A 56928-nucleotide genomic window follows, 5' to 3' on the forward strand; every position below is an offset into this window, starting at 1 on the left:
GCTTACGGCCGCCCGCTCCCGAAGCGGGCGGCTTTTTCATGTGGGCCCGATGGAGATTCGGGGTACGTTTTTACCGACAGGACGTCGGGAACTGATTGACTTAGGTAAGCCTAACCATAGAACACTGGCCTGGCTCTCGTCCCCATTCGGCCCCGGAGGTCCACATGAACCCGTCGAGCACACCGTTCTCGACGCTCATCCGCGCCGCGTCGCGTGAGCAGCACACGGAGGCGCACGACTCGACGTTCATGAGCGACCTGCTGGGCGGCAGGCTCGGCGTGGACGCGTACACGCGCTACACCGAGCAGCTGTGGTTCGTGTACCGGGCGATCGAGGAGAGCGGCCGGAAGCTGGCCGGAGACCCCGTCGCCGGACCGTTCCTCCGGCCCGAGCTGGCGCGACAGGCCGCTCTGGAGCGGGACCTCGCGCATCTGCGGGGCCCGGAGTGGCGCGAGAACATCACCGCACTGCCCGCCACGGAGGAGTACACGGCCCGCGTGAGGGAGTGCGCGCGTACGTGGCCCGGCGGGTACGTCGCGCATCACTACACCCGTTACCTCGGCGATCTCTCCGGCGGGCAGGTGCTCCGGAGCAAGGCGGAGACGACGTGGGGCTTCGCGTCCAAGGGCGACGGCGTGCGGTTCTACGTCTTCGAGGACATCAGCAACCCCGCCGCGTTCAAGCGGAGTTATCGCGAACTGCTCGACGCGGTCCTCGTCGACGACCTGGAGAAGCAGCGGATCATCGCGGAGTGCAAGCGGGCGTTCGCGCTGAACATCGCGGTGCTGCGGGCACTGGCGGAGGAGTTCCGTCTCAGCGCGTGAGCGCTCCGCTGGGGGCGGGGCGTGACGGCGGGTCGTGTGTGATGTGCGGGTTTGTGGGGGCGGGGCGCGCCCACGCGGCGGAGCCGCATAACGTCACAGCCCCGCGCCCCTTACGGGGCGCCCCCTGAAGGGGCGCTCAGCGCTCCAGGAATACGCGGCCCCCTATCTCCACCCAGCCCTCCGGCTGTGGTGCCGTGAGGATCTGTGAGCCCGCGCCCTGGGTGATGTTGAGCGCGCGGCCCAGTTCCGCCGTCAGTTGCAGGGCCGCCGCGCCCGTCGCCTCGTCCTCGCCCATGCCGTCGTCGCGGCCGGGGAAGCCGCGGGCGCGGATGCGGCCCGCGGCCTCGTCCTCCCAGGCCCAGGCGTAGATCCTCCCCCGGACTTCGTTCGGGGGGACCCCCATCTCGCTACGCTCGCCCGGCGGCGGCACGGGCAGCGCGTCGACCTCGGCGGCCGTGGCGTAGCGGCGCAGCGTGCGCGGCTCGGGCCAGTCGGGACGGGCCTCGATCCAGCTGAACTCGCCGTCCAGGCGGGTGCCCACCACCCCGGCTGGCGTGACGAGTTCGGGTACGTCGAGCAGCCAGGCCGTACCGACGCAGGGGTGCCCGGCGAACCGAAGTCGCGCGCCGGGTGTGTAGATGTCGATGATCCCGCGCTCGGGGTCGTCCACGAACACGGTCTCGCTGAACCCGAGTTTGGCCGCGAACGCCTGGCGCTCGGCCCGCTCCGGCAGGACGGAGCCGTCCCGCACGACTGCGAGTTCGTTGCCGTAGCCTCCGCCCGGCCCGCAGAAGACCCGCAGCACGTCGTAATCAGTCACGCGGGCATTCAAGCATCAGAAGACCGGCGCACGCGCACGCGGCCGTCGGTCCCGGGTGAGGTCGGCGGGCGGGTGCGGCCGTGCTCGGGTCAGGTCCGTCCGGACTCCCCCGCCCGGCGCCTGCGGACCGCGAAGACCACGCCCGCGCCCGCCGCGACGACCGATCACTTTCGGACGTCCGCAAACGGTCGCTCGAGACCCCCCGAGCCCCCGCACGGGCGACGCATGGGTGACGCACCGACAGGTACCCCTGGGGCTCCCGAGGGGTTCTTGACCCGTCTTTGACCGTTTCGTGGGGCGTGGATTGAGCCGCCGTGATCAAGCCGTGCTCGTACAGCGTCCATGAGAGCTGAATCACTGGACGGGCAGGTATCAGTCAGGTAAGCCTCAGATAAGTTAGGCACACCTCACTTCGAACCTCTGCCTCCTCTGTGCACTGTGAACCTCCTTGGAGCCTGTATGCGAGCCGTCCGACTCTCCGTCGCCACCGCCGCCGCGACCGCGGCGGCGCTGGTCGCTGTCACGGGCTGCACCGAGAAGAGCGAAGCCGGCGACGACAACGTCATCGAAGTGACGGCCACGGACACCAAGTGCGACGTGTCCAAGAAGGAGTTCCCGGCCGGGCACGTCGAGATCGACGTGGCGAACAAGGGCTCCAAGGTCACCGAGGTCTACCTGCTCTTCCCGGACGACCGGATCGTCACCGAGCGCGAGAACATCGGCCCCGGCACCAGCCAGAAGGTCACCGCAGAGGTGAAGGCCGGCGACTACCGCATCGCCTGCAAGCCGGGCATGAAGGGTGACGGCATCCGCCAGGACGTCACGGCCACCGGTACCGGCAAGGTCGCCAAGCGTGACCCGCGCCTGGACGAGGCCGTCGCCGCCTACCGCAAGTACGCGCAGGAGCAGGCCGACGAGACCCTGCCCAAGGCGAAGGTCTTCGCCGCGGCGGTCAAGGACGGCGACATCGAGGCCGCGAAGAAGGCGTACGCCGACTCGCGCATCGGCTGGGAGCGGACCGAGCCGGTCGCCGAGTCCTTCGGTGACATCGACCCCAAGGTCGACCTGCGCGAGGACGGCCTGGAGGAGGGTCAGGACCTGGAGAAGGACTGGACCGGCTGGCACCGCCTGGAGCGGTCGCTGTGGCAGGACAAGAAGCTCACCGACCGCGACTCCGAACTCGCCGACCAGCTGATCACCGACCTCACCGACTGGCAGAACCGGGTCGGCAAGGCCGAGATCACCCCGACCTCGATGGCCAACGGCGCCAAGGAGCTGCTCGACGAGGTCGCCACCGGCAAGGTCACCGGCGAGGAGGAGCGTTACTCGCACACCGACCTCGTTGACTTCAAGGCGAACGTGGAGGGCGCCGAGAAGTCGTACGAGCTGCTGAAGCCGGTCGCCTCGGAGAGCGACGCGGCGCTGACCGCGGAGCTCGACAAGCAGTTCGCGGCGCTGAACACGCTGCTCGACAAGTACCGCGAGGACAAGACCTCCTACGAGTTCACCTCCTACGACAAGGTCGGCAAGGCGGAGCAGAAGGAGCTCTCGGACGCGGTGAACGCGCTCGCGGAGCCGCTGTCCAAGCTCGCCGCCGCCGTCGTCAAGTAAGAGAAGCAAGGGGGGCCTGTCGCCATGACGGACACCACGGACAGCGCAGACGACACGACGCTCGGCACGGACGACACAACGGCCGACACGGACGACGTCACGGCCGACACGGACGACGCCACGAGCGGTACAGACACCACTGCTGGCACAGACACCACTAATGGCACAGACACCACCGCTGCCACAGGCGCCACGGGTTTGCCCGGCGAGACGCGAGACGCCAACTCGTCTGCTCCGTCCCGGCGTTCGCTGATCGGCTGGGGCGGTGCCGGGCTCGCGCTCGGTGCCGCCGCGGCCGGCGGTGCGGTGGCGATGACCCGTACGGGCGACGACGTCGATCCGACGGCGATCGATTCGGGCGCCGCGATCGCCTTCCACGGCCCGCACCAGGCGGGCATCGCGACTCCGGTCCAGGACCGGCTGCACTTCGCCTCGTTCGACGTGAAGGCGGCGGACCGCGCCTCGTTCGTCCAGCTGCTCAAGGACTGGACCGTGGCCGCGCGGCGGATGACCGCCGGGCAGGCGATCGGCGAGGGCGCGTACGGCGGTCTGGCGGAGGCACCGCCGGACGACACCGGTGAGGCGCTGGGCCTCAAGCCGTCCCGGCTGACCCTCACCATCGGCTTCGGGCCCTCGCTGTTCGAGAAGTTCGGGCTCGCGGACCGGCGGCCCGAGGCCCTGGTGGACCTGCCGAAGTTCGCGGGCGACAACCTGGACAGGAACCGCAGCGGCGGCGACCTGTGCGTCCAGGCGTGCGCGGACGACCCGCAGGTCGCCGTGCACGCCATCCGCAACCTCGCCAGGATCGGCTTCGGCAAGGTCGTCATGCGCTGGTCCCAGCTGGGCTTCGGCAAGACCTCGTCGACGACACCGGACGAGCAGACCCCCCGTAACCTCATGGGCTTCAAGGACGGCACACGCAACATCGCGGGCACCGAGACCGGCCGGCTCGAGAAGTTCGTGTGGGTGGGCGAGAAGGACGGGCCCGGCTGGATGGCCGGCGGCTCGTACCTCGTGGCCCGCCGGATCCGGATGAACATCGAGACCTGGGACCGGACCCCGCTCCAGGAGCAGGAGGACATCTTCGGCCGCGACAAGGGCGAGGGCGCCCCGGTCGGCAAGGCGAAGGAGCGGGACGAGCCGTTCCTGAAGGCGATGAAGCCCGACGCGCACGTCCGGCTCGCGCACCCCGACTCCAACAGCGGGGCGACGCTCCTGCGCCGTGGCTACTCCTTCACGGACGGCACGGACGGGCTCGGCCGACTGGACGCGGGGCTTTTCTTCCTCGCGTACCAGCGGGACGTACGCCAGGGCTTCATCCCGGTGCAGCGCAGCCTGGCGATCGACCCACTCAACGAGTACATCCAACACGTGGGTTCAGCGATCTTCGCGATCCCGCCGGGCGTCCGCGACAAGGACGACTGGTGGGGCCGGGCGCTGTTCTCCAAGGATTCCGAGGAGACGTAGCCCGTGTTCGCCAACTATCTGATCGGCCTGCGCGAGGGTCTCGAAGCCAGCCTCGTGGTCTGCATCCTCATCGCCTACCTGGTCAAGACCGACCGGCGGGACGCGCTGAAGCCGATCTGGATCGGCATCGGCGTCGCGGTCGCGTTGTCCCTCGGCTTCGGCTTCGCGCTCGAATTCGGCTCCCAGGAGCTGACGTTCGAGGCGCAGGAGGCGCTCGGCGGCTCGCTGTCGATCCTCGCGGTCGGTCTGGTCACGTGGATGGTCTTCTGGATGCGGCGTACGGCCCGCCATCTGAAGGCCGAGCTGCACGGCAAGCTGGACGCGGCGCTGCGGTTGGGGACGGGCGCCCTCGTCGCGACGGCGTTCCTGGCGGTGGGACGCGAGGGCCTGGAGACGGCCCTCTTCGTGTGGGCGGCGGTCCACGCGTCGAGTGACGGCACGTCCCGCCCGCTGATCGGCGTCCTGCTGGGCATCCTGACCGCGATCGTGCTCGGCTACCTCTTCTACCGGGGCGCCGTCCGCATAAACCTCGCCAAGTTCTTCACCTGGACCGGCGGCATGCTGGTGATCGTGGCGGCGGGCGTCCTCGCGTACGGCTTCCACGACCTTCAGGAGGCCGACTTCCTGCCCGGCCTGACCGACAAGGCCTTCGACATCAGCGACACCATCCCGCCGGACACCTGGTACGGCACGCTCCTCAAGGGCATCTTCAACTTCCAGCCGGACCCGACCGTCCTCCAAGTCGTCGTCTGGTCCCTGTACTTGGTGCCGACCCTCGTGCTCTTCCTGATGCCGACACGGCTCGGCCGAACGCGGACGAAGACGGCTCCGCCGGTGCGCGAGGAAGTCTGAGATCACGGTGCGGGTGCGGTACTTGATCCCGGCGTCCGCGCGTTTTCCGGCCCCGGTAGGGTTCGCCTCCGGGAAGGGGAAGGTGAACAGATTCCGATGAAGACGCCGCAGACACTTCGCAGGCTGGACCGGAGCGCGCTGATCGCGGCATCGGTGACCGTGTTGTCGGTGACGGCGAGCGGGTGCGTGGTGGTGCACGGGGAGCGGGAGATCCTCCCGGGGGCCACGAAGACAGAGGCCGCGCGTGCCCTCAAGGACTTCACGGCCGCGTACAACAAGGCCAACGGCGCCAACGACCGTTCCCTGGACGCGGACCGGGTGACCGGTGCCCTCGGGGACATCGACAGCGCGAAGCTGAAGGCGGGCGAGAAGAACCAGCCGGGCGGCAATCCGAACTACGTGCCGCTGAAGCTCACCGACACCGAGTTCACCATTCCCGAGAAGGCGGGCTGGCCTCGCTGGTTCGTCACCGAGTCGCAGGCCAACAAGGGCCGCGCCGAGGACCATTGGATGCTGGTGTTCACCCGGGGCGGAGCGAACGAGGTGTGGGAGGTCTCGTACCTGACGATCCTCCCCGCCGCCGACGTACCGGAGTTCAAGAAGGACGCGGACGGCTGGGCGGAGCCGGTCACGGCCAACGCCGCGGACCTGGCCATCGCGCCCAAGAACCTCGGCCGCGACTACGCGACGTACCTGAAGGACGGCGGTGACACCTTCGCGCCCGGCACGTACACCTCGAAGTGGCGCTCCGACCGGGAGGCGAACGCGGCCCGTCCGGGTCTCGCCCGGCAGTACATCGACGAGCCGGTGACGACCGGCGACTACGCCCCGGTAGGCCTCCGCACCACCGACGGCGGCGCGCTCGTCTTCTTCACCACCCGCCACTACCAGAAGCAGACGGCAGCCCCGGGCCTCCCGATCAGCGTCACCAACGCCGACGTGAAGGCCCTCATGACAGGCGAGCCCAAGCAGTCCCTCACGCTGGAGTCCATCTCGAACCAGGTGGTACTGGACCCGGCGAGGACGGCGACGAACCAGCAGATCGAGTTCTTGAGCAGGGTCGAGGGGCTGACGGGCGCGAAGGGCGAGTAGGGCCCTCGGTCAGGCTGAGCCCTTCGATCAGGGCTGAGCCCATTCGGGCCCGGGCCTCAGCGGGACCCTTTCAGCCCGTTCAGGAGACCAGCGCCCCTTTCAGCCCTTTCAGGAGACCGGCGCTATCAGCGGAGCACTACTCGGCGGAGCCTGGGACCGTCAGCCCCGCAGGGGCCACGCCGCCACATGCTCTCGCTCCTCGCCGGCATACCGCGCGCATTCATCCGTCAGAACCTCGAGCAGCGACAACGGGTCCGGCAAAGCATGCTCCGGCCCCCGCACCCACTCGACCGTCAGATCGCCGGGCAACTGCGCGGGCGGCACCAGCACATACGACCCGCGGCAGTGCCACCGCAGCCCAGGATGCTCATCCATCGTCTCGGGATGGCAGTCCAGCTCGCACGGCCACCACTCGTCCTCGTCCTCGGGCGTACCGCGCGTGGCGGTGAAGAAGAGCATCCGGTCACCCCCGGACCGGGCGACGGGCCCGACCTCGACCCCCAGGGCGAGCAACCGCTCCAGGGCCTCACGCCCGGCATCCAACGGAACGTCCAGCACGTCATGAACCATGCCGGTCGCGGTGATGAAGTTGGCCAACGGCTGATGCCGGGCCCACCGCTCGATCTGCGCGCGGTCGGTCGTGGACTGGGTCTGCCAGGCGAACGACACCGGGTGCCGCGCGGGAGTGGGACAGCCGACGCGGTCGCACGAGCACCGGTAGGCGGAGGGGTGGGCGGCGGGCGCGAGCGGCAGCCCCGCGCCGGCGGCGGCGAGCAGCAGTTCCTCACGGTTCGCGCCGTCTTCGGCGTCCGTAGGGGGACGGCGACCGCGCAGCCACTGGGAAATCCTGCCTTGCCCACCCGAGCGGCGGCGGCCCGACTCTGAGCTCATCTATCCCTCGCCTTGCTGTTGTGCGGACAGCATGCCCTATGGTCCCACCATCCTGAGCCTCGGGGGGCCGGAGCCCACATCCGGGGTAGGTGCGACGATGCCCGCCCAGGGCAACGATCGAGTGTCATTGACCACTTTGACGCGATTTACCCCCCTACGGTGTCGGAATGGTCACACAGACTGCGCTGACGGGTATCGCCGGTCTCACCTCGCTGACCCTCGCCCTCACAGGACAGGGCGGGTGGCCCACTCCGCTGGCTCCGCTCACTCCGCTCGAATGGGGCGCCGGCCCGCTGACGGTGTCCTCGCTCCCCCGCGTCGTCTACACCGCGCACCGGGGTGGGGCCCTGGAGGTCCCGGAGAACAGCATGTCTGGGCTGATGGCCGCGTACGAGCGCGGTACGGCCCAGGTGCTCGACCTCGACACCCGGATGCTGCGCGACGGGACCCTGGTCGTCATCCACGACGCGACCCTGAACCGTACGACCGATTCGGGCGGCCCGGTACGCACGCTCGACCGGCGGGACTGGCACGGCGTCCGGCTGCGTCCCGAGGTCGCGGTGCCGGGGAGGTGGCGCCCGGAGCGGCCGCCGACGCTCGCCGAGGTGCTGGATCGTTTCGGCGGGCGGGTGGTGCTGATGCTGGAGGCCAAGGACCCGAAGAGTCTGCGGACCCTCGCCGCGATGGTCAGGTCACGCGGTCTGACCCGCTCGGTGCTGGTCAACTCCAACCGTCCCGCGGTGGCCCGGCGTGCCCACCGCATGGGCCTGGTCTCGCAGTTGTGGCGCTCGGCCCGGCAGATGCGTACGGACCGGCCCGAGCGGTGGAGGCCGTTCGTCGACGTCCTGGACGTGGACCACAAGGCCCGCGACACCGATCTCGTACGGGCGGTCAGGTCCGGCGTCCCACGCGTGTGGGCGCACACCGTGGTGACCCCGGCCGAGCGCGACCGGGCCCTCGCGCTCGGCTGCGACGGGATCATCACGGACGCGCCGGGGCGGCTGGCTCGGGCGAGGGCCACGGCCGTGGCCGGGTCTCAGCGTGGGGCGAGGCCGTAGAGGGCGTACTCGACCAGCCTGTTCGCGTAGTCGTGGTCGAGCGGGCCCGTGCCCTGCAGCCAGCGCTGGGCAAGCGGTGCGCTGAACAGGTCACGCGCGATGTACGGGTCCACCTCCGCGCGCACCTGGCCCGCGTCCTGCGCGGCACGCAGGCGCCGCACGTACAGCTCGAGCGAGGGCATGAGCAGCTTGCCGACGAACTCTTCACCGAAGGGGGGGTTGGCCACGCCCTCGGCGGCGAGGGCCCGGGCCGGGGCGTCGTATCGCGGATCGTTGAGCTGGTCGACGGTGGCGCGCAGCACCGCCTTGAGGTCGGCCTCCAGGTCGCCGGTGTCGGGGATGCCGTCCGCGTCCGCCCAGTCACCGGCCGCCTCCACCGCCTGGGCACCGAGGTCGATGAACGCCTCCATCAGGACCTCGGCCTTCGACGACCACCACCGGTAGATCGTCTGCTTGCCGACGCCGGCGCGGGCGGCGATGCCCTCGATGGTGGTCTTGGGGTAGCCGACCTCGCCGACGAGGGCGAGGGCGGCGTCGTAGATCGCGCGGCGGGACTTCTCGCTGCGGCGGGTGGAGTCGGGGGCGGACTTCTGTACCATGCGCCGAATTTATCAGGGCGACAAGACGGGTCGTCTCGTTGTGGGTCGATGGTGCGGCTGGGGGCCGGTTTTTCGCCCCCGCCGCCCCTACCCGTCCCATCCCTGAGGGCTGCGCCCCCCGACCCCCCTTTCGGCCTGAACGGCCTCGTCCTCAAACGCCGGACGGGCTGAAGATCAGCCCCTCCGGCGTTTGAGGAGCGGGGGTCCAGGGGGCTGGGGCGGAGCCCCAGGGGATGGGGCGGGTAGGGGCGGCGGGGGCGAAGAAACCCCCTGAGGCGGCCACTCGTCACCCCACTCCACGTCACGGGCCGCCTTGTAGAGGAGCCCGTGCCGCTTCGTCACGGTCGCGCGGCGCAGGGACTCCTCGGCCTCGCACAGGTCGAGGAGCACCTGCCCCTTACGGATCTGCGGTCGCCGTACGACCCGCGAGGAGGCCGGAGCCACCGGGAAGCGCGTCGCGGCGACATAGCTGAACTTCTCGTCCTCGTACGCCAGTGAGCCGCCCTTGACCTGCCGGTGCAGCGAGGAACGGCTGACCCGGGCGGAGAAGTGGCACCAGTCCTCACCGGGGACGATGGGGCAGGCGGCGCTGTGCGGGCAGGGGGCGGCGACGTGGAACCCGGCACCGATGAGGCGGTCGCGGGCCTCGATGACGCGGGCGTACCCCGTCCGGCGTGCCGGGCTCGATGATCACGACGACCTGGGCGGCGCCCGCGGCGGCGTCCACGACGGCGGTACGCGCGGCCTCGGTCAGCTCGCCGAGCACGTACGACACCGTGACGAGATCGGTGCTCTCGATGGTGAGGGCCGCTCCGATACGAGAGCGGCGCCACTCGGTGGACTTCAACAGCGGGTTCCCGGAAGCGAGTTCGCGGCCGAGGGTGAGCGCGGGCTCGGCCCAGTCGAGCACGGTCACCGGCCGCTCCTCGGCCCAGGTCGCGCTGACGGCCCAGGTCGCCGCGCCCGTCCCGCCGCCCACGTCCACATGACTGTCCGGGGTCCACTCCGGCACGACCTCCGCGAAGGCGCCCAGCGAGGCCCGTACCGCCTCGAAGGTCGCGGGCATCCGGTACGCGGCGTACGCGGCCACGTCCGCGCGGTCGCGGAGGATCGGGGCGTCGGTCGGGGTGGTCCCCCGGTAGTTCGCGATCAGCCGCTCGACGGCCTGCGCGGCTGCCTTCGGCGGCAGTCCGTCGAGCAGCCCGGACAGGGCCGCGCGCAGGGTCTCAGCTGGGGAAACGGGGGCGGTCACGGGGGAAGTCTACGAGGGGTGGAGCCAGGGGCACCGCCCAGCCGTGAGCACCGCCCTCAGCCGAGAGCACCGCTCACGCCCCGTACCGCCCGCGCCAGCCGTGTCGCCGCCGCCGCCCGAGGGCCGTTGTCCGGCGGCCTGCGGCGCGGGTGCACCGTGTTGGCCAGGAGGACCAGGAACGTGTCCGTCACCGGGTCCAGTACCAGCGAGGTGCCGGTGAAGCCCGTGTGGCCCGCGGCGCCGTGGCCGACCAGGTCGCCCATGAACCACGGCCGGTCGACGGCGAAGCCCAGGCCGGGCGGGGTGAGGAGCAGTTCGACGTAGTCGGGGCCGAGGATGCGGGCGGTGCCGTACGAGCCGCCCGCCAGCAACGTGCGGCAGAAGACGGCGAGGTCGCGGGCGGTCGAGAAGAGGCCCGCGTGGCCGGCGACGCCGCCGAGCGCCCACGCGTTCTCGTCGTGGACCTCGCCCCGCAGCATCCCCCGGTCGGTCTTGGCCCACGGTCTTCGCTGGTCCTCGGTCGCGGCCGCGCCCGGGCACGGCCCGAAGCCGGTGGCCGTCATCCCGAGCGGCCGGGTGATCCCGTCCCGGACGAGGGTGTCCAGCGTTCGCCGGGTGATCCGTTCCAGGACGTGCTGGAGGAGCAGCATGTTGAGGTCCGAGTAGCCGTACGTGCGGCCCGGCGCCGTCACCGGTTCCTCCGCCCGCAGCAGAGCGAGCCGCGCCGCGCCGTCCGGGCAGTCGTACAGCGGGAGTTCGGGCCGCAGCCCGGAAGTGTGGGTGAGCAGATGCCGGACGGTGAGGCCGTACTCGGCGGCCGCGGTGAAGTCCGGCAGATACGCGCCCACCCGCGCGTCGATGCCGAGCGTGCCCCGCTCCAGTTGCTGCACGGCGGCCACGCTGGTGAAGAGCTTCGTGAGGGACGCCAGGTCGAAGGGCGTGTGCACGCTCATCGGCACCCGGTCCTGGATCGGCAGCTCCACGCCCGCGTCCGCCTTCTGGTCGTACGCGGAGTACCGCCTCGCCCACCCGGTCGCCTCTTCGACGGCGATCACGGGCCCGCGCCCGGCGACCACCACGGCGCCCGCGGCCCAGGGCCGGTCGCCGCCGGTGAGTTCGCGGAACTCCCTTACGAGATGGTCCAGTTCATCGGGATCGAGCCCGGCACGTTCCGGTGTGCCGGGGCGCAGTCTCGGTGCGCTCAGCTGTCTGCTCCCTTCGCGTCCGCCTGTCTCCGCCGGGGACGGCACAGTCCCATGAAGCAGCCGACGGCCACCAGTGAACACACCAATTGGACGACGGCCATCGGGACCGCGGTGTGCTCGCCGGCGACGCCCACGAGGGGCGTGGCGAGCGCGCCGACGAGGAAGGAGGAGGTGCCGAGCAGGGCGGACGCGGTGCCGGCGGCGTGGCGGGTGCGCGTGAGGGCGAGCGCGTTGGTGTTGGGCAGGGCCAGGCTCATCGCGGACATCAGGACGAACAGGCCGATGGCGATGGGTACCAGTCCCACCTCACCGAAGACGCCGGTGGCCATCAGGAGCAGCGCGGCCGACGCGGCGGTGATGATCGCGAGGCCGACCCCGAGCACCTTGTCCATGCTGACCCGGCCGACGAGGACCTTGCCGTTGAGCTGGCCGACGGCCACCAGTCCGATCGAGTTGACGCCGAAGAGGATGCTGAACGTCTGCGGGGAGGCGCCGTAGATCTCCTGGATCACGAACGGCGAGGCGGAGATGTACGCGAAGAGCGCCGCGAAGGCGAAGCCGCCCGTGAGCATGTAGCCGGTGAAGGCGCGGTCCGCGAGCAGGCCGCGCATGGTGCGCAGGGCTTCGACGGTGCCGCCGCTGTGCCGTCGCTCGGGTTCGAGCGTCTCGGGCAGCCACCGCCAGGCGACGACGGTGAGCACGATCCCGACGACGGCCAGGATGTAGAAGACGCCCCGCCAGTCGGTGATCCGCAGCACCTGTCCGCCGATGAGCGGCGCGATGATCGGCGCGACTCCGGAGACGAGCATGAGCGTGGAGAAGAACCGCGCCATGGCGACGCCGTCGTACAGGTCGCGCACGACGGCCCGCGCGATCACGATCCCCGCCGCGCCCGCGAGGCCTTGGAGCAGCCGGAAGGCGACGAGCAGTTCGATGGTGGGTGCGAAGGCGCAGACGGCGGTGGCGACGATGTAGACGAGCAGCCCCGCGATCAGCGGCCGCCTGCGCCCCCACTTGTCGCTCATCGGCCCGACGACCAGCTGCCCGAGCGCCATGCCCGCGAGGCACGCGGTGAGCGTCAGCTGCACGGTGGCCGCGGACGCGTGCAGCGAGTCGGTGACCTCCGGGAGCGCCGGGAGGTACATGTCCATCGACAGCGGGGGTACGGCGGTGAGGCCGCCGAGGATCAGGGTGACGAGGAGTCCTACGGAGCGGCGGGTACCGGTGTACTCGGGCAGGCCCTCCCTCGCCGGGTCGGCGCCCGGTGGCGGCATCGGCGCGGCGACGGGTGCCGCGACCGCGGGTGCCGTGTCCCTGTCCATGACGGGTTTCGCGCCGGCGGCGGTCGTCCCCGCTTCGGTGACCGCCGCGCTCGGTATGTGCCCGTCCGGGCCGTCCTGGTCCCGCGTGGTGCGGCCCCGCTCGGGCATGAGCCCCTCCCTGTATGTCGAATCCGGCACCTATGCTCTCAGCTCGGACACATGGTCGAGACCATCGAGGTCGGCCATCGAAGTCGTCGAGGTCGGCCATCGAGGTCGTCGAGGTCACGGAGCGAGGGATCGGGATGGCTGAGGAACGCGAACGCGTGCGGTGGGGTGTGCTGGCGACCGGAGGAATCGCCGCGGCGTTCACGGCGGATCTGGTGGATCTGCCGGACGCCGAGGTGGTGGCGGTGGCGTCGCGGACCGAGGCGTCGGCGAAGACGTTCGCCGAACGGTTCGGAATACCCCGGGCGTACGGGGAGTGGGACGCCCTCGCTCAGGACGAGGACGTGGATGTCGTGTACGTCGCCACACCGCACTCGGCGCACCGGACGGCGGCCGGGTTGTGCCTGGAGGCGGGGCGCAACGTGCTGTGCGAGAAGGCGTTCACGCTGAACGCGCGCGAGGCGCGGGAGCTGGTCGCCCTCGCGAAGGAGCGCGGGAGCTTCCTGATGGAGGCCATGTGGATGTACTGCAACCCGCTGATCCTGCGTCTGGCGGAGCTGGTCAAGGGCGGCGCGATCGGTGAAGTACGCACCGTGCAGGCGGACTTCGGGCTCGCCGGCCCGTTCCCTCCCACTCACCGGCTGCGCGACCCGGCACAGGGCGGCGGTGCGCTGCTCGACCTGGGTGTCTATCCGGTGTCGTTCGCACAGTTGCTGCTCGGTGAGCCCTCGGAGGTCATGGCGAGAGCGGTGCTCTCCGATGAGGGCGTCGATCTCCAGACGGGAATGCTCCTCTCCTGGGAGAGCGGCGCTCTCGCCTCGTTGCACTGCTCTCTCGTCGGCGGCACCTCCACCTCCGCCTCGGTCACCGGGTCCGAGGGCCGCATCGACATCCCGTACGGCTTCTTCCACCCCGACCTCTTCGTACTGCACCGCGACGGCCGCGACCCTCAGGAGTTCACCGCGAGCGCTGAGGACGGCACGCGCGCCAGCCTCAAGCACGAGGCCCTCGAGGTCATGCGCTGCCTGCGGGCAGGCGAGACCGAGTCGCCGCTGGTCCCACTGGACGGCTCCCTGGCGGTGATGCGAACGCTCGACGCGGTACGGGACCGCGTAGGCGTCACCTATCCAGGAGAGCTCAACTGAGGCGCCCCTTATAGGGGCGCGGGGAACTGCGCGACCAGCCACACCCAACCCGCGGCCAACAACGCACCCGCAGCTCCCCACCCCTCCCAGCGCAACACCTACGCCGGCTTCAGCCCTTGGTCCCCCACCTCAGTAACGAAGGACGCGGCGGTCGTGATCGCGGCCCCCGGCGTCGTGACGGCGGACACGGTCTTGAAATCCACCCGCGCCGAGTCACGTCCAAGGGCGACCGTCGCATAGCCTCGCTGCCCGTTGTAGTGCTTCATGTGCGGGTTGGCGGCCAGATAGCCCGCCCAGTTGGCGGGCCGCGCGGCACCGTCCCTGCCGCTGCTGATCGACGTGGCGACGATCTCGGTACCCAGCGTGCGCGACCCCTGGTCGGCGAAGTCCCGCTTGATGTCGAAGCCGTACGACACGTGGACATCGCCGGTGAGCACCATCAGGTTCTCCACACCGGCCGCCTCGGCGCCCGCGAGGAGACGCTCGCGGGAGGCGGGGTAGCCGTCCCAGGAGTCCATGCTGAGGGTGGTGTTGCCGGCGGTGGCGTGGTTGCGGCGGGCGAAGACGACCTGCTGCGGGACGACGTTCCACAGCGCGTTCGACTGCTTCCAGCCGTCGATCAGCCAGCGCTCCTGTTCGGTCCCGGGCAGGGTCTGGGACTCGGCCTCCGACTCGGGCGTTGGGGTCTTCCAGCCGTCGCCGTTGGCCTGGTTGGTGCGGTACTGCCGGGTGTCGAGGATGTCGAACTGGGCGAGCCGGCCCCAGGTCAGGCGGCGGTAGAGCCGCATGTCGGGCCCATCGGGCCGCTGCGGGAGGCGCAGCGGCTGGTTCTCCCAGTACGCGCGGTACGCGGCGGCGCGGCGCAGCAGGAACTCCTCCGGCGGCACGTCGTTCTCGGGGATGTCGTCCGCGTAGTTGTTCTCGGTCTCGTGGTCGTCCCAGGTGACGACGAAGGGGTGCGCGGCGTGCGCGGCCCGCAGGTCGGGGTCCGACTTGTAGAGGGCGTACCGCAGGCGGTAGTCCTCCAGCGTGATCGTCTCGCGGTTGAACAGGTCGGGCAGCACGCGGTCGGTGTAGTTGCGGGCGCCGCCCACGGAGCTGACCGCGTACTCGTACAGGTAGTCGCCGAGGTGGAAGACCACGTCGACGTCGTCCTCGGCGAGATGGCCGTACGCGGTGAAGTACCCGTCGTGGTACGCCTGGCAGGAGACCGCGGCCAGTGTCAGCTCGGCGACGCGCGAGCGGGACGAGGGCGCGGTGCGCGTGCGGCCGGTCTCGCTGACCCAACTGCCCACCCGGAAGCGGTAGTAGAAGACGCGGTCGGGGTCGAGGTAGCCGACCTCGACGTGCACCGAGTGGTGGAACTCGGGGTGGGCGACGGCGGTTCCGCGTCTGACGACGCGTCGGAAGCTCTCGTCACCGGCCAACTCCCAGCGCACGGTGACGCGTTCCTGCGGCAGTCCCGAATCGGCCTGGTACGGGCTCGGCGCGAGCCGCGTCCACAGCAGCACAGAGGTGGTCTGCGGGTCGCCGGAGCCGACGCCGAGGGTGAACGGGTTCTCGGTGATCTTCGCCGCGTCGAGTTCCGCGGCGCCTGCCACGCCCGCGGTCGGCAGGTTGGTGGCGAAGGCGAGCGCGGCGGCCGCGCCGGTGACGGTGAGGAAGCGGCGCCGACCGAGGTGACGGGCGGCTGCGCGGAGTTCGGGGGCGTGCTGCGACGGATGCTGCTGGTGGCCTGCGGGTGTCATCTGGCCCTCCCCTGACGGTTGTTGTATGAGGCATTGGAGTGGCCAGGGTCAACGTCTGACTGTCGCGTACACAACAGTCAGATGTCGGACAGGTGAGTTCCGCATGGCGGACCGTCATGGTCCTCAGAGGCCCTGAAAGTCCTCAGAGCCCTAGGGACCTTCAGAGGCGCTCACGTACGCTGCGAGGCCATGAACGCAATGCGAACGAAGATCGCGGTCGTGACCGGCGCGGGCTCCGGAATCGGCCGCGCCGTGGCACTGGAACTCCTGCGCACCGGCTGGTCGGTGGCGCTCGCGGGCCGCCGCGTGGAGCGGCTGGAGGAGACGGCGGCGCTCGCGGAGGCGGTACTCCCGGAGGAGGCAGGGGCGGAGAAGGGCGCCTCCATCAGCTCTCTCCGCGTACGCGCCGACGTGTCGCGACCCGACGACGTGGCCGGTCTCTTCGCCACCGTGCGGGAGCACTTCGGGCGGCTCGACCTGCTTTTCAACAACGCGGGCACGTTCGGTCCCGGCGGCGTGCCGTTCGAGGAACTGCCGTACGACGCCTGGCGTCACGTCGTCGACACGAACCTCAACGGGGCGTTCCTGTGCGCGCAGGCGGCGTACCGGCAGATGAAGGAGCAGGACCCGCAGGGCGGCCGGATCATCAACAACGGCTCGATTTCGGCGCACACACCGCGCCCGCTATCGGCCGCCTACACAGCGACCAAGCACGCGCTGACCGGCCTCACCAAGTCGCTGTCCCTGGACGGGCGTCCGTACCGGATCGCCTGCGGCCAGATCGACATCGGCAACGCGGCGACCGACATGACGGAGCGCATGCAGACGGGCGCGCTGCAGGCGAACGGTGAGGTGGCGCCCGAGCCCGTGATGGACGCCGCGGACGTGGCCCGCACGGTGCGGCACATGGCGGAGCTGCCCCTGGAGGCAAACGTGCAGTTCGCCACGGTCCTGGCGACGACGATGCCGTTCGTGGGCCGGGGGTAGCTCCGCAGGCAACGCGGTACGGAGGGTGCGGACCGTTTGTGGCTGGTCGCGCCCCGCGGCGGAGCCGCAAATGTCACAACCCCGCGCCCCTATGGGTCGTAGGTCAATCTGCACAATCGGAGTGCTTCACTCCGAGTCATCTCGGCCGGTTACAGGCCTATGCTCGACTCATCTCCACCAGAACTTCACACTTAGAGCACAGGTCGTTCGTGCCACACCGTGCCACATCCGAGGGGGGAGGCGGCAGCCGTTCCGGGTTCACGGGCGGGAGGGATCCCGCGTGGGACCGCGGGTCTTGGCCCGGGCCACGGAACGGCTGCCCCCATACCGTGATTCAGTGGCGGCTCACCGCCCCAGGATGCCGTCGATCTCGGTCAACTGCCCTGCGGTGAGCGGCCCTTGGGCCAATGCCCCGGCGTTCTCCTCGGCCTGCGCGACCGAGCGGAAGCCTGGGATCGGTACGGTGCGCGGACTACGCGCCCACAGCCAGGCGAGGGCGCCCTGGGCGAGCGTACGGCCGTTGCTGGTGAGGACGGACCGGAGGGCGTCGACCCGGCGCAGCCACTCCGGATCGGCGCCGCCGCCCTGCGAGAAGCCGACCAGCCAGGCGGGTGGGGCGCTGCGGATGTCTCCGGCTTCGAGGGACTGTCCGGCGGCGCGCTTGCCCGTCAGCAACCCCATCGCCAGCGGGCTGCGGTTGATGCTCGCGAGCTCCGACTCCTCGCAGAGCGCGAGCATCTCGGGCGCGTCCTGAAGGACGTTGAGGCGGTGCTGTACGGCCGCACAGTGCGGGCCCTGCGCGAAGACGGCGGCACGCTCCGGGTCGTCGGTGCTCCAGGCGTACGCGCGGATGAGTCCCTCGCGCACGAACTCCTCGCAGGCGTCGCGGAGTTGGGCGGCGCGGTCCGGTGCCGCTTCGGAGATGTGGAGCTGATACAGGTCGACGTGGTCGGTGTCCAGCCGTCGCAACGAGGCGGTCAGCGCACGGCGGGCGTATGCCGGGGAGTCGTCGCTCCCGAGGGCGAGACGGCGCTCCTCGTCGATCAGGTTGCCCCACTTGGTCGCGACGACCACGTCGGCCCGCCGCTTGCCGAGGGCCCGCGCGAGGACGCGCTCGCTGTGCCCGGTGCCGTACGCGTCCGCCGTGTCGAAGAACGTCACGCCGAGGTCGAGGGCTCGGCGCACCGCCCGTACGGACTCGTCGTCGTCGACCTTGCCCCAGCCCAGGGGCATTCCGTCGGGCCTCGTCCACTCGCCGCCGATGGCCCAGCAGCCGAAACCCAGTGCGCTGACTTGGATGCCGCTGCGTCCCAGGGTCCTTTGCGCGATGTTCCCGCCGCTCTCGCCGCTCCCGCTGTTCTCGCCGTTCTCGCTGCTCCCGCTGTTCCCGGTGGTCTCCATGCCTGGGGACACTAGGAGTTGGAGTACACGCGAAGGCAAGAGCCCGGTGGCGGGTCGCGACCGTTGCGCCTGGCCGGTTACTGGCCGGTTATGCCTGGCCGGTCTCGAAGCGGGTGATCTTGCCGTTCTCGGCTTCGAAGTGCCACCTCGTCCGCATCTCGCCCCAACTGTCGTTCCGGTACCGGGCGAGGAGGGACAGACCGCCGTCCGACTCGTTGTCGACCTCCATGTGACCGTGCGAGTCGAAGATCTCCCGCTCGGTCCAGTCGGCGAGGTCACGGTCGGAGCCGTCGTCGGACATGGTCGCGCCGGGCGCCAGGACGGCCTGGAAGGCGTCCCGGTCATGGGCGTTCACCGCGCTGACAAAGTCCCGGACAGCCGGGTTGCTGAGCTTGGCCACCTGAATCGTCATGTCCGTCAGAGTCACACCGCTCCGGCGCCCTCGCCACCCGAACGGCGGCCGGGCCGGGGCTCGGGTGACTGCTAGGTGCGACGGTGGGCAGGGGATGTATGAGGTAAATAGGACTGTTCGAGTAAAAATGTTCTAGGAATGTTCGAGGAGTGACGAGAACCGTGACCTCTTTCGATCGACGCGATCTGGGACTACTGCTGCTCCGCCTCGGTGCGGGCAGTGTGCTTGTGGCACACGGGACGCAGAAGCTCTTCGGCTGGTTCGGCGGGTCCGGGCTCTCCGCGACCGGCGACTTCATGGAGTCCGTGGGGTACGCGCCCGGCAAGGCGAGCGCGACCGCGGCCGGCCTCGCGGAGACGGGCGGCGGCACGCTCCTCGCGCTGGGCCTCGCGACGCCGGCGGCGGGTGCGGCCGCGGCCGGGGCGATGGGGGGCGCGTCCGCGGTGCACGCACCGAACGGCTTCTTCAACCAGAGCGGCGGCTACGAGTACGCCGCCTCCCTCGGCCTCACCTCGGCGGGCCTCGCCGTGACCGGGCCCGGCCGCCTCTCGCTGGACCACCTTCTCGGCCACTCGGTCAACCGCGGCTGGATGGTGCCGGTCGCGTTCGCGGGCACGGCGGCGGTGACGATGGTGGTGGTGGGGGCGCGGAACAAGCGGCTTCGGCGTGAACAGGAGGGTGACCAGGGGGAGTTGTTCGACGAGGAGGCGGTGCCGTACGGGTGAGGGGCCGTATCCAGGTGAGGGGGTGGTCGTGTCTGGGTGAGGGGGTGGCCGCATCCAGGTGAGGGGGGTGGCCGCATCTGCATGAACGGGCTACGAGGGGCCGTCGGTGTGGCCGGTGCGCCAGGCCCAGGCGGCGATCTCCACGCGGTTCCGGACGGAAAGCTTGTGCTGGACGCTGGTGAGGTGGGTCTTGACGGTCGAGAGGGAGACGAAGAGGGATGCCGCGATCTCGGCGTTCGTGTGGCCGAGGGCGACCAGCCGTACAACGTCCAACTCGCGGTCGGTCAACGGCTCTTGGGGCTGCGCGGGCGCGGCCGAGAGGGGCGTCCGGGCTGGGGCCGACGTCGGCGCCTGGGCGGCGGTGAGGTGCTTGAGGAGGCGCACGGTGACCGACGGGGACACCAGCGAGTCGCCGACCGCGGCGGCGCGGACGGCCTCCGCGAGCAGGGTCGGCCCGGAGTCCTTGAGCAGGAAGCCGCAGGCACCGCCGTTCAGGGCGCCGTAGACGTACTCGTCGAGGTCGAAGGTGGTGACTACGACGACCCGCATCGGGTCCGCGACGTCGGGCCCCGCCAGGAGACGGGTGGCCTCCAGTCCGTCCAGCTTCGGCATACGGATGTCCAGCAGACAGACGTCGGGCCGCAGCCGTCGGGCCAGCGTCACGGCCTCCTCCCCGTCGGAGGCCTCGGCCACCACGGTGATGTCCGGCTGCGCGTCGAGGAAGAAACGGAATCCCGTACGGACCATGTCCTGGTCGTCGGCGATCAGGACGCGGATCGGGGTGCGGTCGGTCATGGGCGCATCTTGCCTGATGCCTCCGGCGGTCAGGCGGTTGGGTTGTTGTTTTTCTGCGGGTTTGTGGGGGCTGGTCGCGCAGTTCCCCGCGCCCCTGGGTTGGATGTGAGGCGTGGCCGTACCGGGACATCCGAGCGCCACTCTGAGGCAGTCGGGTCAACCGGGAAGCGCGGCGCTCGGACATCCCGGCACGTCCCCTCACTGTCACGGAGCCGCTCAGCCCCGTGTTCGACTGCGTGCCGCTCACCGCGTAGGTCACACCGGCACTGGTGCCGAAGACGGCGATCGTCGTGATGCCGACGATGATCACGTGCTTGCGCTGCATGGCGTTTGTCCTGAGGTCCGGAGGTCGGGTCGCGATGTGCTGCGATGTGCCTCGACTCTCGCCTCCGGACGGCACCCCGCACCTCGGCCGAACGGCCACTGTCCCGAGCCCCGCTCGCCACCGGGTCAGCCGATCGGCTGATCCAGCCTCGGCGGCCGATCCGTACGGTGGGCCGCGTGAACCTCGTAAATCCGATCGACGACGCCACCGTGCCCCGATCCCGTCGGCAGAGCTGCCTGCGGGTGGCAGCCATCACCGTCCTGATCCTGCTGGCACTCGGGGACCTGGTGCTCGCGGGATCCGCCGTCGACGGCGCCGTCTGGCCTGCGCTTCTGGTGCTCTCGATCGGCCTGGCTGCCGTGCTCTGGCCCGTCGCCCGGCGGCCCGCGTGGCTCACCCCGCGACTGCGTACCGCCGTGCCCGCGGGCGCCTCCGTCGTACTGACCGCCGTCGCCGCCGTAACGGGCTGGATGGAGCAGCCCAGCCCCGGCGAGGGGGTGATACTGCTGTGCCTGCTGATGGTCGCCGTCCGTACCTGCCCGCCCAGGTGGGCGGGCGTGTGCGCGGGGCTGACCGGCGGAGCCGTCCTCGCCCTCCCGCTGCGCGGGCTCCAGTCCACCCTCGAGGCCAACGACCTGGGCTTTTTGCTCGCGGTCACGCTGGTGCTCGTACTGCTGGTCGGCATCGTCGGCGGACTCGCCGCCTATCTGCGCACGCTGGATCACCGGCGCGGTGTCGCGGTCACCGAGACCCGTCGTTCCGAGCGCCTCTCCATGGCGGCCGACCTGCACGACTTCGTCGCCCACCACGTCACCGGCATCCTGGTCCAGACACAGGTGGCCCGCATGATGGCCGTCACCGAACCAGACCGTCTCGACCCGGTTCTGGCGGACATCGAGCACGCCGCCACCGAGGCCCTCGCCTCGATGCGCCGTACGGTCGGCATCCTGCGTGACGGCCCCCGGGCCCTCACCGGTCCGGGGCTCGCCGACCGGCACCCGGCGGCCGACCTGTCGGCGGTCACGGAGTTGGTCGACGGTTTCGGCGGCTTCGTCGGACCGAAGGCCGTCCTGCACCGCGACGCCGCGGTGCCCGAGGACCTGCCTCACGAGGTGCAGTCCGCGGCCCACCGCGTCGTCCAGGAGGCGCTGACGAACGTACGCCGTCACGCGGCCGACGCCACCGAGGTCACCGTGGGTCTGGCGTACGAAGACGGGACGTTGCGGGTGTCCGTGCGCGACGACGGTCGCGGCGGCACCCAGATGCCGCACGCCGCCCGCGGCGGCGGCTTCGGCCTCGTCGGCCTCACCGAACGCGTCACCGCCCTCGGCGGCGAACTGCGCACCGGCCCGCGCCCGGACGACGGCTGGGAGGTCACGGCCCTGCTCCCCGCCGTGGCGACGCGCGTGAAGCGACTGGCCGTCTGAACCTGAGGCCGGCCCTGTGAACGGGACCGGCTGAGGGAGTCACCGACGCGGATCAGCCAGGCGGCAAGCAGTGGTCGTCCGGCGCCACGGACTGCCAGATACGACGCCCGATGTCGCGCAGTTGCCGCTGCTGGGCCTTGGTCAGCGGATCGAAGACGTAACGGCTCACGGCCTCCGCGTGCCCCGGCGCGGTCGCGACGACCTTGTCCCAGCCGGAGTCCGTCAGTATGGCCAGGGTGTAGCGACCGTCGGCCGGATCAGGCGTACGGCGCACCCAGTCGCTCGTCTCCAGCCGCTTGACCAGATGGGAGAGACGCGACAACGACGTGCCGGTGTAGCCGGCCACCTCGCTCATCCGCATCGTGCGTTCCGGCGCCTCGGACAGCATCGCCATCACCTGGTACTCGACATGGCCGACCCCGGCGTCGCGCTGCAACTGCGCGTCGAGCGCACCGGGCAGCCTGACCAGCACACCGGCCAGCGCGTGCCAGGCCTCCCTCTCGCCGTCGGTCAAGCTGCGAGGCTCCTGCGGGGTCTCCATATCCGCCACTTTAACGTGACGGTTCAAGTGATCGATTAGTCCCGGCAGGCCCAGCGGCCGGCGGCCGGCGAGAACAGGTATCCGGCCGTACGGTCGCGGCTTATGCCTACGCCTACGCCTACGCCGAGGTGCGCGTGAAGCTGAGCGTCGACGTGACCGTGGTCAGGCCGCGGATCATGCCCATCTGGTTCCAGCCCAGGCCGAACTGCTCCCGGTCCACGGTGAACTCCGCGGTCAGCGTGACCGCTTCGGCGCTCGACTCGGTGACTCGGGCGGTGGCGGACTGCGGGCGGCTGATGCCGCGCACGGTCAGCTGGCCGGTGATCTCGACGGTGTCGTCCTGGCGGACAACGGCGTTGCGGACGGCGAAGACGAGGGAGGGGTGCCGCTCGGCGTCGAAGAAGTCGGCGCCGCGCAGGTGCGTGTCCCGCTTGGCGTTCTTGGTGTCCAGGGAAGCGGCGTCCAGGGTGATCGTGCCGCGGGCGGTGCCGTCGGGCTGGACCTCGCCCTCACCGGTGACACCGCTGAAGGTGCCCTTCACGGTGACCATGCCCCACATCGTCTTGTGCTTGATGGCGACGGTGGAGCGGGCGGGGGCGAGCTGCCACAGTCCGGTTTCTACGGCGACGGTCATGGGAGTTCTCCTGACAGTTACAGGCGGTGAACAGGGACGAGAGCAGGGACGAGAAGCGAGACGGGAACCGGGATGAGAACCGGGATGAGAACCGGGATGAGAACCGGGATGACGACAGAGACAAGGACAGGGGCCGAAAGGACGGCCCACATGGCCGGCGGCCCTGACCACGCACCAGTCGTCCAAATTTGGATGACCCCACGCTAGCCGCTTATCCAAAAATGGACAACCGGTAGACTGTGACACCATGGCCCACTCCCCCGCCCCCGCTGATCAGCCCGAACGCGAGCCGACGGACGACGAGAGGCTGCTGCCCACCGAGCTGCGCGCCTGGATGCGCCTGTTGGCCGCGGCCGGGGCGATCGAGCAGCAGCTGCGTTCACGCGTGAAGGACACGATGGGCGTCTCGCACGACGAGTTCCTGGTGCTGTGCCTGCTGGCCGACCAGCCCGGTTCCAGCCTGCGGATGACGCGGATCGCGGAGCTGCTGGGCCGCCCGAAGACGCGGCTGACCTACCAGGTCGCCTGCCTCCAGCACGCCGGGCTGATCACCAAGCGCTCCGCGTGCGGCGACCGACGCGGCATCGAGGTGGAGCTCACGGACAAGGCACGCCGCCTGTTGAGCGAGTCCTCGCGCCCGCTGGCCGACGCGGTCTCCGAGGCCATCGCACAGACGGCCTGCTCTCAGCGGTACCCGGATCTGCACGGGCTGCTGCCGGATGTCCCGGAGCCTGTTCCCGAGGCTGCCCCTGGGGCCGGGGGGCACGCCGGGAAGACGGAATAGAAGCCCCGAAGGCGGAGTGGCGGCCTCAGAAGCCGGGGAAGACCCGACGCAGGTCGTCCAGGCTCATGCCGTCGCCGCTGAGGGTCACAGCGGCCGGGGTGTGGGCGGCCGAGTGGCGGCCCGTGACGAGCCGCAGCCACCATTCCGCCGGCGCGCTGAGTACGGCGTCGGGCTCGGCCGGCTCGCCCGTGAGCGCGACCGTGTCGCCCAGGTCGAGCCCGAAGGAGCGCTCGGGGGATGTGGTCCGGACCGCCAGGCGGGCGTGGCGGCCGCCCAGGGCGTCGGCCTTGCCGACGAAGCCTATGAGCATGCCGACCTGGTCGAGGAGCGGCTCGGTCGCGGCGGACGCCAGGGCCGCCGTGCGGTCGAAGGCGACCTCGACGTCCCAGGAGTGGTGGGCGAACTCGCCGAGCCGCATGCCCGCCGCGGTGGCCACGTCCACGGGCGCGGGCAGGAAGCCGAGGTCGATCCGCAGCTCCTTGCGCGTCTGGGCGTCGAGGTCCTCGTAGGCACGTACCAACGCCTCGTTGGAGGCGACGAAACCCTCGGCCCGCTCGACCGGGGACATCGCGTCCCAGCGCGCCCACACCGACTTGTTGAAGTCCCCGTCACTCGGTCCGGTGCCGCTCAGCGCGCCGTCGAGGGTGACCAGGCCGATCTCGGCCCCGCTGCCGAGGTGGCTGAGCACCTGCGACACGTCCCACTCCGACGCCCCGGAGGGCCGGGTGAGGTCGGCGGTGGCGAGGCCGTGCACCACGGCGGTCAGGTAGTCGTGTCCGCTGCGCAGGGCACTGATGATCTGGTCGGCACGGTCGGTCATGTCTCAACTCCGAGGGGACTTGGGCCGCCCTCGGAGTGCCACGCGCGCTGGGCGTGGGCTCGGGGCAGCGCGTCGGTCAGGAAGTGGTCGTACGCTCCGCGGGCACTTCCGGATCGAGGAGGGAGGCCATACCGGTCCTTACGTGTCCCTTGCAGCGTGCGGCTTCAGCAGCATTTAACTTGAAGCTTCAAGCGTGACCGTATGCCATGCCACTTGAAGCGTCAACCGACCTTGGGGTGTGCCTCAACCGAAGCGGCAACCGACCGACCACCTGCCCACCCTCGCCCGGGCCACGCATGACAGGGAGGCCCGGGACCATGCCTTATTGACCCCGGGCCTCCCTACCGTTTACTCCGTTGGTTACTCCCTTACTTACGCCGGTTACTCCCTTACTGACGCCGCACTCACGCCGCTACCCGTTCCGCCGCTTACTCCGCAGCCGGAAGCAGGGCGCGGAACAGCCGGAGCGGCACCGCGTCCGCCAGGGCTCGGTAGCCGTCGGGGTTGAGGTGCAGCCAGTCCCCGTCATGGAGGGTGGGGTCCAGCCGCCCCGGGTCCGCCGGGTCGCGGACGGCACGGTCGAAGTCGATGACCGCGTCGAACCTCCCGCTCGTACGGATCCAGGAGTTGACCGCCTGCCGTGACACCTCGCGGTGCCCGTCGGGGTCGTCGTACATCGTGTTGCCGCCGAAGGGCGTCAGCGTGGCGCCGTACACACGGATGTCCTGCGCGTGCGCCCGGACGACGACCTGCTCGTACGCGGCGATGAGTTCGGCAGTGACGCCTCGCTGAGCCGCCTCGGTGGCCTCGGCGGTGCCGATGTCGTTGACCCCCTCGAAGACGACCAGCCAGGAGACTCCGCTGCGGGCGAGGACGTCGCGGTCGAGGCGGGCCAGGACGTTGGGACCGAGGCCGTCGTTGAGGACGCGGTTGCCGCCGGCGGCCTGGTTCAGGACGGCGACCTCGTCGGTGGCGGGCCGGCCGCGGAGCCGGTCCAGGAACTGGTCGGGCCAGCGGTTGTTCCCGTTGGTGGTGGAGCCGCGGCCGTCGGTCAGAGAGTCGCCCAGGACGGCGACCGCCGCCGTCGACCGGCCGGAGAGCACCTCGACGTCACTGAGCAGGTACCAGTGGTTGACCGGGATCGCCTGCGGGAGGTCATGGTCCTGGGTGTGGTCGGCGTTCTGGAGGTACGAGGTGGTGCGTGACCCCGGGTGCGAGGTGAGCGCGAGGGACGGCTGGCCCTCGGCCAGGTAGGTGGTCACGGTCAGGTTGGATCCCGGGTGGAGGTCGAACTCCAAGGGATCGGAGACGACTTGGGCTCCGGCGGGGACGGTCGCGGTCTCGCGTCCACCGAAGGTCACCCGCTGGGGCGTGCCGGGCTCGATCGCGCTGACACCGGCCCGTCCGTCGAGCGGGAGGGCCACGGACACCGCTGTGAGCGGCAGCGCGGTGTCACCGAAGGCGTTGGAGAAACGCAGCCGCATGCGCTCGCCGCCCGTCGAGACGCGCACGGTCTGCCGCAGGGTGGTGTCGACCAGGACGGCACCGTCCCCGGTGAACGGCGGGGGCGGCATGTTGGACGGCTCCGTGAGCTGCGGCATCGCGGTCCAGGTGTTGACCCAGTGCCGGGAGGCTGCCGCCGCGGGTGACTCCACGGAGCGAGTGGAGCGTACGGAGGTCTCGTTCCCGTCCGTGTTCCCCATCACGGATGACGTGGTGGCCAGGGCCAGGGTGAGTGCCCCCGTGGCCATCAGGCGGGCGAACGGAACTCGACTCGACGGGTTCGATGACTTCGGGAGTCTCAGTCTCATGCCTCAACTCACCGCGCAGGCCGTGCCGTTGAGGCTGAAGGCGGCTGGGGCCGCGCTGTTGCCCGTATGACCGGCCTGGTAGCCGATGGTGACGCCGGAGCCTGGGGCGATCGTGCCGTTGTACGCGGCGTTGGTGGCGGTCACCGTGCCGTTCGCCGGGGTGTACGTGGCTCCCCAGCCGTTGGTGACGGTCTGGCCGGCGGGCAGGGTGAAGCCCAGCTGCCAGCCGTTGACCGGCGTCGTACCGGTGTTGGTGATCGTCACGGAGGCGGTCAGGCCCGTGCTCCAGGCGCTGGTGGTGACGGTCACTTTGCAGGCGCCTGGCTGGGGTTGGGGCGCGGGGCCAGAGCTGTCCAGGCCGAAGAACGTGAGCACCCGGGCCGCCATGCCGTAGCTGTACAGGTTGTGGCCGACGCCCTGGAGACTGATCGCCTCGACGGGGGCACGGTCACCGGTGGCGCCGTAGCGGGTGCGGGTCCAGCCGGAGACGGGCGAGTCCGTGGCGGCCGGGGTCTGGCTGACTCCGAGCACGTTCGTCCACTGCTTGATCTCCTCCCCGAAGTTGGGGTAGCGCAGGACGTCGTCCTCGGTGCCGTGCCACAGCTGCATGCGCGGCCTCGGGCCGGTGTAGCCGGGGTAGGCGGCGCGGACCAGGTCGCCCCACTCCTGCGGGGTGTGGGTCACGGTGCCGCCGGAGCACGCGCTGTTCCACTCGGAGCCGTCGGAGGTGGCGAAGCAGCCGAACGGCACGCCCGAGAAGGCGGCGCCCGCCGCGAACACGTCGGGGTAGTCGCCCAGCAGAACGTTCGTCATCATCGCGCCGGAGGAGATGCCGGTGGCGAAGACCCTGCTGGTGTCGGCGGAGTAGGTGCGGGTGGTCCAGTCGACCATCGACTTGATGCCGACCGGGTCACTGCCGCCGCCGCGGCGCAGCGCCTGGGGCGAGGAGACGTCGAAGCACTTGCTGGCCCGGGTGACCGACGGGTAGACGACGATGAACCCGTAGCGGTCGGCCAGCGAGGCGTACTCGGTTCCGGAGTGCATCGCCGGGCCGGATCCCGTGCAGTAGTGGACGGCCACCAGGATCGCGGGGTTGGCGGTGACGCTGTCCGGTACGTAGAGGTACATCTGCAGGTTGCTGGGGTTGCTGCCGAAGTCGGTGACCTCGGTGAGGGTCGCGGCGGGAGCCGCCGCGCGGGCCGCGGCCCCGGGCGCGGCTGTCTCCGTGCGGTGTGAGGCCCCGGGCGCGGTTGCCTCCGCGCGGGCTGAAGCCCCGGGCGCGGCGAGGAGCATCGTCGCGAGCAAGGACGTCAGGGCTCCGAAGAGCACCGCGAGCACCGAACGCGACGTTCTCCTCGCGGTGTTGCTGCCAGTGGCGGACATGTCTGTCCCTTCCGGATCACGGCTTGTGGGAATGGCGCGGTGGAGCGACACCATGCGACGGGGCCAGCCGCATGGCATGGTCATGACTGTCGTGGAAGCGCTCCCACAGGGTGGAGACCGAAACCGGCCACTGCGCGCGAACCATCTCGGCCGCGCGCCGGCGGAGGGGGGCGGGGAGGCGTCCGCACCGCGCGCCTCCGGCAGCTGAACGGGCTGGCGGACGACCTGCCCTCAGCGCACCTGATCGCGTCTTCCCCATTGCGTCTCCTCCGCCATGGGGCACAAGTCACCGCCCAGTGATTCACTTCGAGCAAGGCCGTCCGACCCTCGGCACCATCAAGACCCGCATGTACGCCCCGGCGCTGGACGCGCTCCGGGACAGCGACAACCCACTCGGCTGAGACCCGGCGCCCACCAGAACCGACCCGCACTCGCGCGACGCGACGCGATGCGACCTGCTCCAGCGGCCCGGTCGTCTCGCGGGCAAGGGAAAGCCCCGGCTGGACGGGGGAGACCAGCCGGGGCCGTAGGTCGTGGCACGCGGAGGGCGGTCGCCTCTCGGCGAAAGGCTCCATGGGGCTTCAGCCGAACGATCTTCCCCATGGGCTATAGGTGAGGCCCGGGGACACTGTCCCCTCCGCAGCCACGTAGAGAAGAACGGCGGACCACTCCCGGTTGTTCCAGGCCTTCCGCCGCATGGTGTGTGAAGTGGGTCATGTCCTGTCGGGCGTCTCATAGAGCCAGAGCCGCAGCACGCGGCTGAGCGTCGGCATGATCACGTACGTCAGCAGAGGCAGCAGTACGCACGGGAACACCGCGGCGCGCAGTGGCAGCGGCCAGGCGGTCGTACTGGGAGTCACCAGCCACTGGATCAGGAAGGTGAGCGGATAGGCGCCGAGGAAGGTGGCCAGGACCATCTTCCAGCGCGGCGGAGCCTGCACGGTGGTGCCGGGCAGGCGGAACCAGCCCTCGAGCCCCGTGGTCGACTGCCGTTCGCTGCTGACTTCGGTGGCGATGCCGTCGATCCGGGCGTGCCACTCCGCCCGCTCGGGAGAGGTCAGCCACGCGGTGAGCCGCTGGGGATCGGTGAAGTGCAGCACGGCGTGGAATCGGTGACCTCGGTCCGGGCGCAGCCAGGAGACACCCCGGTTTCCGGGGAAGCGCGAGACGCTGTCGGTGACACCGCGGGTCCACTCTTCGAAGTCGGCTTCCCGGCCGGGGCGCACCTGCCAGGTGAAGACAGTGGTGACGGGTTCGGTGCATGGGGCCTGCGTGGTGCTCATGTCCGCCACGAGTGCCATGCGCGGCACCGATCATGCGGGCTGCGGCGGATTCCGCGCCCGTCCCGCCGCCCCCGTCCGCCGCTCTTGTGAGGAACACCACCCACCTCACCGGATCCCTTGCGGCCCTTGAGGTTTGGCGGCGGCCGACGCCTCCTCGCGGCGGCTCGGGCGCCGAGTGTGCCGTGGTGTCTGTGAACATGGAGCACTGCTGAGCCGAAGCGCGCCTCATCGTCGAGCGCCGTCCCACCGGCACAGCGCAGGAGAACCTCGGCCAGGGGCCGCGTGCCCGCCGGGGTCTTTTTCTGCCGCCGATGTCGCTGCCGAGCCTGCTGGGCTCTTCACTTTGAGTGCCTACGTGACTTTTTCCTTGCCTTCATCTCCCTCATCCCCATCCAAACGGCTGCGCCGTGACCCCGGTCGTCGTACCGAGCAGGATCGCGCGCCCTGGCGTGCTCTGCGTCACCGCAGCATGCGGTGGTGGTCGGCCGCCAACCTGGTGTCCAACGCGGGCACCTGGATGCAGCTGACCGTGCAGAACCTCCTGGTGCTGCAGCTGACCGGCTCCGCCGCGGCCACCGGCCTGTCGCTGTCCGCTCAGGCGGCGCCGGGCCTCCTGCTCGGGCTGGCCGGCGGCGCCGCGGTCGACGCCTGGCCCCGGAAACTGACGGCCGCCGTCAGCCAGGCCGTGCTCGCGCTCGTCGCGTTCACGACCGCCGCTCTGGTCGCTCTGGACCTGATGAGCGTGCCCGCCCTCATGGTGCTGGCCGTCGTCACCGGACTCATCGCCACCGTCGAGGGGCCCGCTTGCGCGCTGCTCGGCAACGACCTCGTACCGCCTGAGGACGTCCCGTCGTCGATCGCGCTCGGCTCGGTGGTCCACAGCGTGGGCCGGCTCGGCGGCACGGCCCTGGCGGGGGTTGCCGTGGGTCTGTTCGGCACGGCCGCCGCGTATGCGGCCAACGGCCTCTCGTTCCTGTTCGTCGCCGCCGTCATCCCCTTCCTGCGCCCCGCCGCGCATGCCCTGCGGGAACCGGCAGGCACGTCACCGCCGGTCGTCCCACGCCAACGCCAACGTGCCGACGATGCCTCCCCCGCACCAGTCGCATCCACCGCACCCGTCCGGCCGGACAAAGGGCGAGGAACCGGTGCTCGGGACGGGCTGACCTTCTTCCTGAGCCGGCCACGACTGGTGGCGCTAGCCGGGATCACCGCTCTGAGCAGCATGTTCGGCCGCAACTACGGGCTGACGCTCGCCGTCCTCGTCACCGGACCGCTGCACGGCGGAGCGACCGCCTTCGGCACGGTGTCCACGGTGCTGGCTGTCGGCGGCATCGCCGGAGCGGTGCTCGCCGGACGGCTGCGTCACCCGTCGATCCGGCTGGTCGGGACGATGGCCGCGTCCGGTGCGCTGCTCCAGGTCGCGGCCGGGCTCTCACCGACCCTGTTCGTGCTCATGGTCCTCGTCGTGCCGATGGCCATCGTGGAGTCGCTCTCCGACACCGCCGGCACGACCGTCCTGCAGACCGATCCCCCGGCGCACATGCGGGGCCGCGTCCTCGGTGTGTGGCGCAGCGCCAGCACCGCCTGGGGCCTGATCGGTCCGCCCCTGCTGGGCCTCCTCATGGAACTGGCGGGTGCCCGGGGAGCCCTGGTGACCGGGGGCCTGCTCATCGCGGGCACCATCGGCGCCGGCGCCCTTCTGCACAACCGCCGCCCGGCACGAACGCCCGCTTCGGTGTCGTCGTCCAAGACGATGTCGATTCCCGTCGCTGCGGGCCCGTCAATCCCGCTGATCCCGTCGATCCGGTCACTCCCGGCACAACGCGCGCACGCACCACGGGAGCTCGCGGAAGTGAACGACGGTCGCGACACCCGGAGCTGATCAGTGGCCGCCCCTGTTCTCGACGCAGGGCCCGTGCGGGGCTGAGGCTCGGCGTAAGAGCCGTGCGCCTCGCTGGTGGCTTTCTTCGTGGTGTTCGTCCTGCCGATTTCCGTCCACGCTCGGAGGAAGGCGAAGGGGTGGCTGACTGCGCCTCTCCGCCCTGCCGGGTTCCGCATGCGGTCACAGTGATCGCGATGAAAGGGAATTCCCCACGCGATTTCAACCGGCCTTCCTGAACAGCTCCGACAACCGATCCCCGGTGTCACGATCCAGTCGACCGGACGAATCGGCGGCGATCAGGCCGACCAGGGCAGCCAGTTCACGACCGTGCACATCCACGGCGGCTTCCATGAGCTCGGCCAATGAGGCCACGGAATCGCGGGCGCGGGTACGAGCCGTCACCGCGCAGCCGACCGCGACCAGCGCGCTCGGCCACCACCACACGGCGAGCACGCCGTAGCCGACGGCCCAGGCCGCCAGTCGCGCGGAGACGGAGAAGGAGTCGCGGGCCGTCTGGATCTGCCGTTGCGCGGGCTCGGCCAGCACCAGCCACAGGCGTGGCCACAAGGCGGCGAGGTCCACGCCATAGGCGTCGTGGACGCGTTCGGCCGCGGCCTCCATGCGGTCGCCGTACCAGGTGGGGCGGACCGGCCGGAGCAGGGCGACGCGGTCGCGGGCGGCGGTGCGGGCACGGATCTCGGCCAAGTGGCCTGGCTGGACGACCAGTTCGTCGCCGTCCGGCGTTCTCGCCTGGCCACCGCCCTGCCTGGACTGGAGCAACGCCGCCTCAGCATGGCGGCGTACCGCGTCCAGTCGCTCGTGCTCCCTGCGGTCCCAGCGCCGCTCGCGCCGCTGCACGAGGGTGTACGACGCCGGGTCCCGGGCCGTTCGCAGCCAGTACCGTTCGATCGTCCCGCCCAGGAACTGCGCGGCCAGCGAGGCCGCGGTCGCGAGCAGCAGGGCGGCCGCCACCAGGAGGGCCGCGGTGCCGGGCCGGTCGGCCGCGGGGCGCCCGGCGAGGTCGTCGAGGGCGGTGCGGAGCCGGTCGGTGTCGTGCCAGTGCGCGTGGCCCAGGGTGGTTCCGGTCGCAACGGCGCCGAGGAAGAGGGCGCCGGGCAGCACCAGCATGTTGAGCCAGCGTTCGGCCAGTCTGCTTCCCAGGGTGGTCAGGAGTGGGTGCACAGGTCACGGGCCCGGACTCAGGCGTACCTTGCGCATGCGCTGCCCGCTGATGGCGCAGCCGGGCGCGGGCCACAGATCACGGACCGGCTCCAGCCGCGCACACCGCACCGGCTCCGGGCAGACGGCCACCCTGATCTGCGTACTGACGCCGGGCATCCGCTGACCCGGGGGATCCGAGAATCCCCGCGAGTGACCGAGCAGTCCGCGCGCGTCACCCGCTCCGCGCAGCGCCTCGTCCAGGGCCCGGAATGCGGTCCTGAGCTCCTCCGCGGCTGCCTCCGAGACGACCAGGGACTTCGCCCGCGCCGCCGCCTCGGGCACCCGCGGCAGGTCCCGCAGTTCGCGCTCGGCGCCGAGCAGCACGCACAACGCCTGTATGTACTGAGCGAGTTCGCGGTCTTCGGTCGGCTCAGGCATGGCACAAGTGTGCCGCAGAGAAGGCAAAGTGGGAGGTGGGTCGCAGCGGATGCGCCGACACGGGGGTGCCATGACGACGCAGGAGGACCGGGGCCAGGCGCTGGCGGCGGTCCGCGCACGCGTGACGCGGGCGTACGAACAGCAGGACGGGCAGGTGCTGTTCGGCCCCGAGGCGGACGCCGATGTCGGGGCCCTGCTGCGGTCCGTCGACACGGCCACGGACATGGAAGCGCGCCATGCGGCCGGTTGGCTGTTCTTCGGCCGCGCGGCCTCCCTCCCCGCAGGCCAGGGCGGTGCCGAGGGCGCGGCCGCCGGGACGCTGCTGTTCCCGGTGTGGGTCGCCGACCCGTCGGCCGTGCCGGAGGAACTGGCGGCCAACTTCGCCACGACGGACCCCCACGACCGGCCGGATCCCGCACACGCGGACGGCCTCGCCGAGTGGTCGGCGCTGTGCCTCACGGGCGCGATGGCGGCCGAGGGGCGGCATCACACGCTGCCGGAGGTCGCGTCCGAACAGAATCGGGAGACCTACGCGTTCGCCGCCCAGCTGGCCGCCTCGGTGCGGAGCAGGCAGCAGCTGCTGTGGACCGCGGTCGGCGCGGGCCTCCTCGCCTGCCTCGCGACACCCGAGCACGACCCGATGCGTCCGGGCCGGATCGGCGACCTGGCGCACGCGCTGTCCCTCGCCGATGGCAGCCGTCCGGTACGGCACGGGGCCACTCCGGAGGACGAGGCACCGGACGAGGCACCGGACGTGACGGTTCTGGACGGGACGGCACTGGACTCGGCCATCCGGCTGACGCACCACGAGCTCAAGCGCACCCCGGCCGACTCCCCCGACCGGATCACCGCGCTCGCCAACCTCGGCCTTCGGCTGTGCGTGCGCTACGAGCGGTCGTACGACCCCGAGGACCTGTACGAGGCCATCGGCATCGCCCGCGACGTACTGGCCCAGCTGCCCGAGCGCGACCCGCAGCGCGCCCGCCACCTGAGCAACCTGGGATACCGGATGCAGCTGCGGCTGCGCCGGGAGGGGGGCGAACCGGCGGAGTACGACGAGGCCGTGGACCTCTTCCGGCGGGCGGTTCCCGGCGACCCGAACGGCCGCGGCCCGGCCTTGGCGAACCTCGGCGGGGCGTTGACGGAGCGGCATGGGCGCACGGGACGGCGGGCGGACCTGGACGAGGCCGTGGACGTACTCACCGAGGCCCTGGAGGTGGTGAAGGACGACCCGTGGCTGCGCCGCGGTGCGCTCAATCCCCTGGGGCTCGCCCTGTACTCCCGCCACAGGCTGACCGGCGACCGGGCCGATCTCGAAGCGGCGATCCGCTGTCTGAGCGAGGCCTTGGCCACGGCGGGCGAGGTGTCGCCGACCCGCACTGCCCGGCACCTGGGCAACCTGGCGCTCGCGCTGCACTCCCGGTACGAACTCACCGACGGTACGGCGGATCTCGACGAGGCCGTGTCCCTGCTGCGCAAGGCCGCGGCGCTGCTGCCGGCCGGCCACCCGGAGCGGCCCGGCACTCTCAACAACCTCGGCCGGATGCTGACCAGCCGTACCGAACGCACCCCCGACCCGGACGAGTTGGCCGAGACGGTGCGCGTACTGCGGGAAGCGGTGGACACCACCGAAGAAGGCCACCAAGTGCTCGGGGGACGCCTCTTGAACCTGAGCACGGCACTGAACCTCCGGTACCAACTGGCCGGTGACAGCGCGGATCTGCGGGAGTCCCTGAACTGCCGCCGCAGGGCCGTGGCGCTCACGGACACCGCGCCCGCGGAGCACACGACGATGTTGTCCTCGAAGGGGCTCGCCCTGCTGCACAGCGCGGAGCGCGTGGACGATCCCACCGCCGCTCTGAACGAGGCGGTCGGTCTGCTCCGCGACGCGGTCCGACTCACCGCGGCCGACAGCCCGTTGCTGCCGCGTCGGCGCCTCAACCTCGCCATCGCCCTGATCGCCCGGCTCGACGTCTCCTACAGCCTCGCGGACGTGCGGGAGGCCCGCACCCTGGTGGACGCGGTGCTGGCGGTCCTGCCGGACGACTCGCCGTCCCTGCCGAACACCCTGGCCACGGCCGCCGGCGTCCGGGCGGCGTCCCCGGGCAGCGTCTGGTCGCGCAGGGCCCAGGCCGAGGTGATCGAGCTGCTGCGCAGGGCGGTCGACGCCACTCCGCCCGGCCACGCCAACCGCGCCAGGCGGCTGACGTTCCTGGCCGACGCCCTGCTCCATCACCACCGCCGACGCGGTCGCCGTCGCGACCAGTCCGGCCTTCGTGGCCAGTCCGGCCTGAGGGAGGCCGCCGACATCTTCCGGACGGCGGCGCTCGAGCAGCAGGGGGCGCCTGCCGAGCGGCTGCACGCGGCCACACAGTGGGGCGACACCTGGGCACGGCTGGGCCGCCCGGACCTCGCGCTGGAGGGCTTCACCCTCGCCGTCGACCTGCTGCCCTCGGTCGCCCCACGCCATCTGGTCCGCGACGACCAGGAGTTCGTACTGAGCGAGAACTCCGGACTCGGCGCCTCCGCCGCGGCCTGCGCCGTACGCTGCGGTCACCCCGGACTCGCGGTGCGGCTGCTCGAACAGGCACGAGGCGTGCTGCTGTCCCACGCCTTCGACGCCGCCGGCGATCTGACCCGGCTCAGGGCGGTGGCACCGGAGCTCGCCGCCCGCTTCGAACGCCTGCGGGAGACCCTCGACACGGCGACGGCCGGCGAGGAACTCCCAGAGGACCGCCCCCTGGGCGAAAGCCAGGACGACGGCGCGTTCCACTCCCTGTCCACTCTGTCCACCCGCGCCGATCTGCGTCAGCAAGTCTCCGAGGAATGGCAGGAGCTGACGGCGACAATCCGCGCCGAACACCCGGAACTGCACCTCTTCAGGTCGGTACGGGAGTGGGACGAGAGCGAGCTGCGGGCGACGGCCTGTGACGGTCCCGTCGTCCTGGTCAATGTCTCGGAGTTCGGCAGCGACGCGCTGATCGTCACCGCCTCGGCCATCGAGGCCGTACCCCTGCCGGGTCTGACACCACCGCAGATCGCACGCCACCAGAAGGCCTTCCAGGACGCCGTACGACGGCTCGACGCTCCGCGCACCACCCCCAAGGAGTCACTGCGCGCCCAGCAGGAGGTACGCGACACCCTGGCCTGGCTGTGGCGGCAGGTCACGGCCCCCGTCCTCGACCACCTGGGAATCCGAGACACGCCGCACGGCCCCTGGCCGCGCCTCTGGTGGTCACCCGCCGGAACACTGAGCTCGCTCCCCCTGCACGCGGCAGGCCCGGCCGACAACGCCGCTCCCGGCGCCCTGGACCACGTCGTCTCCTCCTATACGCCGACCCTGCGAGCCCTGCACCACGCCCGGGATCTCACCACGCGTCCGGTCGGCACCGGCACGCTCGTCGTCGCGGTCACCGATGCGGACGGACTGCCGCCGCTCCCCGCCGCCCGCGACGAGGCCGAACAGCTCCGCCGACTGCTGCCCACCGCCACCGTCCTGTCCGGCGAGTCCGCCACCTACGCGGCGGTCGTCTCCGCGCTGCCCCGCCACGCCTACGCCCACTTCGCCTGCCACGCCCAGGGCGATCCGCAGCGCCCGTCCGGCAACCGCCTCGTCCTGCACGACCACGCCGAACGCCCGCTGACGGTGCGGGACCTGGCCCGGCTCCGCCTCCCCGGCGTCCGGCTCGCCTACCTCTCCGCCTGCGACACACTGCGCACCACGCCCGAACTCGCCGACGAAGCCGTGCACATCGTCAGCGCCTTCCAGATGGCGGGCTTCCCCCATGTGGTCGGCTCGCTGTGGCACGTCGACGACACGATCGGGGCCAGGGTCGCCCAGGATGTGTACGACGCCCTGCACACCGGAGACGGCCGCCTGGACGTCACCCGCACGGCGGAGGCCCTGCACACCACGGTGCGGGCTCTGCGGGGAAGGTACCCGGCGACTCCCAGCTTGTGGGCCTGCCAAGTGCATGCGGGGCCGTAGTCGATCCCAGGTGGGCGGTGATCTCCGTGCCCATCACGTGCACGCCGAGACTGCGACGGCGGCGGCCCACGGAGTTGAGCTTCTCGGACGCCCCCGAGAACCACCTCCTGCCTCGCGTCTCCCCAGCAAGGGATCAGGGCCCCTTGGCAGCTCGAGGTCGCGAAACCGATCCGAGCACCAACGGGCCCTGTGGCCGCCTCGCCGAGCACCCTGCTACATGTTGATCATGTGGCCTGCGAGGCCGTGGACGGCTTCCTTGACCGCCTCGCCAAGGGTGGGGTGGGCGTGGACGTTGCGGGCGACCTCGTGGACCGTGAGGTCCCACTGCTGGGCCAGGGTCAGTTCGGGGAGGAGTTCGGTGACGTCGGGGCCGATGAGGTGGCCGCCGAGGAGCTCGCCGTACTTGGCGTCGCTGATCAGCTTCACGAACCCGCTCGCGTCACCCAGGCCGTGGGCCTTGGCGTTCGCGGTGAACGGGAACTTGGCCACCTGGACGTCGTAGCCCTTCTCCCTCGCCTGCGCCTCGGTGTAACCGAAGCTGGCGATCTGCGGCTGGCAGAAAGTGGCCCGCGGGATCATCACGTAGTCCAGCTCCATGGTCTCCGCGTCCGCGATCGTCTCGGCGGCGACGACGCCCATCGCCTCGGCGGCGTGCGCGAGCATCAGCTTCGCGGTGACGTCCCCGATGGCGTAGATGTGCGGGACGGAGGTACGGCAGCGGCCGTCGACGTCGATCGCGCCGCGGTCGGTGACCGTCACGCCGGTCTTCTCCAGGCCGTAACCGGTGACGTTCGGCGCGAAGCCGATCGCCTGCAGCACCTTGTCGGCCTCCAGGACCTGCTGGGCGCCGTCCTTGCCGGTGACCGTGACACGGACCTGCGGGCCGGACTCGTCGATCGACTCGACGCGGGTCGAGGTGAGCACGTCGATACCCAACTTCCGGTACTGCTTGGCCAGTTCGGCGGAGACCTCGACGTCCTCCAGCGGGGCGATCCGGTCCAGGAACTCGACGACGGTGACCTTCACTCCGTAGTTGTGCAGCACGTAGGCGAACTCGACACCGATGGCCCCGGCGCCGGCGATCACGATCGACCGCGGCAGATCCTCGGCGAGGATCTGCTCCTCGAACGTCACCACGCGCGACGTACGGCGGGTGCCGGGCAGCAGCTTGGGGCTCGCCCCGGCGGCGATGACGCAGTGATCGAAGCCGATGGTGCGGGTGTTGCCGTCGTAGTCGGCCACCTGGAGCGTGTGCGGGTCGAGGAACGTGCCACGACCGCTGATTTCCGTGATCTTGTTCTTCTTCATCAGGTAGTGGACGCCCTTGACCCGGCCGTCCGCGACCTTCCGGCTGCGACGGAAGGCCTCCCCGTAGTCGAAGGAGACCTCACCCTCGACCTTGATGCCGAAGGTCTTCGCCTCGCGCGTGAAGATGTGCGCGAGCTCGGCGTTGCGCAGCAGGGCCTTGGTGGGGATACAGCCCACGTTCAGGCAGACACCGCCCCAGTACTTCTCCTCGACGACCGCGACGCGCTTGCCCAGCTGGGCGGCCCGGATGGCGGCTACGTATCCGCCAGGTCCCGCGCCGAGTACGACGACGTCGAAGCGCTCACCCTGCTCGTCCATGGACGGCTTCCTTTCCACTGGGGCGGCCGGCTCCCGCGAGGGGCCGACTCGCTCCCGATCGAACAACCTGTTCATCAACTCGACGGCGGCGGCATCCGCCACCGCCCGCCGCCGGGGAGCCGGTGGAGGACGAGGGAGGCGCCCATTTGGTTCACCACCTCGGCAGCGGTTCCCCGAACGTCCGCTTCAGCGCCCCGGCGCTGTGATCTATGCCCGCTCAGCCATCATCGACGGCGGGCCGACGCCCCGTCGACTTCGCGTACTCCGCCCTCGGCGGCACCGAGCCTGCGCTTTCCCACGGCTCCGCCTGCCTTCCGGAGGGCATGCTCACGAGCACCATCAACTGACCACGAGTCATTCACTGACCCCAGGTCACTGAATATACGATGGTCGCATGCCAAGGCCAAACCGACGACAGATGTATGCGGAGCAGACCCGGGCGGACCTGGTGGCGGCCGCGCGGAAGCTGTTCGTGGACAACGGGTTCGCGGACACGTCGGTCGAGGCAATCACCGGGGCGGCGTTGGTGAGCAAGGGCACCTTCTACCACCACTTCCCGGACAAGAAGGCGATGTTCGCCGAGCTCTACACGGAGCTGATTCAGCAGGTCGGCGTCCTGTCGGACGCTACGTCCGAGGCGATCCGTGCGACACCGGACCAACCCGCCATGGCCGCGGTCGCCAACCTCACGCACGCCTTCCTGCGGAGAACCATCGACGACCCCCTGCACCGAGAGCTGATGGCCCAGGCACCCTCGGTCCTGGGAGCGCGGTACCGGCACATCAACGACACCGACGCCCAGCCTCCGATCGAACGGCTGCTGACCGCTTTGGCCGAACGCGGTGAACTGCAACCGGACGTGCCCGTCGCCACCGTCGCCCGGCTGCTGTTGGCCGGCCTGTGCGAGGGCAACCAGATCATCGCCGCCGCGGCGGACCGGGAGGACGCCCTGACCAGGACGTTCCATGCGATCACCCTGCTGATGTCCGGCCTGGCGGCCGACGGCGTCAGCGTCCGGTCGACCTGAACCGGGGCCTGGTGGCCGGCGTGGGTGCGTGGGGTGCGTGGCGACCCGCCTCGGCCGCCACGGCCTGTCGCTACCGTGCCGCCTCGTCCTCGATGTCGCGGACCAGCTCGATGGCCCGGCCCAGGGTGGCGAGTCGGGCGTCGAGGGTCTCGCCGGCGGGATAGAGACGGACGGTGTCGACACCGACGTCGCGCCACACGCGCAGCCGCTCGCGCACCATGTCCTCGGTTCCGATCAGCGTGGTCGCCAGCACCATCTCGTCGGTGACCAGGCCGGCCGCGCCGTCCCGGTCACCGGCCAGCCAGCGAGTCCGGACCTCGGCCGCGACCTCGGCCCATCCCTGGCGGCTGTAGGCACTGTTGTAGAAGTTCGTGGTCGCGGAGCCCATGCCGCCCAGGCTGAAGGCCAGCTCCTTCTTACGTCCGGCCACCATCGCGCGCAGCGCGTCCTCGTCGTCCGCGAAGGCCACCTCGGCGCCCTGGCAGATGTCGAGGTCGGCGCGCGTACGACCGGCGTTGGCCAGGCCCCGGTCCAGGTGGTCGAAGTACGCCTCCTTGGCACCTTCGGGTACGAAACTGGTACCCAGCCAGCCGTCGGCGATCTCGCCGGTCAGGTGCAGCATCTTCGGCGAGAGGGTGGCCAGGTAGACGGGGATGTCGTACTCGGCGCGCATCGACAGACGCATGGGTTTCGCCTCGCCCGGCAGCGGGATCCGGAACTCCGGCCCCGCGTGGGAGACCTTCTCTCCGGTCGCGGCCTGGCGCACGATCTCGACGGTCTCGCGCATCCGCGACAACGGCCGGGCGAACGGCACGCCGTGCAGCCCTTCGATCACCTGCGGTCCGGAAGGGCCCAGCCCGAGGAGGAAGCGCCCCTGGGAAATCTGCGACAGCGTGATCGCGGCGCGGGCGACGGCCATCGGAGTGCGGGTGCCGAGCTGAATGATTCCCGAACCGAGAAGCATGCGCTCCGTCTTCGCGGCGAGATAGCCCAACGGCGAGGGCGCCTCGGAGCCCCACGCCTCCGCCACCCAACAGATGTCGAGACCGAGTTTCTCCGCCTCGGTGACGTAGTCGACGATCTCCCGCCAGTCGCCCCCGGAGGCTTCGATCGTGGTGGAGGTACGCATCAGAGGCTCGCCTCGCCCGAGGTCTGGGCCCTCTCGGCCAGCTTCTTGATCTCTTCCAGGGTGACCGTCATGTTGGCCTCGAACTCCCGCATGCGCACGAAGACGATTTTCTGCTCCTTCTCCGGCATGCGATCGATGGCGAAGGAGAGACCCGAGCGGGCCGGCCCCATCTGCATCCACTCCCGCAGCAGAGTGCCGCCGTCCCGCGGCTCCAACGTGAACCGCCAGATGGCCGTCGGGTGCTGCGGATCCTCGACCGCCCAGGCAAACCTCCTCGACGGTTCGTACTCGACGATGTGGGAGGTGGTGGCCCACTCCCCCAGCGCCTCGTGCTTGCTGCGGCCGACGAATCGGGCTCCCAGGGCAGGGCCACTTCTGCCGTCCAGCCATTCCACCGACCGCAGCTCGGGGCTCATGCGCGGCATCAGCTCGACGTCGGACACCAGCGCCCACACTCGCGCCGGCGCGGCGGCGATCCAGATGTCGACCTCAGCCGTCGGCTTGTCCGCGTAGCGCGCGCCCGTCCACTCCATGATCCCGCAGCCTCCCTGCCCGCCAAGAACCGTCAAATGAGCACCTGACCAGTAAAGTTGCGTAGATAGACCATCCTGTCAAGGGAACGGACACGGGCCCCGCGGAACTACTGGGTCAGCCCTCGAATCGCTCCCGCACATCCGGCCGTTCGGCCAAACGCGGTGGATAGCCGGGACCCATCCGGGGGCGGGTGTTGTCCGCGGTCATGGGCTCGCCGCAGGCGGCGCACACCACCTCGGCATGGGTCTCCTGCCCGCACACCTCGTGACGCATCACCACGGGCGGGCCCGCCTCACCGGCCAGCCAGCGGTCCCCCCACCGGTTCATCACCAGCAGCACACCGAAGAAGTCGCGCCCCTTCTCGGTCAGCACATAGTCGTACCGGACCGGCTCCGTCTGGTACGGCCGCTTCTCCAGCAGACCCTCCTCCACCAGCCGGCGCAGCCGGTCCGCCAGCGTGTTGCGGGCGATCCCCAACGACTCCTGGAACGCGTCGAACCGCCGGATCCCGTAGAAGGCCTCACGCAGCACCAACGGCGTCCACCAGTCCCCGAGCAGGTCCATGGTCCGCGCGATCGAGCAGGGCCACTGCGCAAAGGATGTCCGCCTCATGACAGCCAGCATAGGTTCGTCCAGTCGTGAGACCCAGCAGGTAGACCGAGCAAGTAGACCGAGCGGCGGTCGGTGCGCGATCTCTTGCGTTCCATCAATAACGAAGTTATGTTGCCGCCATGAAACCTGACTTGCTGGGCAGAAGGCTGGTTGTCACCGGAGCGGCACGCGGCATCGGCGAGAAGGTGGCCCGACTGGCCGCCGCCCGAGGGGCCCGTGTGACCGTGATCGGGCTGGAACCCGATCGGTTGCGCGACCTCGCCGAGGACCTGGGCCCCGCCGCTTCATGGCGTGAGGCCGATGTGCGCGACGGTGCCGCCCTGCGGTCGGCGATCGACGCGGCGGCGGATGTGATGGGCGGCATCGACCTCGTCGTCGCCAATGCCGGCGTGGTGGCGTACGGGACGGTGCGGCAGACGGACGAGGCGTCGTTCGAGCGGGTCCTGGACATCAACCTGAACGGTGTGTTCCGCACCCTCAAGTACGCGACGCCCCACCTGGAGCGCAGTCGGGGTCATGTACTGGTCGTGGCGTCCGCGCTGTCGTTCATGCCGCTGGCCGCGATGGCCTCGTACGGCGCGAGCAAGGCGGCGGCCGAGCTGCTCGCCCTGACCTACCGCCAGGAGGTGGCGCATCTCGGGGTCACGGTCGGCCTGGTGCACCCCTCCTGGATCGACACGGACCTCGTCCGGGGCGCCGAGGCGGACCTCCCTTCCTTCCAAGGGCTGCGTCGGCGCCTGCCCTATCCGGGCAACGTCACCACGAGCGCCGACCGGGCGGCTGCCGCGATCGTCGACGGGCTCGTGCGCCGACGCAGCCGCGTGTACGTGCCGCGCGCGGTCGCCGTGGCCAACTGGGCGAAGGGGGCGCTGAATTCACCGCTGGCCTGGCCCTGGGCGAGGCGCTTCGCGGCCCGGGCGGTTCCGTCCCTCGAACGGGAGGTCGCGGCGTTGGGGAGGCATGACCAACTCACGCCCGGCACCGATGCCCCGATGTAGAGACCAGGCCGTCCTGGCCGCGCACCGGACTGCGCCCAACCACACGACTTCTCAGCGGTCTTGGACGATCGAGGCGTACAAGCGCGCGCCGGCCTCGTGCGAGGCCTCGGCACGTTCCCGCTCGTCACCCAACCCCACAGAGAAGTTCACGCCCATCGGCAGGAGCACCTGCGCCACGGCGTCGTCGAACTCGACGAAATGCTCAGCCAGTTCAAGGGTGATGTAACCGTGCACGAAACTCCACAACTGGGCGGCGACGACTTCGGGTTCCTGCCGCTCGACCCTGCCGGAGCGCACGAGCCGTTCGCACGCCGCGATGACATGAGCGTGGGCTTCCCGAAAGGCCGGGGAATGCCCACTCAGGCGAAGGTCCGCATCCGACAGAGGCCGGTACGTCGCCCGAGTGGACAGCCCGAACATCAAGTCGTAGAGGTGAGGGTTCTCACGGGCCAGCCGACGGCAGGTCAAGGCCATGGCGAAGAGATCCGCGATCGCGTCCTCCGTCACCGGCACCCGGGCGAACGCTCTGCAGAGTTCCTTGAATCCATGGTCGGCAACAGCGCTCATCAGCTCGGGGATCCCACCGAAGTGGCTGTAGACCACCATCGTCGACAGTCCGCTCGCGGAAGCCACCGTGCGCGCCTTCAAAGCCGATGGCCCCTGTTCGGCCAGCAGACCGATCGCCGCCCGCACAAGCCGTTCCGGTGCGTCGTCAAGCCTCGCCCGCCCTGCCATATCTCGCACGCCTCCACCGTTGACACACCGGAAATAACTTGGTTATGTAATTCCTCGCGGCAATAGTACACATCGCACGTGAGTACACATCGCACGTGACACCGTCTCGGATACACGCGTCCGTCCTCGGCCTCGGCCTCGTCCTCGTCCTCGGACACGTCATCACGCGCTGTTCCAGTCTCCTGCCGTCTGTGCGGACACAGCCCGTCGGGGCGAACCCGGCCTCGTCGCCGCGACACGCGGCGACACGCATCCGCGACTGTCCCCCATGCACTGCCCACCCCTTCCACGCACTGCCCACCCCTTCCACCCCCATGAACTCAGCACGGGAGCAGAATTCATGCCGTACAAAGACAAGGGCCAGCTGGAGATCGAAGATCGCGGAGCCGTCCTGATCGTCCGGGTCGACGGCGGCCCGCACCAGGTGTTCGGCCTCGATATCGCTCATCAGCTGGACAAGTTGGTAGCCCGGGCCGACCGCGATCCGAGCATCCGTGCCGTCGTCTTCACCGGGGCACATCCCGAGCGGTTCGTCAGCCATGCCGCGGTTCGGTGGCTGCAGGAGGAGGGCGCCGCGAGCCCCACGGTCGGCCGACGCGGTGCCGCCGCCGTCGTACGCGCGGCGAAGCACGTGGACCGGTCCCGTGTCCTCGGGCCCTTGATGCGCAGGACCCCGATGCGGGGAGCCCTCCAACTGGAGCGTCTGCACACGACGTTCCTCCGGATGAACGCCAGCGGTGTCGTCTTCGTCGCCGCCCTCAACGGTTCGGCTCTCGGCCTCGGCGCCGAGTTCGCCTGGGCGTGCGATCTGCGGGTCATGGCCGACGGGGACTGCTTCATCGGCCAGCCGGAGATCCTCCTCGGCATCATCCCGGGTGGAGGCGGCACCCAGCGACTGACCCGCCTGATCGGCACCCACCGGTCCCTGGCCGCGATCCTCGAAGGCAAGCCGTTCACGCCCGCGGAGGCTCTCGCCAATGGGGCGGTCGACCAGGTCGTGCCGCAGGACAAGGTGCTCGCGCAGGCGATCGAACTCGCGGAACGCTTCGGCAAGCGGTCGAAGGGTTCGGTCGCGGCCGCCAAGAGGTCGGTGTACTTCGGCGGCTCGATGTCGCTGGAGGACGGTCTGCACGTCGAACGCGCCGAGTTCTTCACCAGAGTCATGTCGAAGGAGGGGCAGAAACTGATGCTCGACTACATGGAGACCACGGACGCCACCGGCGAGCTCCCGCTCTACCGGCCGGACACCTACGCGCAGGCGCTCGCCTCGGGCAGCGTGCCCGGGCGCCGCTCGGCGAACGGACGGTGAGCCGACGATGACCACTGCGCACTCCTTCACCCGGCACGACATCACCTTCCCCTCCGGCGACAGCACCTGCGCCGGATGGCTGTACCTCCCCACGGGCGTCACCTCCCCGCCCGTCGTCGTCCTCGGGCACGGCCTGGGCGCCACCCGCGAGATGCGCCTGGACGCCTTCGCCGAGCGTTTCGCACAGGCCGGCATCGCCGCCGTGGCCTTCACCTACCGGCACTTCGGCGACAGCGGCGGCCACCCGCGCCAGCTGCTGTCGATCAAGCGTCAACTCGCCGACTGGGACGCCGCCCTCGCCTACGTCAAGGCCCGCCCCGACGTCGACCGCTCCCGCGTCGCGGTCTGGGGCAGCTCCTTCGGCGGCGGCCACGCCATCACCGTCGCCTCACGCCATCCCGAACTACGAGCCGCCGTGGCCCAGTGCCCGTTCACCGACGGTCTCGCCTCCGCGCTCGCGCTGGGCCCGGTCGCCTCGCTCAGGATGATCCCCGTGCTCGCCCTGGATCTGGCGACCAGGGTTCGCGGCAGGGCACCCGCCATGGTTCCCATCGCCGCCGCCCCCGGTTCACCGGCGCTCATGAACGCCCCGGACGCGCTGCCCGGATACCAGGCGCTGCAGCCGCCCGGGACGACGTTCCGCAACGAGGTGGCGGCTCGGGTGATCCCGACCATCGCCGCCTACCGGCCCGGGCGGGCGGCGAAGAAGGTCACCATGCCGATCCTCTTCTGCGTCAGCGACACCGACTCGGTCACGCCTCCCGCCCAGACTCTCCGGTACGCGGGCACCGCGCCCCGGGGAGAGATCAAGAGGTACGACGCCGGCCACTTCGACTTCTACACCGGCGAGACCTTCGAGCAACTGGTCCGCGACCAGATCGAGTTCCTCGCCCGCCGCCTGCACCCGGCACCCGCCCCGTCGACTCCTTGACCGGAGCCCACCGACTCCTTGACCGGACCGCATCACACCGAGACAGGTACGCCCGCCATGAACTTCGCTTCTCTGCCCGACCGCCGCGCCGAGCTCGCCCCCCACGGGGCCGCGGTCGCCGACGGGCACCAGTCCCTCACCAACACGCAGCTGCTGAGCCGCGTCCGAATGGCGGCACGTCAGCTGGAGGACCACGGAATCGGTCACGGTGACGTCGTCGCCCTCAAGCTGACGAACCGTGCCGAGTTCGTGATCCTGCTGTTCGCCGCCTGGCGGCTCGGCGCCACCATCACACCGGTCAACCCGAGCATGACCGACGTCGAAGTGGTTCGACAGCTCCAGGACTCCGGTGCGCGCCTGCTGGTGGTCGAGGACGGTGCGGCCGTAATGGCGCACGGTGTCGCCGTACTCGCCGTCGGCGAACTGGGCGAAGGAACGGTAGAGCCGGATCAAGCACCGCTTCTGGACCCGGCCACGCTGGCCCTGCTCATCTACACCAGCGGTACGACCGGAGTGCCCAAGGGTGTGATGCTCGACCACGCCAACATCGACGCCATGGTGGAGATGGGGCGCCAGGCGTTGGAAATAGGGCCGGCCGACCGGTGCCTGCTGATCCTGCCGCTCTTCCACGTCAACGGCATCGTGGTCAGCGTCCTTCTGCCGCTGCTCGTGGGCGCGAGCGTCGCCATCGCGGGCCGGTTCGATCCCCGTACCTTCTTCGATCTCGTCGAGCAGGAGCGCCCCAGCTTCTTCAGCGCGGTGCCGACGATCTACAGCATGCTCGCGGCGCTCCCGGCCGATGTCCGGCCCGACACATCGTCGCTGCGGTTCGGAGTCTGCGGTGCCGCACCCGCCTCCGCCGAGTTGCTGACCCGGTTCGAGGCCCGGTACGGATTTCCGCTCGTCGAGGGGTACGGCCTGTCCGAAGGAACCTGCGGCTCCACCATCAACCCCGTCGCCGGCCCTCGACGCGCCGGAACCGTGGGGCTTCCCTTCCCCCGCCAGGAGATCCGGATCGTCGACGCGCACGGCAGCGAGGTGGCGCCGGGCATGGACGGTGAAGTCGCCGTGCGGGGCCCCAACGTCATGCGTGGTTACCTCGGCCGTCCGGACGAAACGGCCAGGGTCATCGTCGACGGCTGGCTGCACACGGGCGATGTGGGCCACCTCGACGCCGAGGGGTATCTGACCCTGGTCGGACGCTCGAAAGACATGATCATCCGTGGCGGGGAGAACATCTATCCCAAGGAGATCGAGGACGTGCTGGCGGGCGACCCGTCGGTGCTCGAGGCCGCCGTGATCGGCGTACCCGACGAAAAGTGGGGAGAGGTGGTCGTCGCCTACGTCCAGCCTCGACCGGAGTCGACCGTCGATCCGTCGGCGCTCAAAGCCCTCTGCGCGCGCAGCCTCACCGGCTACAAGCGCCCGACCGCGTTCTTCGTGGTGGAAGCCATCCCGAAGAACGCGGTCGGCAAGATCGACAAAGCCTCGTTGCGTGCCGGCCACGCCGCCCTCTCGGCCCGGTCCTGATCCTCCAAGGCCTTCGTCGTCCGCCGACCCGGCACCGACCTCACCGCGGAGGAGGCCATCGAGCTCATCGCGCGCCAGGTCGCCCCGAAGTCCTACATCGAGCCGTGCGAGGTGGGCGCTCCGCTGGACGGCCCCGCCGTCGGCCGCGTCCTGGCCTCCCGTCCTGGCTCCAATGCCGAGGGTTTCGCTCCCGGTGACTATGTGGTGCACGTTCTCGGCCGGCGCGACCCCGCGGTTCTCGACGCGGCGGGCACTCAGAAGGTGGACCCGAGTCTCGCGCCACTCCCCGCCTACCTGGGCGTGCTCGACGTTCCCGGCCTCACCGCGTACATCGGGCCGGAGCGGTTCGCGAAGATCAAGGAGGGCGAGCTCTGACTCCACCTTCGACGGACCGCGAAAGGGGTCTGCCGTGCGTACGGCAGGCCCCTTTCGCAATGGTCGTGGGTACGGTCGCCGCGCCCGGGGCGGGCGCGACCTCTCCGCGCGACCTCTCCGCGCGACCTCTCCGCGCGACCTCTCCGCGCAGCGCGCTTGCGATCACTGACTTCGCCACTTAGAATTATGGTCGTAATTTAAAAACTCCACTTCACCAGGACCCTTCATGGACCTCTACGCCAACACCGCCCTTGTCACCGGAGCCAACCGGGGCTTCGGCCGAGCCCTCGCCGCCGAACTGCTCAGCCGCGGCGCCACCGTCTACGCCGGCGCCCGCAACCCCGAGCAAGTCGATCTGCCCGGCGCCAAGCCGATCGCGCTCGACATCACCGACCCCGCCTCCGTCGCAGCCGCCGCCGAGGCCACCGGCGACGTGACCATCCTGGTCAACAACGCGGGGTCATCCACCGGCGCCGACCTGCTGGCCGCCGACCTGGACGACGTCCGCCTGGAGATGGACACCCACTACTTCGGCACCCTCTCGGTGACCCGCGCCTTCGCACCGCAGATCGCGGCCAACGGCGGCGGGACGATCCTGAACGTCCTTTCCGGCCTGTCCTGGGTCAGCTTCCCGGAATTCGGCGCCTACTCCGCCGCCAAGTCCGCGCAGTGGTCGCTCACCAACGCCCTGCGCCTCCAGCTCGCCGACCAGAGCATCCGAGTGGCCGGCCTGCACGTCGGCTTCATGGACACCGACATGGTCCGGGCCGTCGACGCGGCCAAGTCCGACCCCGCCGACATCGCCCGGATCGCCATCGACGGCATCGCCGCCGACGCCTACGAGATCCTCGCGGACAACGCCGCCCGCCAGGCGCAGGCCGCACTGGCCGGAGGCGTCTCCGTGCTCTACCCGCAGCTCCACTGAGGGCCGACCGCCCAGGAATCCGCACGGCTCCCGCTGGATGCCGGTGCCCGCTGTCGTCCGCCGTGCCGTCGCCCGTCGGCATCCACGTCCGTTGATCCATCGCCAAGTGCGTCTGCCTGCCCAGGGAGCGCCATGGACCAGCACCGTAAGCAACCGGCTCGGGGCGGCAGCGCCGTGTGGGCCGCGGTCATCAGCAGCGCGGCCGGATTCAGCGCCGCGCTCGAGGACCTCGGCGGCGGCCCGGCCGGTGCCGCCGGGACCGGCGACAGCACCCCCTGGATCATCAAGGACAGGGGCAACGAGTCATACCGGCCCCGAAGGCCACGAGCCCGAACCGGGCTCCACGAGCAAGGTAATGGGCTCACCGGCTCGTCCTGCCGGCCAGGAAGGGCCGCAGATGCGCCAACAGCGCCTCCGGTTGCTCCTCCGGGATGAAGTGGCCGCACTCCGGGATCTCGGCACCGGTCACGTCGTCCGCGTAGCCACGCCAGATCTCCAGTGTCGGCAGGCGGGCAGGCAGCCCCACGGAACCCCACAGCGCCAGCAGCGGGATGGTGAGGCGGCGGCCTTCGGCGGCGTCGATGTCGTCGAGCGCGGTGTCCTCCTCCATGGCTCGGTAGTCGTCGAGGCTCGCACGCAGGGCGCCCGGGCGGGAGAACGCACGGACGTAGCCGTCGACCGCGTCCGCTGTGAGTGCGTGGCGGTTGTAGGTCCACCGCTCGAAGAAGTACTCGAGATACCCGCGGATGTCGGGCCCCACCAAGCGCTCGGGCAGATCGGGCTGCATGTGGAACAGCCAGTGCCAGTACCCGGAGGCGAGCGAGGCGTCCAGGCGGCGGAACATCTCCCGGGTGGGAACGATGTCGAGCACGGCCAGCCGCTCCACCTGGTCCGGGCGGTCCAGCGCCCAGCGGTGCCCCACGCGAGCGCCGCGGTCGTGGCCCACGACCATGGCCCGCTCGAAGCCGAGCGCCTCGACGAGGCCTGCCATGTCGGCGGCCATACGTCGCTTGTCGTAACCAGTGGTGGGCTTGTCGCTCAGGCCGTATCCGCGCAGGTCCGGCGCCACAACGGTGTGGTCGACGGCGAGATCCGCCAGTACCGGCCGCCAGCAGTCGGAGGTCTGCGGCCAGCCGTGGAGCAGGACAAGCAGAGGTCCGGACCCGGCTCGGACGTAGTGCAGGCGGACCCCGTCCACCTGCGTCACTCCGGTCGTCACTGTCGGCTGTCCCACGGTTGCGCCTTCCTGTTACGAGCCGACCGTCCGGCTGACGGAGGAGTCCTCAGCTCACTTGGGCGACCTCATACGAAAGGCTGGGCCCGGGACGCTCTCGATGTCCTTCGCTTGCACCGGGTGGCCTTGTTCGCAGCTAATCCGGACGTCGACGTGCGCGCCGCACTCACGGTGTCGCGCCAATACCGCCGGCCCCTCCGGGTCGGCGCGGTAACGGTCACCCCACTGCAACAGCCCCATCACGGCCGGCACCAGATCCATACCCTTGGGCGTGATCACATACTTCGGCCGACTCCGCGAACCGGGCTCCTTGTACGTCTCGGTCGCCAGGATCCCTTCCTCCACCAGCATCCGAAGCCGCGTCGCCAGAAGGTTACGAGGACAGCCGAGGACACGTTCGAAGTCCCCGAACCGGGACGATCCGTACCACACCTCACGCAGGATCAGGATCGTCCACTTCTCGCCCACGATCTCAAGAGTCCGCGCGATCGAGCAGTTGGACGTGTCCCGGTCGAGTCGGGGGTCCATGCCGGTGTCCTGAAGAACTTCGGTCCACGCATCCATAGGAGCGATTCTAACCGAGTTTAAGTTTACTTATAGATACTCAGCCTTCGGTGCCGCGATCGGCCACTCGACCTGGCCGCGCACGAGCAGCACCAAGACCTCCTACCGAGTCCTTCATCGGGCGATCCGCCGGACGATCCGCCGACCCACCCGAGCGCGGAGCCGGAAACGGATGACAGAGAGGCCCTGGGGCCGTGCGAGACCCCAGCGGTGGATGGCCTTGAGCTGGGCGAAGTACGACGTGAGGGAGATCGCCTTGTCCCGGTCCCGGGTGCGCTCCTTGAGGCGGGCCAGGAACCCACCACGAGACATGGCGGACGCGAGAGAAGGGTCCCTCTTGCGGCCCGTCGGCCCGCCACTTAGAATGATGAACGTAATTCAATCGCTGGCCGCCAGTCACACCGGCATCCAGGACGCGAGGTAAGGCCGCTCCGAAGAGTTCTGCCACCGAGACAAGCCTCGGGCACTGGGCCCAGCGTGCCCGCCACGCGCTCGTCACCGAGGCTGCTGCAAGGTCGTCGTCGGGATGCCGTGAAGAACCCGCTCCCTTCTGGTCCTCCAGCAAACGAGAACGCCCCCGACACCCACCCACCAGCCCACCCACATGAAAGACCTGGACATGAGCGCACCGCGAAATTCCCCGTCCCCCTCACGGTCGTCGTACAAGAACGCGCCAACCCGCTCCGTGTCCGTCGACGGAGTGGACTTCGTCTATCGGCAGCTCGGCCCCGAGGACGGCGTGCCGCTGATCCTCCTGATCCACCTGGCCGGAAACCTGGACAACTGGGATCCGCGCGTCGTCGACGGACTCGCCGCACGACGTCGGGTGATCACCTTCGGCAACCGCGGGGTGGGCGGGTCGGGAGGCTCCACGCCGGACACGATCGAAGGGATGGCCCACGACGCGGTGCGGTTCATCCGTGCCCTTGGCTTCGACCAGGTCGATCTGTTCGGTCTGTCGATGGGCGGCTTCGTCGCGCAGGTCGTCGCGGAAGAAGAACCGCGCCTCGTCCGCAAGGTCATCCTCGCGGGCACGGGCCCCGCCGGCGGCGATGGCATCGACAAGGTTCCGGCTCTTGCCATCCAGGCCACCATCAAGGGCGCCCTGATCCGCCAGGACGCGAAGCTCTCCCTCTTCTTCACCGAAACCGCGAGCGGCCGACAGGCAGGACGCGCCTTCCTGCGGCGACTGAAGGAGCGCACGGACAACCGCGACAAGGACTTCTCGCTTCCATCGCTCCGCGCCCAACTGAAGGCCGTCAAACGATGGGGCCGCCAGGCACCGTCAGACCTGTCGGCAATTCGCCAACCCGCCCTCGTGGCAAACGGTGAGAACGACCGGATGGTGCCCAGCCACAACACAATCGACCTGGCCGCTCGTCTGCCCAAGAGCGAACTTGTCCCCCTCTACCCTGATTCCGGCCACGGGGGGATCTTCCAGTACCACGAGGATTTCGTGGCAAGGGCGATTGGGTTCCTCGAGTCCTGAGTTTGATCGAATGTCGTTGGAGCAGGCCCCACATTCGCCGTGCTGACGCCCGAACCAGAGGCGCGATGGGATCTCCGGCCGATCTGGACTTTCAACGGGATCACGCCACGGCGTGCGTTCGTCGATAGATCGTCAGAACATGGTGCCGCCGTTGGCGGAAGCCTCCGGGGAGGACGTCCGATATCATGGCACGAATTCCACCTTTCGACGGGATCACGCCATGGCACACATTCACCGAGTCGCCGTTCTGGCCATGGACGGTGTGTACCCCTTCGAGTTGGGCATTCCCAGTCGGGTCTTCGGGGCCGCAGACGGCCGCTACGAGGTCCTCACCTGCAGCGTCGACGGCCGCCCGGTACGCACCAACTCCGACTTCTCGATCACCGTCGAGCACGGCCCGGAGGCGCTGCGCACCGCCGACACCGTCGTCCTCCCGCCCTTCATCTCCACCGCCGCCACAAAGGAAGTGCCGCAAGCCGTGGTCCAGGCGCTCGCGTCCGTGACTCCCGGCACCCGCCTCGTATCGATCTGCACCGGCGCCTTCATCCTCGCCGAAGCCGGTCTCCTCGACGGCCGGCCGGCCACCACCCACTGGGTGGTCGCGGACCTCTTCCGCGAGCGCTTCCCACAGGTCGCACTGGATCCCGACGTCCTTTTCATCGACGACGGAGATGTGCTGACCTCGGCCGGCGCCGCCTCCGGGCTGGACGTCTGCCTGCACATCATCCGCAAGGACCACGGCACTGAAGTCGCCAACCAGGTGGCCCGCCTGTGCATCGTCCCCCCGTGGCGCGACGGAGGACAGGCGCAGTACATCCAGCACCCGGTGCCGGAGGCCACGGCCAGCGGAACGGCCACCGCCCGCCAGTGGGCCCTGGAGAACCTCCACGAGCCCATGACCTTGACGGACCTCGCCGAGCATTCCCACATGAGCCTGCGCACCTTCGCTCGCCGCTTCACCGAAGAAGTGGGTATGAGCCCGGGACGCTGGCTGATCCAGCAGCGCGTCGACCGGGCGCGACACCTGCTGGAAACCACCGACCAGCCGGTGGACGAGATCGCCGGCCAAGTCGGCTTCGCCGGCGGCACATCACTACGAGAACACCTGCATGCCGCCATCGGCGTCTCACCGATCACCTACCGGCGCACCTTCCGCGGCACCCCGTCCCTCACGCACTGACCACCACCGCACCCACCGCTCCGCGAGCGCGGTGACGAACCGGCGCACCGGCGCACCGCCACGGCCGGGGGCACGGCCGTCGCCAACACAGCACGCGCCCGTCCATGCCGCAGGGCGCCCGTCAGCCGTGTCGGCACACCGCTTGAACCCACACCGCGCTCTTTCCTCGCCACAGAGCCGACTGCCGCGAGGCCTCAAGGGCAACAGCCCGACCGGCGGCCCGCCAAAGAGCAGCGCGAGTTGCTCAGCGAGGGTCTGAGGGTCTCATCGGGGTCTGATGAGCGTCTGATGACGGTCTGAAATCCCTGCCTGATCCCGGGACCGGGAGCCGTTGTTGACCCGGGGCGCCTCATGACCAGTACAGGCGGCGTGAACCCTCAGTGGACGCCGGACCGCCGAGGTCGGGCTACGTGGCTCCTGGCATGACCTGCGCGCCGACCGGCCCCTCGACCCTCAGCCGACCATCCCGTCCAGGTACGCCTGGTGCACCTGGTACGGCGGCTGACCCAGCCCGACGGACCGTGACAGAGATCATCCCTGCGGTACGAGTCCGGGCATCGGCGAGCCAGTCGGGCAGCACCGGCATACCGCCGGTCACTCCATCAAACGCAGCCCGTCCTCAAAGTCGACGCGCGCGAGGTCGGCGCGCGAGACGATGCCGAGCTTGGGGAACACGTTGGCCAGGTGATGACCCACCGTACGAGGACTGATCAGCAGCTGTGCCCCGATCTCCCGGTTGGTGAGTCCCTCCGCGGCCAGCCGTACGACTCTCAGCTCCTGCGGCGTGAGGGTCGTTGGGATGTCCCGTGCCCGTGCCCACTCGGAGTCCCGGCGCGGTTGCTGCCCGGTCAGCTCCTGTTCGGCCCGGGTGCGGGCGAGCAAGGGAGCCGCGTCGAGTCGCTGGAAGGTTTCCGCGGCTTCCGCCAGCTGTGCCCGGGCCTCGGTACGACGCCGGGCCCGCCGCAGCCACTCGCCGTACAGCAGGCGCGTGCGGGCGTAGTTGAAGGGCCGAGACGCGGCTCCGGGGACATCCAGCGCAAGCTGGAACTGCTTCTCCGCATCCGCCCCCGACGCCAGCAGTGCGTGGACCAGGTGCGTCGCGGAGATCGCCCACGCCGCGTTGGTCCGTTCGGCCCACCGCCGCAGCAGCCGCGCCTGTTCCTCGGCCGTCGCCCGCTGCCCGGCCTGGAGGGCGGCCTCGGCGGTGTCCGGCGCGGCGAGCAGCGCGACGGTGTCGTTCGCCGCGTGGTGCCCCTCCTCGCCCAGCCGGACCAGGCGGTCCAGCGCCTCCTCGGCCCGGCCGGCGAAGAGCGCCGACATACCGAGGTTCCACTCCGCGCAGGCGGTGAAGACGCGCACCCCACGCGGCACCCAAACCTCGATGATCCCGTCAGAGACGTCCCTGACGGTCCTCTCATCGCCTTGCGCGGCTGCCAGCCATCCGAGACCGGTGCCGCACTGCCCCGCCAAGTGGTCGTCGCCGATCCCCTGGGCCACGTGGAGCCCCTCAAGGGCGTTCGCCTTGGCCGAGGTCCAGGAGCCTTGCGCGAGGTCGGGCGCCACGGTCTGGGCCAGCGCCTGGGTCAGGGCGGTGACCTGGTCCGTGTGCCGCAGCGCGTCGATCTCGCGGCGGAGCGCCTCCTGCAGGGCGGACTCGATGCCCCAGGCCACCGCCAGCGGTGCCGGTGGCATCAGGAGCCAGGAACTGCCGCTGAGCCGGGTGAGGATGTCAGCGCCGGGGGCCACGACCTGGTCGCGGTCATCGGCGCCGCCGCCCCCGTCCTCCGTCCACCATGCGCGCAGCAACGGCAGCAGCTCGGCGTTCGGGAAGCCCCCTTGCGGGAGCCGCCGCTCGAGCCGCTGGAGCGCCTCGCGCTGGAGTGCGCCACGACTGGCCGCCCACGCCGCCCGCAGCGCCATGCTGCCGAGCCTGAACGCCTGCCCCGGATCGGCCACCCGTTCCATGTCCCGGGTCAGCTGACGGCAGGCGGTTTCCAGATCGCCGTGCGCGAACTCGATCAGCCCGCGCAACCCCTCGCTGAGATCCGCGACCGTGGATGCGGAGGAAATCCCTTCGGCCTGCTTCAGCATTCCCCGCGCCACGTCGACGTGGCCGGCCTCCCAGGCCGCCCTCGCTCCGTGAGCCAGCCGTCTGGCCGCGTCATCCGTCGAGGGGGACAGCTTCGCCGCACGCCGCAGGGCACGGGCCGCCGTGGCACAGCCCCCGCGTGCCCAGGACCGGTGGGCCGACTCCTCCAGCAGCCGGGCCACCTCCTCGTCGGCGCGGCCCACGGCTTCCAGAGCCGCGGCGAGGTGCCAGGGGCGCAGCTCGTCGGCGTTCTCACCGGTCAGTACGGAGGCGAGCGCATGATGAACGGCCTGCCGGTTCGCGGGCGGCGCCTCCTCGTAGACCACCGCCTCCATCAGCTGGTGGCGGAAGCGGACGCGACCGTCCGAGCGCGTGGTGAGCAGGCCCGAGTACAGCGCCTCGTCCCACGCGACCGGGTCGAGGCCGAGCACAACACCTGCCTGGCGCATGGTGTTGCGATCGCTACGGTCATCGGCGGCGGCGAGAAGGAGCGCGGTGCGGGCGGGTGCGGACAACCTCTCGATCCGGGCGCGGAAGGCACGGCGCAGGCGTGGCCCGACGGCGATCCGCTCATCGGCGAGAGGGTGCGCCGAGATGTCGCCGGCCGCCACGGACGTGGTCAGCTCCTGGAGTGCGAGGGGATTTCCGGCTGCCGCGCGGATCGTGCACCGGATCACCGCCTCGTCGGCTTGCGGAGCGACGGCACGGGCGAGGAGCCGGGCGTCCTCGTCGTCCAGCTCCCGGACCTCCAGGGCCGCCAGTTTCTCCCAGGGGCCGTCGGCGGGGTCGTCGTGTCCGGTGAGGAGCATGGCCACGGGTTTGTTGCGCAGTCGGCGCGCGGCGAAGGCCAGGCACTGTGCGGATGGCTCGTCGAGCCATTGGGCATCGTCGGCGATGATGAGCACCGGCCGTTCCGTGGCGAGCTCGCCGACGAGCGTCAGTACGGCCACGCCGATCAGGAACCGGTCCGCCACGTCGCCGCTCATCCCGAGCGCCCCGTTCAAGGCGTTGGCCTGCGGCTCCGGGAGCGTACTGATCCGCTCCGTCACCGGCCACAGCAGTTCGTGCAGTGCGGCGAACGTCAGCCCCGACTCCAGGCGAGTGCCCCCGCATCGCAAGACGGCGAAGTCCGCGGCGGCTGACTCGGCCACGTATTCGAGCAGGGCGGTCTTGCCGATGCCGGGGTCACCCCACAGCACCAGCGTTGCCCCGTCGCCTTGCCGAGCACCGTCAAGGATCCGGTCAAGGGCTGCCTGCTCCTGGCGCCGTCCGTATAGGTCCATTTGCTTGAAATCTTAAATGGCTGCGGTCGCCCCGAGCCACTCCCGGTACCCGCGTTCACCCAGATTTGGCGGTTCCATGACCGATACGGTGACGGATCCGCTGCCGGCCCTTCATCAGTAGCGTCGGAAACGTGATCAGCGCATTCGCGAAACTGCGCTACGCCGTCGGCCCGGCCCCCGGAGGCATCAGCACGCTCCGCCGCGTCGTCCCCGCCCGGGCCTTCGACAGACAACTCCGCCACTCAACCGGCCGGCCGACTGTGCCGTGAAGCAACCACCAAGATCTCAAAGCAACGGCAGCAAGGAGAAGTACGCCGCTGACGCCGTCATCCGCGACGACGGCGAGAAGCCGGACGACACCCCGAACACACCCTCAGTCGGGCCTGGTCGACCTCGACGCCCCGTTGCGGTGGGCCCGCGCCGCCGAGCCCACCGCCACCCCGCACGCCGAGGGCGACGCGGCAGGCCTCACCCAGGGCTCCAGCTCGCCGTCCACCGCATCGTCCAGGAAGTCCTGACCAACATCGTCGAGTACGCCTCCCCCCGTACACCGCGGCGCACGTCATCGTC

49 protein-coding genes and 1 pseudogene are annotated in these 56928 nt (G+C 70.3%); 23 read left to right on the forward strand and 27 right to left on the reverse strand.

The window, feature by feature from the left end:
* Window positions 1–164 precede the first annotated feature (164 nt).
* Window positions 165–824: a biliverdin-producing heme oxygenase gene (locus ACTWQR_RS42115; protein WP_443232557.1), complete on the forward strand. Its 660-nt coding sequence runs from the start codon at window positions 165–167 to the stop codon at window positions 822–824.
* Between the two features lie 136 nt (window positions 825–960).
* Here the strand turns inward: ACTWQR_RS42115 and ACTWQR_RS42120 are convergent, their stop codons facing one another.
* Window positions 961–1644 (reverse strand): PhzF family phenazine biosynthesis protein, encoded by a 684-nt coding sequence (locus ACTWQR_RS42120; protein ID WP_443232558.1) that lies wholly within the window; start codon window positions 1642–1644, stop codon window positions 961–963.
* Between the two features lie 459 nt (window positions 1645–2103).
* Here ACTWQR_RS42120 and efeO point away from each other — a divergent pair, with 459 nt between their 5' ends.
* From efeO to ACTWQR_RS42140, 4 genes are all read left to right on the forward strand, one after another.
* Entirely contained in the window at window positions 2104–3255 is a 1152-nt protein-coding gene (efeO, locus tag ACTWQR_RS42125) for an iron uptake system protein EfeO (protein WP_443232559.1), read from the forward strand.
* Between the two features lie 24 nt (window positions 3256–3279).
* Window positions 3280–4722, forward strand: coding sequence for an iron uptake transporter deferrochelatase/peroxidase subunit (gene efeB / locus ACTWQR_RS42130; protein ID WP_443232560.1), 1443 nt, complete (start codon window positions 3280–3282; stop codon window positions 4720–4722).
* A gap of 3 nt (window positions 4723–4725) precedes the next feature.
* Complete coding sequence (gene efeU, locus ACTWQR_RS42135) at window positions 4726–5574, forward strand: iron uptake transporter permease EfeU (RefSeq protein ID WP_443232561.1); 849 nt, start codon at window positions 4726–4728, stop codon at window positions 5572–5574.
* Between the two features lie 96 nt (window positions 5575–5670).
* Window positions 5671–6666 carry a hypothetical protein gene (locus ACTWQR_RS42140; protein WP_443232562.1) on the forward strand — a complete coding sequence of 332 codons (996 nt, stop codon included), beginning with the start codon at window positions 5671–5673 and terminating at the stop codon, window positions 6664–6666.
* Window positions 6667–6825: 159 nt separating this feature from the next.
* On the opposite strand, the gene ACTWQR_RS42145 is transcribed toward ACTWQR_RS42140, so the two are convergent.
* Window positions 6826–7557: a bifunctional DNA primase/polymerase gene (locus ACTWQR_RS42145; RefSeq protein WP_443232563.1), complete on the reverse strand. Its 732-nt coding sequence runs from the start codon at window positions 7555–7557 to the stop codon at window positions 6826–6828.
* Between the two features lie 167 nt (window positions 7558–7724).
* Between ACTWQR_RS42145 and ACTWQR_RS42150 the strand changes: the two genes are divergently transcribed.
* On the forward strand, window positions 7725–8615 hold the full coding sequence (locus ACTWQR_RS42150; RefSeq protein WP_443232564.1) for a glycerophosphodiester phosphodiesterase: 891 nt from the start codon (window positions 7725–7727) through the stop codon (window positions 8613–8615).
* Here the strand turns inward: ACTWQR_RS42150 and ACTWQR_RS42155 are convergent.
* From ACTWQR_RS42155 to ACTWQR_RS42170, 4 genes and pseudogenes are all read right to left on the reverse strand, one after another.
* Window positions 8594–9214, reverse strand: coding sequence for a TetR/AcrR family transcriptional regulator (locus ACTWQR_RS42155; RefSeq protein WP_443232565.1), 621 nt, complete (start codon window positions 9212–9214; stop codon window positions 8594–8596). The two genes, ACTWQR_RS42150 and ACTWQR_RS42155, sit on opposite strands and share 22 nt — an antisense overlap.
* Window positions 9215–9487: 273 nt before the next feature.
* Window positions 9488–10466 (reverse strand): annotated as a pseudogene (locus ACTWQR_RS42160) (small ribosomal subunit Rsm22 family protein); the annotation flags it as partial.
* Between the two features lie 56 nt (window positions 10467–10522).
* Entirely contained in the window at window positions 10523–11716 is a 1194-nt protein-coding gene (locus ACTWQR_RS42165) for a serine hydrolase domain-containing protein (RefSeq protein WP_443232566.1), read from the reverse strand.
* Entirely contained in the window at window positions 11668–13101 is a 1434-nt protein-coding gene (locus ACTWQR_RS42170) for a Bcr/CflA family multidrug efflux MFS transporter (RefSeq protein WP_443232567.1), read from the reverse strand. Before ACTWQR_RS42170 ends, ACTWQR_RS42165 begins: the two co-directional genes overlap by 49 nt.
* 134 nt (window positions 13102–13235) lie before the next feature.
* Between ACTWQR_RS42170 and ACTWQR_RS42175 the strand changes: the two genes are divergently transcribed.
* Window positions 13236–14243: a Gfo/Idh/MocA family protein gene (locus ACTWQR_RS42175; RefSeq protein ID WP_443232568.1), complete on the forward strand. Its 1008-nt coding sequence runs from the start codon at window positions 13236–13238 to the stop codon at window positions 14241–14243.
* Window positions 14244–14341: 98 nt separating this feature from the next.
* On the opposite strand, the gene ACTWQR_RS42180 is transcribed toward ACTWQR_RS42175, so the two are convergent.
* Entirely contained in the window at window positions 14342–15991 is a 1650-nt protein-coding gene (locus ACTWQR_RS42180; protein ID WP_443232569.1) for an alkaline phosphatase D family protein, read from the reverse strand.
* A 189-nt stretch (window positions 15992–16180) separates the two neighbouring features.
* Here ACTWQR_RS42180 and ACTWQR_RS42185 point away from each other — a divergent pair, with 189 nt between their 5' ends.
* On the forward strand, window positions 16181–16978 hold the full coding sequence (locus ACTWQR_RS42185) for an SDR family oxidoreductase (protein WP_443232570.1): 798 nt from the start codon (window positions 16181–16183) through the stop codon (window positions 16976–16978).
* 345 nt (window positions 16979–17323) lie between these two features.
* On the opposite strand, the gene ACTWQR_RS42190 is transcribed toward ACTWQR_RS42185, so the two are convergent.
* Together ACTWQR_RS42190 and ACTWQR_RS42195 are read right to left on the reverse strand one after the other, a co-directional pair.
* Window positions 17324–18379, reverse strand: a complete 1056-nt coding sequence (locus ACTWQR_RS42190) for an aldo/keto reductase (protein WP_443232571.1) — start codon at window positions 18377–18379, stop codon at window positions 17324–17326.
* Window positions 18380–18467: 88 nt separating this feature from the next.
* Complete coding sequence (locus tag ACTWQR_RS42195; RefSeq protein ID WP_443232572.1) at window positions 18468–18791, reverse strand: nuclear transport factor 2 family protein; 324 nt, start codon at window positions 18789–18791, stop codon at window positions 18468–18470.
* 161 nt (window positions 18792–18952) lie between these two features.
* On the opposite strand from ACTWQR_RS42195, the gene ACTWQR_RS42200 reads away from it, so the two are divergent.
* Window positions 18953–19516 carry a DoxX family protein gene (locus ACTWQR_RS42200; protein WP_443232573.1) on the forward strand — a complete coding sequence of 188 codons (564 nt, stop codon included), beginning with the start codon at window positions 18953–18955 and terminating at the stop codon, window positions 19514–19516.
* A gap of 90 nt (window positions 19517–19606) precedes the next feature.
* Here ACTWQR_RS42200 and ACTWQR_RS42205 read toward each other — a convergent pair whose 3' ends face one another.
* A complete protein-coding gene (locus tag ACTWQR_RS42205) occupies window positions 19607–20311 on the reverse strand; it encodes a response regulator (RefSeq protein WP_443232574.1) in 705 nt (234 codons plus the stop codon).
* A 492-nt stretch (window positions 20312–20803) separates the two neighbouring features.
* On the opposite strand from ACTWQR_RS42205, the gene ACTWQR_RS42210 reads away from it, so the two are divergent.
* Window positions 20804–22063 (forward strand): sensor histidine kinase, encoded by a 1260-nt coding sequence (locus ACTWQR_RS42210; RefSeq protein WP_443232575.1) that lies wholly within the window; start codon window positions 20804–20806, stop codon window positions 22061–22063.
* A gap of 52 nt (window positions 22064–22115) precedes the next feature.
* Here the strand turns inward: ACTWQR_RS42210 and ACTWQR_RS42215 are convergent, their stop codons facing one another.
* Together ACTWQR_RS42215 and ACTWQR_RS42220 are read right to left on the reverse strand one after the other, a co-directional pair.
* Entirely contained in the window at window positions 22116–22577 is a 462-nt protein-coding gene (locus ACTWQR_RS42215; protein ID WP_443232576.1) for a MarR family winged helix-turn-helix transcriptional regulator, read from the reverse strand.
* A gap of 145 nt (window positions 22578–22722) precedes the next feature.
* Complete coding sequence (locus ACTWQR_RS42220) at window positions 22723–23238, reverse strand: YceI family protein (protein ID WP_443232577.1); 516 nt, start codon at window positions 23236–23238, stop codon at window positions 22723–22725.
* A 247-nt stretch (window positions 23239–23485) separates the two neighbouring features.
* Here ACTWQR_RS42220 and ACTWQR_RS42225 point away from each other — a divergent pair, with 247 nt between their 5' ends.
* Window positions 23486–24022 (forward strand): MarR family winged helix-turn-helix transcriptional regulator, encoded by a 537-nt coding sequence (locus ACTWQR_RS42225; protein WP_443232578.1) that lies wholly within the window; start codon window positions 23486–23488, stop codon window positions 24020–24022.
* 25 nt (window positions 24023–24047) lie between these two features.
* Here the strand turns inward: ACTWQR_RS42225 and ACTWQR_RS42230 are convergent, their stop codons facing one another.
* From ACTWQR_RS42230 to ACTWQR_RS42245, 4 genes are all read right to left on the reverse strand, one after another.
* Entirely contained in the window at window positions 24048–24842 is a 795-nt protein-coding gene (locus tag ACTWQR_RS42230) for a maleylpyruvate isomerase family mycothiol-dependent enzyme (protein WP_443232579.1), read from the reverse strand.
* A 428-nt stretch (window positions 24843–25270) separates the two neighbouring features.
* Entirely contained in the window at window positions 25271–26593 is a 1323-nt protein-coding gene (locus ACTWQR_RS42235) for an SGNH/GDSL hydrolase family protein (RefSeq protein WP_443232580.1), read from the reverse strand.
* Window positions 26594–26656: 63 nt separating this feature from the next.
* The gene (locus ACTWQR_RS42240; protein WP_443232581.1) at window positions 26657–28036 is read right to left on the reverse strand and encodes an extracellular catalytic domain type 1 short-chain-length polyhydroxyalkanoate depolymerase; all 1380 of its coding nucleotides are present in this window, start codon (window positions 28034–28036) and stop codon (window positions 26657–26659) included.
* 713 nt (window positions 28037–28749) lie between these two features.
* Window positions 28750–29319, reverse strand: coding sequence for an antibiotic biosynthesis monooxygenase (locus ACTWQR_RS42245; RefSeq protein WP_443232582.1), 570 nt, complete (start codon window positions 29317–29319; stop codon window positions 28750–28752).
* Between the two features lie 469 nt (window positions 29320–29788).
* On the opposite strand from ACTWQR_RS42245, the gene ACTWQR_RS42250 reads away from it, so the two are divergent.
* Window positions 29789–31201 (forward strand): MFS transporter, encoded by a 1413-nt coding sequence (locus ACTWQR_RS42250; protein ID WP_443232583.1) that lies wholly within the window; start codon window positions 29789–29791, stop codon window positions 31199–31201.
* Between the two features lie 219 nt (window positions 31202–31420).
* On the opposite strand, the gene ACTWQR_RS42255 is transcribed toward ACTWQR_RS42250, so the two are convergent.
* Window positions 31421–32383 (reverse strand): hypothetical protein, encoded by a 963-nt coding sequence (locus ACTWQR_RS42255; protein ID WP_443232584.1) that lies wholly within the window; start codon window positions 32381–32383, stop codon window positions 31421–31423.
* A gap of 3 nt (window positions 32384–32386) precedes the next feature.
* Window positions 32387–32800, reverse strand: coding sequence for a hypothetical protein (locus ACTWQR_RS42260; RefSeq protein WP_443232585.1), 414 nt, complete (start codon window positions 32798–32800; stop codon window positions 32387–32389).
* A gap of 70 nt (window positions 32801–32870) precedes the next feature.
* On the opposite strand from ACTWQR_RS42260, the gene ACTWQR_RS42265 reads away from it, so the two are divergent.
* Window positions 32871–36788 carry a CHAT domain-containing protein gene (locus ACTWQR_RS42265; protein WP_443232586.1) on the forward strand — a complete coding sequence of 1306 codons (3918 nt, stop codon included), beginning with the start codon at window positions 32871–32873 and terminating at the stop codon, window positions 36786–36788.
* Between the two features lie 213 nt (window positions 36789–37001).
* Here ACTWQR_RS42265 and lpdA read toward each other — a convergent pair whose 3' ends face one another.
* Entirely contained in the window at window positions 37002–38414 is a 1413-nt protein-coding gene (gene lpdA / locus ACTWQR_RS42270) for a dihydrolipoyl dehydrogenase (protein ID WP_443232587.1), read from the reverse strand.
* Between the two features lie 394 nt (window positions 38415–38808).
* Between lpdA and ACTWQR_RS42275 the strand changes: the two genes are divergently transcribed.
* Window positions 38809–39441: a TetR/AcrR family transcriptional regulator gene (locus tag ACTWQR_RS42275; RefSeq protein ID WP_443232588.1), complete on the forward strand. Its 633-nt coding sequence runs from the start codon at window positions 38809–38811 to the stop codon at window positions 39439–39441.
* Window positions 39442–39511: 70 nt separating this feature from the next.
* Here ACTWQR_RS42275 and ACTWQR_RS42280 read toward each other — a convergent pair whose 3' ends face one another.
* The 3 genes from ACTWQR_RS42280 to ACTWQR_RS42290 form a co-directional block, all read right to left on the reverse strand.
* Window positions 39512–40570 (reverse strand): LLM class flavin-dependent oxidoreductase, encoded by a 1059-nt coding sequence (locus tag ACTWQR_RS42280; protein WP_443232589.1) that lies wholly within the window; start codon window positions 40568–40570, stop codon window positions 39512–39514.
* Window positions 40570–41103, reverse strand: a complete 534-nt coding sequence (locus ACTWQR_RS42285; protein WP_443232590.1) for an SRPBCC family protein — start codon at window positions 41101–41103, stop codon at window positions 40570–40572. The genes ACTWQR_RS42280 and ACTWQR_RS42285 overlap by 1 nt, the downstream gene beginning before the upstream one ends.
* Before the next feature lie 115 nt (window positions 41104–41218).
* Entirely contained in the window at window positions 41219–41716 is a 498-nt protein-coding gene (locus ACTWQR_RS42290) for a winged helix-turn-helix transcriptional regulator (protein ID WP_443232591.1), read from the reverse strand.
* Between the two features lie 119 nt (window positions 41717–41835).
* Between ACTWQR_RS42290 and ACTWQR_RS42295 the strand changes: the two genes are divergently transcribed.
* Complete coding sequence (locus tag ACTWQR_RS42295; RefSeq protein WP_443232592.1) at window positions 41836–42714, forward strand: short-chain dehydrogenase/reductase; 879 nt, start codon at window positions 41836–41838, stop codon at window positions 42712–42714.
* 51 nt (window positions 42715–42765) lie between these two features.
* Here ACTWQR_RS42295 and ACTWQR_RS42300 read toward each other — a convergent pair whose 3' ends face one another.
* Complete coding sequence (locus tag ACTWQR_RS42300; protein WP_443232593.1) at window positions 42766–43407, reverse strand: TetR/AcrR family transcriptional regulator; 642 nt, start codon at window positions 43405–43407, stop codon at window positions 42766–42768.
* 382 nt (window positions 43408–43789) lie between these two features.
* Between ACTWQR_RS42300 and ACTWQR_RS42305 the strand changes: the two genes are divergently transcribed.
* The 5 genes from ACTWQR_RS42305 (at window position 43790) to ACTWQR_RS42325 (ending at window position 48519) form a co-directional block, all read left to right on the forward strand.
* Window positions 43790–44758 (forward strand): enoyl-CoA hydratase/isomerase family protein, encoded by a 969-nt coding sequence (locus tag ACTWQR_RS42305; RefSeq protein WP_443232594.1) that lies wholly within the window; start codon window positions 43790–43792, stop codon window positions 44756–44758.
* Window positions 44759–44765: 7 nt separating this feature from the next.
* Window positions 44766–45689 (forward strand): alpha/beta hydrolase, encoded by a 924-nt coding sequence (locus tag ACTWQR_RS42310; RefSeq protein ID WP_443232595.1) that lies wholly within the window; start codon window positions 44766–44768, stop codon window positions 45687–45689.
* Window positions 45690–45746: 57 nt separating this feature from the next.
* Window positions 45747–47219, forward strand: coding sequence for a class I adenylate-forming enzyme family protein (locus ACTWQR_RS42315; RefSeq protein WP_443232596.1), 1473 nt, complete (start codon window positions 45747–45749; stop codon window positions 47217–47219).
* Between the two features lie 96 nt (window positions 47220–47315).
* A complete protein-coding gene (locus tag ACTWQR_RS42320; protein ID WP_443232606.1) occupies window positions 47316–47594 on the forward strand; it encodes a hypothetical protein in 279 nt (92 codons plus the stop codon).
* Between the two features lie 226 nt (window positions 47595–47820).
* Window positions 47821–48519, forward strand: a complete 699-nt coding sequence (locus ACTWQR_RS42325) for an SDR family oxidoreductase (RefSeq protein ID WP_443232597.1) — start codon at window positions 47821–47823, stop codon at window positions 48517–48519.
* Between the two features lie 361 nt (window positions 48520–48880).
* Here ACTWQR_RS42325 and ACTWQR_RS42330 read toward each other — a convergent pair whose 3' ends face one another.
* From ACTWQR_RS42330 to ACTWQR_RS42340, 3 genes are all read right to left on the reverse strand, one after another.
* Complete coding sequence (locus ACTWQR_RS42330) at window positions 48881–49753, reverse strand: alpha/beta fold hydrolase (RefSeq protein ID WP_443232598.1); 873 nt, start codon at window positions 49751–49753, stop codon at window positions 48881–48883.
* Window positions 49754–49807: 54 nt separating this feature from the next.
* Window positions 49808–50281, reverse strand: coding sequence for a winged helix-turn-helix transcriptional regulator (locus ACTWQR_RS42335; RefSeq protein ID WP_443232607.1), 474 nt, complete (start codon window positions 50279–50281; stop codon window positions 49808–49810).
* A gap of 150 nt (window positions 50282–50431) precedes the next feature.
* The gene (locus tag ACTWQR_RS42340; RefSeq protein ID WP_443232599.1) at window positions 50432–50629 is read right to left on the reverse strand and encodes a hypothetical protein; all 198 of its coding nucleotides are present in this window, start codon (window positions 50627–50629) and stop codon (window positions 50432–50434) included.
* A gap of 388 nt (window positions 50630–51017) precedes the next feature.
* Here ACTWQR_RS42340 and ACTWQR_RS42345 point away from each other — a divergent pair, with 388 nt between their 5' ends.
* Together ACTWQR_RS42345 and ACTWQR_RS42350 are read left to right on the forward strand one after the other, a co-directional pair.
* Entirely contained in the window at window positions 51018–51806 is a 789-nt protein-coding gene (locus ACTWQR_RS42345; RefSeq protein ID WP_443232600.1) for an alpha/beta fold hydrolase, read from the forward strand.
* Window positions 51807–52026: 220 nt separating this feature from the next.
* On the forward strand, window positions 52027–52986 hold the full coding sequence (locus ACTWQR_RS42350; RefSeq protein WP_443232601.1) for a GlxA family transcriptional regulator: 960 nt from the start codon (window positions 52027–52029) through the stop codon (window positions 52984–52986).
* Between the two features lie 594 nt (window positions 52987–53580).
* Here the strand turns inward: ACTWQR_RS42350 and ACTWQR_RS42355 are convergent.
* Window positions 53581–56358, reverse strand: coding sequence for an AAA family ATPase (locus ACTWQR_RS42355; RefSeq protein WP_443232602.1), 2778 nt, complete (start codon window positions 56356–56358; stop codon window positions 53581–53583).
* A gap of 131 nt (window positions 56359–56489) precedes the next feature.
* Between ACTWQR_RS42355 and ACTWQR_RS42360 the strand changes: the two genes are divergently transcribed.
* Complete coding sequence (locus ACTWQR_RS42360; protein WP_443232603.1) at window positions 56490–56627, forward strand: hypothetical protein; 138 nt, start codon at window positions 56490–56492, stop codon at window positions 56625–56627.
* The last annotated feature ends 301 nt before the right edge of the window (window positions 56628–56928 follow it).

The sequence above is a fragment of the Streptomyces sp. 2A115 genome, assembly GCF_052245575.1.
Taxonomy (GTDB): Bacteria; Actinomycetota; Actinomycetes; order Streptomycetales; family Streptomycetaceae; genus Streptomyces.

What these genes read in the sequence shown, in the direction of transcription:
- ACTWQR_RS42115 (WP_443232557.1), top strand. Translation starts at nt 165, where the DNA reads ATGAACCCGTCGAGCACACCGTTCTCGACGCTCATCCGCGCCGCGTCG.
- efeO (WP_443232559.1), top strand. Translation starts at nt 2,104, where the DNA reads ATGCGAGCCGTCCGACTCTCCGTCGCCACCGCCGCCGCGACCGCGGCG.
- efeB (WP_443232560.1), top strand. Translation starts at nt 3,280, where the DNA reads ATGACGGACACCACGGACAGCGCAGACGACACGACGCTCGGCACGGAC.
- ACTWQR_RS42140 (WP_443232562.1), top strand. Translation starts at nt 5,671, where the DNA reads ATGAAGACGCCGCAGACACTTCGCAGGCTGGACCGGAGCGCGCTGATC.
- ACTWQR_RS42145 (WP_443232563.1), bottom strand. Translation starts at nt 7,557, where the DNA reads ATGAGCTCAGAGTCGGGCCGCCGCCGCTCGGGTGGGCAAGGCAGGATT.
- ACTWQR_RS42150 (WP_443232564.1), top strand. Translation starts at nt 7,725, where the DNA reads ATGGTCACACAGACTGCGCTGACGGGTATCGCCGGTCTCACCTCGCTG.
- ACTWQR_RS42155 (WP_443232565.1), bottom strand. Translation starts at nt 9,214, where the DNA reads ATGGTACAGAAGTCCGCCCCCGACTCCACCCGCCGCAGCGAGAAGTCC.
- ACTWQR_RS42170 (WP_443232567.1), bottom strand. Translation starts at nt 13,101, where the DNA reads ATGCCCGAGCGGGGCCGCACCACGCGGGACCAGGACGGCCCGGACGGG.
- ACTWQR_RS42175 (WP_443232568.1), top strand. Translation starts at nt 13,236, where the DNA reads ATGGCTGAGGAACGCGAACGCGTGCGGTGGGGTGTGCTGGCGACCGGA.
- ACTWQR_RS42180 (WP_443232569.1), bottom strand. Translation starts at nt 15,991, where the DNA reads ATGACACCCGCAGGCCACCAGCAGCATCCGTCGCAGCACGCCCCCGAA.
- ACTWQR_RS42185 (WP_443232570.1), top strand. Translation starts at nt 16,181, where the DNA reads ATGAACGCAATGCGAACGAAGATCGCGGTCGTGACCGGCGCGGGCTCC.
- ACTWQR_RS42190 (WP_443232571.1), bottom strand. Translation starts at nt 18,379, where the DNA reads ATGGAGACCACCGGGAACAGCGGGAGCAGCGAGAACGGCGAGAACAGC.
- ACTWQR_RS42195 (WP_443232572.1), bottom strand. Translation starts at nt 18,791, where the DNA reads ATGACGATTCAGGTGGCCAAGCTCAGCAACCCGGCTGTCCGGGACTTT.
- ACTWQR_RS42205 (WP_443232574.1), bottom strand. Translation starts at nt 20,311, where the DNA reads ATGACCGACCGCACCCCGATCCGCGTCCTGATCGCCGACGACCAGGAC.
- ACTWQR_RS42220 (WP_443232577.1), bottom strand. Translation starts at nt 23,238, where the DNA reads ATGACCGTCGCCGTAGAAACCGGACTGTGGCAGCTCGCCCCCGCCCGC.
- ACTWQR_RS42225 (WP_443232578.1), top strand. Translation starts at nt 23,486, where the DNA reads ATGGCCCACTCCCCCGCCCCCGCTGATCAGCCCGAACGCGAGCCGACG.
- ACTWQR_RS42230 (WP_443232579.1), bottom strand. Translation starts at nt 24,842, where the DNA reads ATGACCGACCGTGCCGACCAGATCATCAGTGCCCTGCGCAGCGGACAC.
- ACTWQR_RS42235 (WP_443232580.1), bottom strand. Translation starts at nt 26,593, where the DNA reads ATGGCCACGGGGGCACTCACCCTGGCCCTGGCCACCACGTCATCCGTG.
- ACTWQR_RS42240 (WP_443232581.1), bottom strand. Translation starts at nt 28,036, where the DNA reads ATGTCCGCCACTGGCAGCAACACCGCGAGGAGAACGTCGCGTTCGGTG.
- ACTWQR_RS42245 (WP_443232582.1), bottom strand. Translation starts at nt 29,319, where the DNA reads ATGAGCACCACGCAGGCCCCATGCACCGAACCCGTCACCACTGTCTTC.
- ACTWQR_RS42250 (WP_443232583.1), top strand. Translation starts at nt 29,789, where the DNA reads ATGCGGTGGTGGTCGGCCGCCAACCTGGTGTCCAACGCGGGCACCTGG.
- ACTWQR_RS42260 (WP_443232585.1), bottom strand. Translation starts at nt 32,800, where the DNA reads ATGCCTGAGCCGACCGAAGACCGCGAACTCGCTCAGTACATACAGGCG.
- ACTWQR_RS42265 (WP_443232586.1), top strand. Translation starts at nt 32,871, where the DNA reads ATGACGACGCAGGAGGACCGGGGCCAGGCGCTGGCGGCGGTCCGCGCA.
- lpdA (WP_443232587.1), bottom strand. Translation starts at nt 38,414, where the DNA reads ATGGACGAGCAGGGTGAGCGCTTCGACGTCGTCGTACTCGGCGCGGGA.
- ACTWQR_RS42275 (WP_443232588.1), top strand. Translation starts at nt 38,809, where the DNA reads ATGCCAAGGCCAAACCGACGACAGATGTATGCGGAGCAGACCCGGGCG.
- ACTWQR_RS42280 (WP_443232589.1), bottom strand. Translation starts at nt 40,570, where the DNA reads ATGCGTACCTCCACCACGATCGAAGCCTCCGGGGGCGACTGGCGGGAG.
- ACTWQR_RS42285 (WP_443232590.1), bottom strand. Translation starts at nt 41,103, where the DNA reads ATGGAGTGGACGGGCGCGCGCTACGCGGACAAGCCGACGGCTGAGGTC.
- ACTWQR_RS42290 (WP_443232591.1), bottom strand. Translation starts at nt 41,716, where the DNA reads ATGAGGCGGACATCCTTTGCGCAGTGGCCCTGCTCGATCGCGCGGACC.
- ACTWQR_RS42295 (WP_443232592.1), top strand. Translation starts at nt 41,836, where the DNA reads ATGAAACCTGACTTGCTGGGCAGAAGGCTGGTTGTCACCGGAGCGGCA.
- ACTWQR_RS42305 (WP_443232594.1), top strand. Translation starts at nt 43,790, where the DNA reads ATGCCGTACAAAGACAAGGGCCAGCTGGAGATCGAAGATCGCGGAGCC.
- ACTWQR_RS42310 (WP_443232595.1), top strand. Translation starts at nt 44,766, where the DNA reads ATGACCACTGCGCACTCCTTCACCCGGCACGACATCACCTTCCCCTCC.
- ACTWQR_RS42315 (WP_443232596.1), top strand. Translation starts at nt 45,747, where the DNA reads ATGAACTTCGCTTCTCTGCCCGACCGCCGCGCCGAGCTCGCCCCCCAC.
- ACTWQR_RS42325 (WP_443232597.1), top strand. Translation starts at nt 47,821, where the DNA reads ATGGACCTCTACGCCAACACCGCCCTTGTCACCGGAGCCAACCGGGGC.
- ACTWQR_RS42335 (WP_443232607.1), bottom strand. Translation starts at nt 50,281, where the DNA reads ATGGACCCCCGACTCGACCGGGACACGTCCAACTGCTCGATCGCGCGG.
- ACTWQR_RS42340 (WP_443232599.1), bottom strand. Translation starts at nt 50,629, where the DNA reads ATGTCTCGTGGTGGGTTCCTGGCCCGCCTCAAGGAGCGCACCCGGGAC.
- ACTWQR_RS42350 (WP_443232601.1), top strand. Translation starts at nt 52,027, where the DNA reads ATGGCACACATTCACCGAGTCGCCGTTCTGGCCATGGACGGTGTGTAC.
- ACTWQR_RS42355 (WP_443232602.1), bottom strand. Translation starts at nt 56,358, where the DNA reads ATGGACCTATACGGACGGCGCCAGGAGCAGGCAGCCCTTGACCGGATC.